The 56,909-nt window shown below is 54.6% G+C and carries 53 protein-coding genes and 1 tRNA gene (2 of these 54 running past the window's edge); 28 read left to right on the forward strand and 26 right to left on the reverse strand.

Features of this window, described 5'->3' with window-relative positions:
• From B5D61_RS04050 to B5D61_RS04080, 7 genes are all read right to left on the reverse strand, one after another.
• On the reverse strand, nucleotides 1-1,308 hold the 5' portion of the coding sequence (locus B5D61_RS04050) for a polysaccharide biosynthesis tyrosine autokinase (protein WP_078812014.1). The gene continues 933 nt to the left of window position 1, outside the view; only the first 1,308 of its 2,241 coding nucleotides appear in the window; its start codon is at nucleotides 1,306-1,308; the stop codon falls past the left edge of the window.
• A gap of 53 nt (nucleotides 1,309-1,361) precedes the next feature.
• On the reverse strand, nucleotides 1,362-2,072 hold the full coding sequence (locus B5D61_RS04055) for a polysaccharide biosynthesis/export family protein (protein ID WP_078812015.1): 711 nt from the start codon (nucleotides 2,070-2,072) through the stop codon (nucleotides 1,362-1,364).
• Nucleotides 2,073-2,172: 100 nt separating this feature from the next.
• The gene (locus B5D61_RS04060) at nucleotides 2,173-3,084 is read right to left on the reverse strand and encodes a hypothetical protein (protein ID WP_139373051.1); all 912 of its coding nucleotides are present in this window, start codon (nucleotides 3,082-3,084) and stop codon (nucleotides 2,173-2,175) included.
• A gap of 43 nt (nucleotides 3,085-3,127) precedes the next feature.
• The gene (locus B5D61_RS04065; protein ID WP_078812017.1) at nucleotides 3,128-4,849 is read right to left on the reverse strand and encodes a porin family protein; all 1,722 of its coding nucleotides are present in this window, start codon (nucleotides 4,847-4,849) and stop codon (nucleotides 3,128-3,130) included.
• 36 nt (nucleotides 4,850-4,885) lie between these two features.
• Nucleotides 4,886-5,161, reverse strand: coding sequence for a hypothetical protein (locus B5D61_RS04070; RefSeq protein ID WP_078812018.1), 276 nt, complete (start codon nucleotides 5,159-5,161; stop codon nucleotides 4,886-4,888).
• Nucleotides 5,162-5,433: 272 nt separating this feature from the next.
• Nucleotides 5,434-6,183 (reverse strand): RluA family pseudouridine synthase, encoded by a 750-nt coding sequence (locus tag B5D61_RS04075; RefSeq protein WP_078812174.1) that lies wholly within the window; start codon nucleotides 6,181-6,183, stop codon nucleotides 5,434-5,436.
• A 146-nt stretch (nucleotides 6,184-6,329) separates the two neighbouring features.
• Complete coding sequence (locus B5D61_RS04080) at nucleotides 6,330-7,487, reverse strand: Gfo/Idh/MocA family protein (protein ID WP_078812019.1); 1,158 nt, start codon at nucleotides 7,485-7,487, stop codon at nucleotides 6,330-6,332.
• A gap of 99 nt (nucleotides 7,488-7,586) precedes the next feature.
• Between B5D61_RS04080 and galE the strand changes: the two genes are divergently transcribed.
• The 3 genes from galE (at nucleotide 7,587) to B5D61_RS04095 (ending at nucleotide 10,773) form a co-directional block, all read left to right on the forward strand.
• Nucleotides 7,587-8,594 carry a UDP-glucose 4-epimerase GalE gene (galE, locus tag B5D61_RS04085; RefSeq protein WP_078812020.1) on the forward strand — a complete coding sequence of 336 codons (1,008 nt, stop codon included), beginning with the start codon at nucleotides 7,587-7,589 and terminating at the stop codon, nucleotides 8,592-8,594.
• A 71-nt stretch (nucleotides 8,595-8,665) separates the two neighbouring features.
• Nucleotides 8,666-9,406 carry an MIP/aquaporin family protein gene (locus B5D61_RS04090; protein ID WP_078812021.1) on the forward strand — a complete coding sequence of 247 codons (741 nt, stop codon included), beginning with the start codon at nucleotides 8,666-8,668 and terminating at the stop codon, nucleotides 9,404-9,406.
• Nucleotides 9,407-9,459: 53 nt separating this feature from the next.
• On the forward strand, nucleotides 9,460-10,773 hold the full coding sequence (locus B5D61_RS04095; protein ID WP_078812022.1) for a Gfo/Idh/MocA family protein: 1,314 nt from the start codon (nucleotides 9,460-9,462) through the stop codon (nucleotides 10,771-10,773).
• Nucleotides 10,774-10,788: 15 nt separating this feature from the next.
• Here B5D61_RS04095 and B5D61_RS04100 read toward each other — a convergent pair whose 3' ends face one another.
• On the reverse strand, nucleotides 10,789-11,976 hold the full coding sequence (locus B5D61_RS04100) for a S1C family serine protease (RefSeq protein ID WP_078812023.1): 1,188 nt from the start codon (nucleotides 11,974-11,976) through the stop codon (nucleotides 10,789-10,791).
• 182 nt (nucleotides 11,977-12,158) lie between these two features.
• Here B5D61_RS04100 and B5D61_RS04105 point away from each other — a divergent pair, with 182 nt between their 5' ends.
• From B5D61_RS04105 to B5D61_RS04115, 3 genes are all read left to right on the forward strand, one after another.
• Nucleotides 12,159-13,142, forward strand: a complete 984-nt coding sequence (locus tag B5D61_RS04105; RefSeq protein ID WP_078812024.1) for an MBL fold metallo-hydrolase — start codon at nucleotides 12,159-12,161, stop codon at nucleotides 13,140-13,142.
• Between the two features lie 72 nt (nucleotides 13,143-13,214).
• On the forward strand, nucleotides 13,215-13,733 hold the full coding sequence (locus B5D61_RS04110; RefSeq protein WP_078812025.1) for a dihydrofolate reductase: 519 nt from the start codon (nucleotides 13,215-13,217) through the stop codon (nucleotides 13,731-13,733).
• Between the two features lie 20 nt (nucleotides 13,734-13,753).
• Nucleotides 13,754-14,479, forward strand: coding sequence for a hypothetical protein (locus B5D61_RS04115; RefSeq protein ID WP_078812026.1), 726 nt, complete (start codon nucleotides 13,754-13,756; stop codon nucleotides 14,477-14,479).
• 21 nt (nucleotides 14,480-14,500) lie between these two features.
• Here the strand turns inward: B5D61_RS04115 and B5D61_RS04120 are convergent, their stop codons facing one another.
• The gene (locus tag B5D61_RS04120; protein WP_078812027.1) at nucleotides 14,501-14,797 is read right to left on the reverse strand and encodes a hypothetical protein; all 297 of its coding nucleotides are present in this window, start codon (nucleotides 14,795-14,797) and stop codon (nucleotides 14,501-14,503) included.
• 33 nt (nucleotides 14,798-14,830) lie between these two features.
• On the opposite strand from B5D61_RS04120, the gene B5D61_RS04125 reads away from it, so the two are divergent.
• Both B5D61_RS04125 and B5D61_RS04130 read left to right on the forward strand, forming a co-directional pair.
• On the forward strand, nucleotides 14,831-15,796 hold the full coding sequence (locus B5D61_RS04125; RefSeq protein ID WP_078812028.1) for a CPBP family glutamic-type intramembrane protease: 966 nt from the start codon (nucleotides 14,831-14,833) through the stop codon (nucleotides 15,794-15,796).
• 16 nt (nucleotides 15,797-15,812) lie between these two features.
• Nucleotides 15,813-15,897 (forward strand) — tRNA-Leu (locus tag B5D61_RS04130).
• A gap of 162 nt (nucleotides 15,898-16,059) precedes the next feature.
• Here the strand turns inward: B5D61_RS04130 and B5D61_RS04135 are convergent.
• The 4 genes from B5D61_RS04135 to hisC form a co-directional block, all read right to left on the reverse strand.
• Entirely contained in the window at nucleotides 16,060-16,959 is a 900-nt protein-coding gene (locus B5D61_RS04135) for a PEP-CTERM sorting domain-containing protein (protein WP_176159212.1), read from the reverse strand.
• Between the two features lie 462 nt (nucleotides 16,960-17,421).
• A complete protein-coding gene (locus tag B5D61_RS04140) occupies nucleotides 17,422-17,700 on the reverse strand; it encodes a hypothetical protein (RefSeq protein WP_078812030.1) in 279 nt (92 codons plus the stop codon).
• Nucleotides 17,701-17,797: 97 nt separating this feature from the next.
• Nucleotides 17,798-19,174, reverse strand: coding sequence for an MFS transporter (locus tag B5D61_RS04145; RefSeq protein WP_078812031.1), 1,377 nt, complete (start codon nucleotides 19,172-19,174; stop codon nucleotides 17,798-17,800).
• A 177-nt stretch (nucleotides 19,175-19,351) separates the two neighbouring features.
• The gene (gene hisC, locus B5D61_RS04150) at nucleotides 19,352-20,446 is read right to left on the reverse strand and encodes a histidinol-phosphate transaminase (protein ID WP_078812032.1); all 1,095 of its coding nucleotides are present in this window, start codon (nucleotides 20,444-20,446) and stop codon (nucleotides 19,352-19,354) included.
• 115 nt (nucleotides 20,447-20,561) lie between these two features.
• Between hisC and B5D61_RS04155 the strand changes: the two genes are divergently transcribed.
• The 9 genes from B5D61_RS04155 to B5D61_RS04195 all read left to right on the forward strand — a co-directional run bounded on the left by B5D61_RS04155 (nucleotide 20,562) and on the right by B5D61_RS04195 (nucleotide 30,623).
• A complete protein-coding gene (locus B5D61_RS04155; protein ID WP_078812033.1) occupies nucleotides 20,562-21,518 on the forward strand; it encodes an NYN domain-containing protein in 957 nt (318 codons plus the stop codon).
• A 138-nt stretch (nucleotides 21,519-21,656) separates the two neighbouring features.
• Nucleotides 21,657-22,550 carry a prepilin-type N-terminal cleavage/methylation domain-containing protein gene (locus B5D61_RS26100; protein ID WP_078812034.1) on the forward strand — a complete coding sequence of 298 codons (894 nt, stop codon included), beginning with the start codon at nucleotides 21,657-21,659 and terminating at the stop codon, nucleotides 22,548-22,550.
• Nucleotides 22,551-22,624: 74 nt separating this feature from the next.
• Nucleotides 22,625-24,103, forward strand: coding sequence for a cardiolipin synthase (gene cls / locus B5D61_RS04165; RefSeq protein ID WP_078812035.1), 1,479 nt, complete (start codon nucleotides 22,625-22,627; stop codon nucleotides 24,101-24,103).
• A 90-nt stretch (nucleotides 24,104-24,193) separates the two neighbouring features.
• Nucleotides 24,194-26,164: an exo-alpha-sialidase gene (locus tag B5D61_RS04170; RefSeq protein ID WP_078812036.1), complete on the forward strand. Its 1,971-nt coding sequence runs from the start codon at nucleotides 24,194-24,196 to the stop codon at nucleotides 26,162-26,164.
• Nucleotides 26,165-26,304: 140 nt separating this feature from the next.
• On the forward strand, nucleotides 26,305-27,669 hold the full coding sequence (gene tig, locus B5D61_RS04175; RefSeq protein WP_078812037.1) for a trigger factor: 1,365 nt from the start codon (nucleotides 26,305-26,307) through the stop codon (nucleotides 27,667-27,669).
• A 79-nt stretch (nucleotides 27,670-27,748) separates the two neighbouring features.
• On the forward strand, nucleotides 27,749-28,486 hold the full coding sequence (locus B5D61_RS04180) for an SDR family oxidoreductase (RefSeq protein ID WP_078812038.1): 738 nt from the start codon (nucleotides 27,749-27,751) through the stop codon (nucleotides 28,484-28,486).
• Between the two features lie 30 nt (nucleotides 28,487-28,516).
• On the forward strand, nucleotides 28,517-28,771 hold the full coding sequence (locus B5D61_RS04185; protein ID WP_078812039.1) for a phosphopantetheine-binding protein: 255 nt from the start codon (nucleotides 28,517-28,519) through the stop codon (nucleotides 28,769-28,771).
• Between the two features lie 14 nt (nucleotides 28,772-28,785).
• The gene (locus B5D61_RS04190; RefSeq protein ID WP_078812040.1) at nucleotides 28,786-29,790 is read left to right on the forward strand and encodes a lysylphosphatidylglycerol synthase transmembrane domain-containing protein; all 1,005 of its coding nucleotides are present in this window, start codon (nucleotides 28,786-28,788) and stop codon (nucleotides 29,788-29,790) included.
• Nucleotides 29,787-30,623, forward strand: a complete 837-nt coding sequence (locus B5D61_RS04195; protein ID WP_078812041.1) for a patatin-like phospholipase family protein — start codon at nucleotides 29,787-29,789, stop codon at nucleotides 30,621-30,623. Before B5D61_RS04190 ends, B5D61_RS04195 begins: the two co-directional genes overlap by 4 nt.
• A 10-nt stretch (nucleotides 30,624-30,633) precedes the next feature.
• Here the strand turns inward: B5D61_RS04195 and B5D61_RS04200 are convergent, their stop codons facing one another.
• The 11 genes from B5D61_RS04200 to B5D61_RS04250 all read right to left on the reverse strand — a co-directional run bounded on the left by B5D61_RS04200 (nucleotide 30,634) and on the right by B5D61_RS04250 (nucleotide 49,533).
• Complete coding sequence (locus B5D61_RS04200) at nucleotides 30,634-31,587, reverse strand: hypothetical protein (RefSeq protein ID WP_078812042.1); 954 nt, start codon at nucleotides 31,585-31,587, stop codon at nucleotides 30,634-30,636.
• Nucleotides 31,584-33,953, reverse strand: a complete 2,370-nt coding sequence (locus B5D61_RS04205; protein WP_078812043.1) for a glutamine amidotransferase — start codon at nucleotides 33,951-33,953, stop codon at nucleotides 31,584-31,586. Before B5D61_RS04205 ends, B5D61_RS04200 begins: the two co-directional genes overlap by 4 nt.
• Before the next feature lie 35 nt (nucleotides 33,954-33,988).
• On the reverse strand, nucleotides 33,989-37,738 hold the full coding sequence (locus tag B5D61_RS04210; protein WP_078812044.1) for a hypothetical protein: 3,750 nt from the start codon (nucleotides 37,736-37,738) through the stop codon (nucleotides 33,989-33,991).
• Nucleotides 37,739-38,068: 330 nt separating this feature from the next.
• Complete coding sequence (locus B5D61_RS04215) at nucleotides 38,069-40,168, reverse strand: vWA domain-containing protein (RefSeq protein WP_078812045.1); 2,100 nt, start codon at nucleotides 40,166-40,168, stop codon at nucleotides 38,069-38,071.
• A complete protein-coding gene (locus B5D61_RS04220) occupies nucleotides 40,165-41,064 on the reverse strand; it encodes a DUF58 domain-containing protein (protein ID WP_078812046.1) in 900 nt (299 codons plus the stop codon). Before B5D61_RS04220 ends, B5D61_RS04215 begins: the two co-directional genes overlap by 4 nt.
• Nucleotides 41,065-41,080: 16 nt before the next feature.
• Nucleotides 41,081-42,094, reverse strand: coding sequence for an AAA family ATPase (locus B5D61_RS04225; protein WP_078812047.1), 1,014 nt, complete (start codon nucleotides 42,092-42,094; stop codon nucleotides 41,081-41,083).
• A 61-nt stretch (nucleotides 42,095-42,155) separates the two neighbouring features.
• A complete protein-coding gene (gene glgX / locus B5D61_RS04230) occupies nucleotides 42,156-44,267 on the reverse strand; it encodes a glycogen debranching protein GlgX (RefSeq protein ID WP_176159213.1) in 2,112 nt (703 codons plus the stop codon).
• Nucleotides 44,268-44,331: 64 nt separating this feature from the next.
• Nucleotides 44,332-46,131 (reverse strand): (E)-4-hydroxy-3-methylbut-2-enyl-diphosphate synthase, encoded by a 1,800-nt coding sequence (gene ispG / locus B5D61_RS04235; RefSeq protein ID WP_078812049.1) that lies wholly within the window; start codon nucleotides 46,129-46,131, stop codon nucleotides 44,332-44,334.
• Nucleotides 46,132-46,193: 62 nt separating this feature from the next.
• Nucleotides 46,194-47,705, reverse strand: a complete 1,512-nt coding sequence (gene rseP / locus B5D61_RS04240) for an RIP metalloprotease RseP (protein WP_078812050.1) — start codon at nucleotides 47,703-47,705, stop codon at nucleotides 46,194-46,196.
• 118 nt (nucleotides 47,706-47,823) lie between these two features.
• Entirely contained in the window at nucleotides 47,824-48,987 is a 1,164-nt protein-coding gene (locus tag B5D61_RS04245) for a hypothetical protein (protein ID WP_176159214.1), read from the reverse strand.
• Between the two features lie 174 nt (nucleotides 48,988-49,161).
• On the reverse strand, nucleotides 49,162-49,533 hold the full coding sequence (locus tag B5D61_RS04250; RefSeq protein WP_176159215.1) for a molybdenum cofactor biosynthesis protein MoaE: 372 nt from the start codon (nucleotides 49,531-49,533) through the stop codon (nucleotides 49,162-49,164).
• Here B5D61_RS04250 and B5D61_RS26765 point away from each other — a divergent pair.
• The 5 genes from B5D61_RS26765 (at nucleotide 49,532) to tal (ending at nucleotide 52,649) form a co-directional block, all read left to right on the forward strand.
• A complete protein-coding gene (locus B5D61_RS26765; protein WP_245846454.1) occupies nucleotides 49,532-49,711 on the forward strand; it encodes a hypothetical protein in 180 nt (59 codons plus the stop codon). The two genes, B5D61_RS04250 and B5D61_RS26765, sit on opposite strands and share 2 nt — an antisense overlap.
• On the forward strand, nucleotides 49,669-50,001 hold the full coding sequence (locus B5D61_RS04255) for a globin domain-containing protein (RefSeq protein WP_425440056.1): 333 nt from the start codon (nucleotides 49,669-49,671) through the stop codon (nucleotides 49,999-50,001). Before B5D61_RS26765 ends, B5D61_RS04255 begins: the two co-directional genes overlap by 43 nt.
• Entirely contained in the window at nucleotides 49,998-50,939 is a 942-nt protein-coding gene (locus B5D61_RS04260; protein WP_078812054.1) for a 2-hydroxyacid dehydrogenase, read from the forward strand. Before B5D61_RS04255 ends, B5D61_RS04260 begins: the two co-directional genes overlap by 4 nt.
• A gap of 60 nt (nucleotides 50,940-50,999) precedes the next feature.
• The gene (locus tag B5D61_RS04265; RefSeq protein WP_078812055.1) at nucleotides 51,000-51,593 is read left to right on the forward strand and encodes a hypothetical protein; all 594 of its coding nucleotides are present in this window, start codon (nucleotides 51,000-51,002) and stop codon (nucleotides 51,591-51,593) included.
• Between the two features lie 102 nt (nucleotides 51,594-51,695).
• Complete coding sequence (tal, locus tag B5D61_RS04270; protein ID WP_078812056.1) at nucleotides 51,696-52,649, forward strand: transaldolase; 954 nt, start codon at nucleotides 51,696-51,698, stop codon at nucleotides 52,647-52,649.
• A 70-nt stretch (nucleotides 52,650-52,719) separates the two neighbouring features.
• Here tal and B5D61_RS04275 read toward each other — a convergent pair whose 3' ends face one another.
• Complete coding sequence (locus B5D61_RS04275) at nucleotides 52,720-53,565, reverse strand: SDR family NAD(P)-dependent oxidoreductase (RefSeq protein ID WP_078812057.1); 846 nt, start codon at nucleotides 53,563-53,565, stop codon at nucleotides 52,720-52,722.
• 130 nt (nucleotides 53,566-53,695) lie between these two features.
• On the opposite strand from B5D61_RS04275, the gene B5D61_RS04280 reads away from it, so the two are divergent.
• Genes B5D61_RS04280 through B5D61_RS04290 form a run of 3 tightly spaced genes read left to right on the forward strand, consistent with a single transcriptional unit; the run spans nucleotide 53,696 to nucleotide 55,113 of the window.
• Entirely contained in the window at nucleotides 53,696-54,493 is a 798-nt protein-coding gene (locus B5D61_RS04280; RefSeq protein ID WP_078812058.1) for an SDR family oxidoreductase, read from the forward strand.
• 24 nt (nucleotides 54,494-54,517) lie between these two features.
• On the forward strand, nucleotides 54,518-54,898 hold the full coding sequence (locus B5D61_RS04285) for a low affinity iron permease family protein (RefSeq protein WP_078812059.1): 381 nt from the start codon (nucleotides 54,518-54,520) through the stop codon (nucleotides 54,896-54,898).
• Nucleotides 54,895-55,113 (forward strand): hypothetical protein, encoded by a 219-nt coding sequence (locus tag B5D61_RS04290; RefSeq protein ID WP_139373057.1) that lies wholly within the window; start codon nucleotides 54,895-54,897, stop codon nucleotides 55,111-55,113. Before B5D61_RS04285 ends, B5D61_RS04290 begins: the two co-directional genes overlap by 4 nt.
• Nucleotides 55,114-55,186: 73 nt before the next feature.
• On the opposite strand, the gene B5D61_RS04295 is transcribed toward B5D61_RS04290, so the two are convergent.
• Complete coding sequence (locus B5D61_RS04295) at nucleotides 55,187-55,327, reverse strand: DUF3309 domain-containing protein (protein WP_078812061.1); 141 nt, start codon at nucleotides 55,325-55,327, stop codon at nucleotides 55,187-55,189.
• A 127-nt stretch (nucleotides 55,328-55,454) separates the two neighbouring features.
• Between B5D61_RS04295 and B5D61_RS04300 the strand changes: the two genes are divergently transcribed.
• From B5D61_RS04300 to B5D61_RS04310, 3 genes are all read left to right on the forward strand, one after another.
• A complete protein-coding gene (locus B5D61_RS04300; RefSeq protein WP_078812062.1) occupies nucleotides 55,455-56,042 on the forward strand; it encodes a type 1 glutamine amidotransferase domain-containing protein in 588 nt (195 codons plus the stop codon).
• Nucleotides 56,043-56,076: 34 nt separating this feature from the next.
• Complete coding sequence (locus B5D61_RS04305) at nucleotides 56,077-56,535, forward strand: hypothetical protein (RefSeq protein ID WP_078812063.1); 459 nt, start codon at nucleotides 56,077-56,079, stop codon at nucleotides 56,533-56,535.
• A gap of 110 nt (nucleotides 56,536-56,645) precedes the next feature.
• Nucleotides 56,646-56,909 carry the 5' portion of a response regulator gene (locus B5D61_RS04310; protein WP_281251746.1) on the forward strand. Its footprint extends 141 nt past the window's final position, so only the first 264 of its 405 coding nucleotides appear in the window; the start codon lies at nucleotides 56,646-56,648; its stop codon lies off the right edge, out of view.

Here is a 56,909-nt window from a genome sequence, read left to right on the forward strand (position 1 = left end):
AAACCCTCGAAACTCAAGAGAAAGCGGCGCTTTATCACCGTCAAATTCAAGGCTTTCGATTCTCTGGCTCAATTTTTCATAAGCTTTGTCCCAAGCCAGTTGGCTCTTCTCCATCAGGTCATAATCAAGCTTCTTGGTATCGTAACTCTTAATCGCTTTATGGTATTCAGGAAGCTTCCCATCTAATTCTTCGAGCTTTTCGGTGAGGCGAGCTTTTTCGAGATCGAATGACGTTAATGCTACCTTTAGCTCAATGTCTAAGGCAGACTCAACCTGTTTGAGCTCATCCTTCAGCTTAATAACTTCGGGATGATCATCGAGAAACTTTGTCTGAATTAAGCGCAGTTTTTCTTCAGTGGCACGTTTGGTCCTTTCCAATTCCTGCCACGATTTAAGACCGTCAACCATGTTAGGTTGCACGACGACCTGAGTGAATTTTTTGTCCGTGCTTGGGCTACTGAAAGTGAAAGGAGCTACAGCCCCCCCTTTTCTAACAACTCTTCCTGCCTCCAAGGGATCTTTTTCTTCGTCAGTAAACCCTGATATCAGAGAAAGTTTACCGATGACGTCGAGACTACTTTGTTGTTCTTGCAAGATACGAGAAATTTCCTCGTGCTCTTTGAGTCGATATTTAGCTCTCACGATATCGACAGGAATGTTGCTCAAACGCTCCATTTCGATTTGGGCGTTCGCCAACGCACTTTGTTCTTCAAACTGAAGCCTGCTATCAAGCTGTTCGGCGACCTTTTTTCTGATCTCAGTCACCTCATCGGCATATCTTTTGACAGCGGTATCTCTGTATTCGCTGCGGATTTTGAGCCTAATTCTCTCGTAAGCATCGACTAAAGCCTGGGGCATCTTTTTAACCACCTCGGCGTCATAAGAAACCACAAGAATTTGAAAATGACTTTGATCAAGTATCGCCATCCGACAAACAGGCATGACGTCATCTCTTAATCCGTCAAATGTTGTCGATGGACCCGCTACACCGATAGCTCTCGCCGCCTCCAAGATGACGTAACCAGAGTTCAATTGATCCATTAATGCCCGCATTTGGCGATAAGTTCTATCAGCATTGGCATTACCCACTGCAGCTTCACTGCTCATCAAAAAAGAGTTCGCACGAATCAGCGCCTGAGACTCATAAGTGGCCCGAGCATAAATGAAATAACACGTTCCTCCCAGCAACCCTATTAACACAAGAATGATCATCAACCGCCAATAATCCTCGTAAGCAAGAACGGTCCGGATGATCGAAGAACCATCAAGCTTGGAGTCCTTACCAGATGGCTGCGTTTTTGAATTCATACGATATGTAGAACGGGGCGGGCTGACCTTATCGGAACGGCGGTCTTACTTATTCAAAAGCCAAAGACTTTTTCTGGAACGTTGATAATATCTCCTTCGGCAATGGGAGGATCATCTTGTTCGCCTTTGATAATCGGGCGCAAATCAATAACTGCCTTCTTACGCTTTCCGCTAGAATCTGTTCGAAAGACTTCAACCTTGTCGAGCTGAGCGAACTTGCCCAGGCCGCCAGTAATCAGCAACGCTTCATACACGCCCATCGCTCTTGCGGTAGGAGCCACTATCTGATGAGCTCCGCTGCGAGGTACACTGCCGGTCAAATAGACCAGGATTCGATTTGCTGACTGTGGCGACGCCCCACCTAAAGCCCCCGCGTTTACCCCCTGCGCGCCAGAGGTCCTTTCCACAATAACAGATGCTTCTTTGAGCTGCGTTTTCTTTAAAAACTCCCGAACTTTGGGTTCGGCTTCTTCACGGGTCATTCCCTGCACCAAAATTCTTCCTGCGCGGGGAATCACAATATAGCCACCTTCTCTCACCAAGTAGCTGCCGTTCAGAGTGGAATCTTCTTTCACGAAGAGTTCCAATTGATCTCCGACGACAAATGCATTCTTCGGAGCAGCGGGCGCTTGGGTCTGAACAGGGACAGCCAAAGGCTCAGGTAGCGTAGGATTCTCGACCCGACTCGTGCACTGCACCAGAAATGTTAAAATGAGAGCCGCTGAGCCCAATCGTGCCTCAATCAGAAAGCGAAAGTAGAACATTGTTAATAAACGCGTAAGGACTGATGAATACGTCCAAAAAAATGAAGAGGATTGACGCGAATCAATCCTCTCCAGCCGGATCAGTCAACTGACAGATAGATCAATATTCACCGTTAGGGCTTTTCCAAACCCCTTCAACGTTGCCGTTGATAAATTCCTTCGTTGCTGGCTTTGGTTGGACGGTAAACAGAACGTGATCGAAGCTTGTTCTGAAGCTCTTCAGCACGCCTTTTTTCTTCTCTGGGAGGGGCTCCCCGGCTTTGCCTGAAGTTTTGCCTGAACTCAAGTCAGCATAATTCGTCTCATCAATAGCACGGTGAGCGCACGTCACAAGCAAGCGAATATCCCCCGTGTAAATTGGAGATGGCTTGACACCCTCCACAAACACGAAGCGAGGCACCGCTATCGGAAGATTGTATGGATACGTTTTATATTGCGTTGTGAACTCCACGACACGCTTAGCTGGATCTCTGGAGTCGAGAAGCAATTCTTTCTTGGACGCATCTTTCCAAACGCGAATATGCCCCATGGACGCCAATTCCTCATCCAACGAGGCAAAATCGCCAGTCTTAGTAGCGCGGTTGATGCCCTCGACCTCGAGACTCACAACGACCTCTCCATCAAAATCAATGCGGTAAGGATTCAAGCGAATAACCACGCGAGTGAGCTCCCCTGTTCCCAAAATCAAGCCAGGAGGCGTGGCTTCAAAAGCACCGCTATCTGCCGGATCGGTATTGCTGATGGTGCCGTCCTGATTCATGTCAGCGTCCATATCCAACTTGGCAATTTGGCGCTCACGGTCCTTCCAACTATTAACACGTTGGCCGTAATATTTATGAAAGTCAGAAGGAAGATCCCGATTCGTTTGTAGCGGCTCCGGAATGGGTTCAACCACTCCCTTAGGATCCCCAGCAATCGCGTTCAAACTCAATAAATTCGCTGCAAAAATCGCAGCAACCAGACTGCGACGTCCCATCTCAATGGTTTTTGGGTTCCTGTGGAGTTTTTTCATATCTTGAGAGCGTGAAGCATTAGGAGTTGAGCATTAGGAGCAATTAAAAGTAACGACGCAGAGAGACACCAACAAGATGTTCTGTATAGGGGTTTTCGGCGCGATTAAACTCTTCGTATTGATAAAATAGTTTGCCAGTGAGACGGAATCCAAGCTGCTGGTTGAGCTCAAGCCTGTACAACCACCGGGAGGAATCTTCCTCAACGGTTGATTGATCAGCCTGATCATAATACACAAGAGCGCGAATATCGGTAAAATCTAAAGGCCTATATGTAAGCCTAAATCCACCACCAAAACGGTCTCTCATCGGGAACAAATCTTCAGCAGAGGATTCGTTGTGCGTATATTGGGCGAAGATCCGCGCATCAAGGCGTGAGGTAATGCGCTGATCGATAGCATAACGGATATAATCGGCGGCGCGGGTATCTGAAGAAAATTCATGATAAAAATATCCCTGCCCAGCAGTTAGGCGGTGTTGAGTCGTCGTGGTGAGGGTATGCTCCAGATCGACGCTCCAGACAAAGCGATTCCGCTCATCCGCATCACCCGTCTGAAAGGCGTATCCCGCCATGCTATACCAATTTAAGTTTTCTGTGAGGCGACCCGTGAGCTCCAATTGAAACTGGTGGAGCAGGCTGTCATAGCCATCATTAGACATATATTGATAGCTAAATCGAGGAGCGAAAGGAATCGATGAGCCTTCATACTGCATCCAAATGGCGAACCAATCACGCTTGCTATGGTTCTCGAAAGAGAATGTTCTCCAAAAGTCAGAGCGCTCAATGCCAAGCCCAAGTCGCCACTGATTATCGAATGTTGGGCGCGACGCGTAGAAGCCGACGGTGTTCACAAAATAAGCATCGTTACTCGTATAAAAGTCGCTCGACCGCTCATTAATGAACCCATAATAATATCTTCCAGCTCGATCAATCGCAGGTGAATCCGCATTCACAAGGAAGTCCAGCCCTGTTACACCGCGAAACTCGTCGAAAAACATGACCTCCCATTCGCCCAACTGCTCGGTGATGGTAAAGCGGAGGAGCAGCGGAGGATCATCGCCATTGCCAAATCGCAGGGCCACTTCGTTTTCGAACGGTAGATACATCACGTTGGCGACCGCAGAGATGTATATTGAGTCTGTAATCCTCAAGAGCCCGCGCACCCCTAATTCGACATAGGCAGCAAAGCCATCATCATGCTGGTCATGCCGATCCTGCGGCAAGCTGCCGTTGTAATCCGTGTAAATTGCCCCTGCGCCGACCCACAAAACATCAAAATACAGTGGACCCGCCTTAACATGCGCCAACTCTGGTTCAAATGTTCTAGTCAAAAGACCCAGGCTTCCATCCACCGTAAACGAAGCGTTTTGAAGTCGGCTGCTTTCAACAGCGAGCGCATCATGAGGTGTAAAGACCCCGAGCCCTCTATTCAGCGGCCTGAAAAAGTCCTGATTTCTCTGATAAAAGTCAGGCTCATTATCATAATATCTGAAAAGACCTGATGCTGTCTGTGCGGGACCATCAGGACCGTCTACAGAATATGGGCTCAAACCTCTCCCCAAACTTCTGGAATCTGCCGCGCCCCTGAGCAGCGTATCTTCAGCGATGGTCGGAAAGTACCCGGGATTTTGAGTATCTCCCGGCAACTCTTCGGCATTTTGTGCATTCAAGCAGCTTATGAAAGATGCAATCACGAGACACGGCAACACCGCGATCCTCGCCCGCAGCCCGAGGGAAGGTTGTAACGATTTTTGATGCATTGCCATAAATATTATAACCTTAAAAAGCCGTTTTCAGCAACATTATGCCGTCTTGCGAGTGAAAAAACCAAATTGCTTCAACACATCGACATCAGCGTGAGTCAGACAGTATAGGCAATGTGCGATAACACCCAAAAAAGGAACAAGCAACACGATCAAAGACCAAAGCAGGCGCCCCTCTAACTTTTTAAAAGTGACCCACACGCTCGTCAGCGTCACTAGAACAGCGAGCACGTAAATAGCCATGAGTGCCCAAATCACTTCTGGTATGACGTTTTCTGCACGTAGTGTAAGAAGGCGAATCAGGACGGTTATCATATCAGTGTTTACGTGACTTTGCGCCTGGAGTTACAGCTGTCGACTCACTTTTCGTGAACTTTTGAAGTGTTATGTAATTTTTAGTACTGATGCTTATCAGTCGATACCAAGGCCTCCAAGTCACTGCTTCGATTTTTTGTAAATGGAGGGCTGCTAATCTCTTTAATAGCTGACTTCAAGTTTAAATTCTCATTTTTGAGTGATTTCGCAGCATAGAATGAGCCAACAACTTTCAAAAAATTGCCCGCACAGCTTCTCATGCCGCGGACTTTTTAAACAGATCTCAACAGATCACGCAAAGTTTCGGGTAAATCTGCGGCCCAATTCTTTCGTATGGTAGCATGGCTCAAGACGTTGGAATGAAGGGCGTGGGTCGGGGTAAACTGAGTCCTTTTCAACGCATCGCTCCAGCCCTTCTCGATAAATTCGAGATAAGCATTCTCATCCCGTCCGTAAATTTTATCTCCCACGATGGAGTGTTGCAGGTGTGCCAAGTGGACACGGATCTGATGCATCCGGCCAGTTATCGGTGAGGCTTCGACCAGACTAATGGGGCCGATGTCAGGGTGATTGACCCGTCGGAGAACTCTGAACCGTGTTTGGCAGGGCGTTCCATCTCTGTGAACACACTGTTTAACCCAAATTCGGGTTTCCATGACTTCCCCTTGGCGGAGAATGGGGGCTTCGAGGTCGTATTCTTCCCAACTGGGCCAGCCATGAACAACGGCTAAATAGGTTTTGTGGATCCGCCTCTCCTGCATGGCGATGCCGAAAAGGCGAGCGGCGGTGCGGTTTTTGGCTACGAGCACGACTCCGCTTGTTTCACGATCAAGTCGATTGATGATCGAAATCTGCCCCCCATTAGCCAGTTCATACGCCAAAAGATCCCTCAGCCCATGCCAGAGAGTCCGGCAGTCACTCGGTTTGCTCGGGTGTACCTGCAAAGGGGCAGGTTTATCGACGACGATGTATTCGTCGGTTTCATCAAGGATGGTAAAGTCTGGGTTGACGGCGATCTGCACGAGCAAAGGGAAACTCAAATCTAGCTCAATATCCAGATAAGGACACTCTTGTCCCAAGGGCCTACGAAATGAAAAACCTCCTTGAGCCACGAAAACTCAAGGAGGTTTTGATAAAGGGCTTCTAAATTTAGAGGGTTCCCGCTGAATCAACGGAAGCTCTTGGCGAAATCGTCGGCCGTGGCTTTCGCCACGACCTTGGTTTTCTGGAAAGTGCTCTTCTCTCCTTTCTCAATAAGGATGCTCTCGTAGTCGGAACTGCTCATGGGCAACTCGATAGCTTTGTCCTGCCAGGTGCTGAGAAGGATCGAATTGGCCAGTTCCACACTGAAGATCCCCTCTGCAGCGGGGCTGAGGAGTTTTTCACCTTTGAGGATGGCGTTGGTAAAGTTTTGGAGGATTTCCACATGCTGGCCACCGCTGTCGGCCACCGGAATATCCATATGCCAGCTTTCGGGCATGGCGAAGGCGGCCTCAGCTTCCATGCAGAACTTGCTCATTGGCACTCGGTTACGCTGGAAATGGATCTTGGCACCATCGGTCACGGTCAAGCGGCCGTTTTCAGCTGAGATTTCAAGCTTATTCACACCAGGAGCCTCCCCCGTGGAGGTGACAAAGGTAGCCGTCATCCCGTTATCATACTGAAGCACGGCGGTGACATCATCTTCGACCTCGATTTCATGGAACCGTCCAAACTGGCAGAAGCCGCGCACGGTCTGAGGCATGCCAAACATCCACTGGAAGAGATCCAGGTTATGAGGGCACTGGTTCATGAGGACCCCACCGCCTTCCCCTTTCCAAGTGCCACGCCAGCCACCGGTGGCATAATAATAGTTGGTGCGGAACCAGTTGGTGACTTCCCAGTGCACGCGACGGATTTGGCCCAATTCGCCGCTGTCGATCAGGTCTTTGACCTTCTTAAAGCAGGCATTGGTGCGCATGTTAAACATGGCGGCGAAAATTTTGCTCTTGTCCGTGTGGGCGGCGATCAAGCGCTCGCAGTCGGCTTTATGAACGGAAATGGGCTTTTCTACCAACACATGGAGACCTGCTTTCAGGGCCTCAATGCCAATGGTGGTGTGGCTGAAATGAGGAGTGCAGATCAAGATTGCATCAATCCGGCCCGACTTGATCATGGCATTCACATCCGTGAAGGGCGTTTCACCTTCGAGCTGCTGAGGAAGAGTGCCTACGCTTTCACACATGGCGGTCACTCGCAGGCCCGGCACTTTGCCAGCGCGAATGTTTGCGAGATGGGCCTTGCCCATGTTGCCGAGTCCAACGATGCCGAGTCTGACGGTTTCCATAGAGAAGTCGAGGCTAGCGAGGCGGCTAGCCGAGGTCAACACCGATAAAGTCACAGCATTTGATATTGCAGATGCAGCCAGCTTTGACGAAAACGGGGTATGGTAGGCACAGGCACACTTCTCGTCACAGGCGGCGCCGGTTATATCGGTTCCCACACCGTCAAATACCTCCTGGGTCAGGGGGAAAAAATTGTCGTCCTAGATAATCTCGTTTTCGGGCATCGCGATGCCCTGCCCCTGGATAAGGTCACCTTCGTTCACGGGGATATGAGTGATGCGGCTCTGATGGATCAGCTTTTAGCCGACCACCAACCCGAGGCCGTGCTCCACTTTGCGGCCTTTGCCTATGTCGGAGAGTCCGTCACGGACCCCCTCAAATACTATCGCAACAACCTTGCTGCCCCCCTGGTGCTGCTCGAGGCGATGCAGCGTCATGGCTGCAAGCGATTCATTTTTTCTTCCACCTGTGCCACCTACGGAAATCCGGTGAAGGTCCCCATGGACGAGGAACATCCGCAGTCTCCAGTGAATCCATACGGAGCTAGCAAATGGATGCTGGAGCGGGTGCTGAAGGACTGTGACCACGCCTGGGGACTGAAATCCGTCTTTCTGCGTTACTTCAACGCCAGTGGCTGTGACCCCGCGGGAGAGATTGGGGAAGATCATGATCCCGAAACGCATCTGATCCCGAGAATCCTCATGGCCGCCACGGGAGAAATCTCCGAGATCACCGTCTTCGGCACGGATTACCCCACCCCAGACGGCACCTGCATCCGCGACTACATCCATGTGAATGACCTCGCCTCAGCTCACAAGCTGGCGCTGGATTATCTCCGTAAGGGGGGGGAAACCACACCGGTGAACCTGGGCACAGGTCGAGGGTTCAGCGTGAATGAGATCATCAAAACCGCCGAAGCTGTCACTGGGAAAACCATCCCCGTCAGCTATGGCCCTCGCCGTGCAGGAGATCCGCCTGAGCTGATCTGCCAACCCGCCAAGGCCAAGGAAGTCTTGGGCTGGGAAGCTCTTCACAAAGACCCCAGGGAGCACATTGAAAGCGCTTGGAAGTGGATGACCGGCCCCCGACAAGGGCGCTACGCGGACTGATTCGAGAAGTCTTGCTGTCCGTATGGCGTCCCGATAGGCTGGTGTGGAAATCCAACCCAACCTATCCCGCCATGTCGCCCTTCCTTGCCGAAGTCCTCGGCACTCTCATCCTCATTCTGCTTGGCGACGGAGTCGTGGCCAATGTCGTGCTCGGCAAAACCAAAGGTAACAACTCCGGCTGGATCGTCATCACCGCCGGCTGGGCCTTTGCCGTCACCATTGGGGTCTATTGCACCAGTGCGATCAGCGGTGCCCACCTCAATCCGGCAGTCACCGTCGCCATGGCCAGCTTGGGTCAATTCGATTGGGCGCTGGTGCCATCTTACATCGTAGCGCAGATGCTGGGGGCTTTTCTGGGTGCCATCCTGGTCTGGCTGACCTACCTGCCACACTGGAAAGAGACCTCCGACCCAGGAGCTAAACTCGGCACCTTTTGCACGGCTCCAGCCATTCGACACCCGGTGTCGAACCTGCTGTGTGAGATCATCGGCACCGCCGTTCTAGTCATCGGTCTGCTCGCCATTTTAACGCCCGCAAACCTGATCCCAGGCACGGGCTTTGACAAAGGTTTCTCCCCTGCCCTGGTGGGTGTCTTGGTTTGGGCCATCGGACTCTCCTTGGGAGGTCCCACAGGTTACGCCATCAATCCAGCTCGAGATCTCGGGCCACGTCTAGCACATGCGCTCCTACCGATCCCCGGCAAAGGCGGCTCGGATTGGGGATACGCTTGGATTCCTGTGGTGGGTCCTTTGATCGGGGGCTGCGTGGGGGCATTCCTGCATCGGCTGCTCTGGTCCGCTCCCATTTCATAAGCCGCAGATTCAGCGATTAACTCCCACGGCGAATTCCGTTTTGCTTTCATCTCATGACCTCCCGTCGCTCTTTTCTCACCTCCGCTACTGCCGCCTCATTCTCTCTGTCGGCCCTGCCTCTCTTGGGGCAAGACAGCAAGAAATACCGCACGGCTCTCATCGGCAGCGGCTGGTGGGGTATGAATATCCTGCGCGAGGCGATGGCTTCAGGAAAAACCAAGGTCGTCGCTCTCTGTGACGTGGACGAAAATGTGCTGAGCAATGGCATCGAAGACGTCAAGTCGGAGAGCGGAGATGAGCCCAAGGGATTTAAAGATTACCGAGAACTGCTCGCGGACGCGAAACCCGAGATCGTCATTGTCGCCACGCCAGATCACTGGCATGCTCTGCAAACGATTGCCTGCTGCAAAGCGGGTGCCCACGTGCTGGTTGAGAAACCCACCGGACACACGGTGAACGAAAGCCGGGCCATGGTGAAAGCCGCTAAGGACAGTGGCGTCGTGGTGCAGGTGGGCCTGCACCGTCGCATCGGCCCACATCATGTCGAGGCGATGAACTTTCTAAAGTCCGGTAAAGTCGGCAAGGTGGGAATGGTCCGCTTGTTTGCCGACAGCAAGGGTGGACCTGAGAGTCCGAAGCCTAACAGCAAGGTTCCTGAGGGTATGGACTGGGAGATGTGGTGCGGGCCTGCTCCCATGCGTCCTTTTAACACCAAACTTCATCCTGGGGGTTGGCGCAGTTTCCTCGATTACGCCAATGGCACCATGGGAGACTGGGGGGTTCACTGGCTAGATCAAGTTCTCTGGTGGAGTGGTGAAAAGGGACCCAAAAAAGTCTTCTGCACGGGGGGGCGCCCCATCTTTGGCAAAGCCATTCTGAACGATCAGGAACAGACCACCGACGCCCCAGATCACCAAGTCGCCACCTTCGAATTTGAGCAATTCACGGCCGTGTGGGAGCACCGGAAGTTTGCCGAGAATAACAATGAGAAGCACAAAATCGGTGCCTATTTCTACGGTGAAAAAGGGGTGCTGCACATTGGTTGGCGGGATGGGTGGACTTTTTATCCGGTGAATGCCAAGGAAGCCCCCACACACGGAGATCACCAACTGCAGGAGCCCGACGGCCACAACATCTCTCTACTGTGGGAAGACTTCATCAAAGCCATTGAAACAGGCAGTACACCTGTCGCCGATATCGAGAGCGCGCACCGCTCAAGCTGCCTTCCCATGCTTGGCATGCTGAGCTGGAAAGCCGGACGCAGCATTCAGTGGGATGCCGACAAAGAGAAAATCATCGGTGATCCCGAAGCCAGCAAGCTGCTGAGCCGACCTTACCGGACTCCTTGGGAGTATCCTGTGGTGTGATCCTCTCTTCGCGTCTCAGCGCTGCCCTGCATCGGGTCGTTGGCCCACCAAAGCCACGACCTCGGCGAGTTCACCTTCCCGGATGAGGGTGATCTTCACCTCGGTGCCTGGTTTCAACGCAAGGATGATGTTGAGCAGTTCACTCGGGGTCTGGAAAGTGCGTCCGTTGATGGAAGTGATCACATCTCCCACCGACAACCCAGCCCGTGAGGCGGGGGATTGCGGGTCCAGGTCTGTGATGTAAGCACCAAAAAGCGAGGTGCCGAGTTGGGCATCGATTCGAATCGGTTCGGCACTCAGTTCCAGCCCTAGATAGCCCCCAATCGCTGCGGGTACTTGGCCGCCTTTGGCTTGGTTCAAAATGGCATCGACCACGAGACGCACGTCATTGGCCGGGACGGCAAGTCCAACCCCCTGCCAAGCACGCACATTTTCATCTCCACGATAAATCGCCACATTGATGCCGACGATCTGCCCTTGAATGTTCACCAGGGGGCCGCCCGAATTACCGGGATTGATGACGGTATCGGTTTGCAGATAATTGAGCTGGCTATCACTCAGGTGGCGGTCTCGGGCACTGATGATGCCTTGAGTCACGGTGCCAGTAAGCCCGAAGGGATTACCCACAGCGAATACAAGCTGACCCACCCGCGCATCGTCAGAATTGGCAAAGGAGAGCGCTGGGAAATCGGTCTTTCCGCCCTCAATTTTAAGCAGGGCGATGTCTCGCTCCTTGTGCGCGCCTAAAACCCGGGCCGGATACTGTTTGTTATCGTTGGTTGTGACCATGATCTCACTCACATCCGCAATCACATGGTAATTCGTCACCACATGACCCTCTTTTGAGATGATAGCCCCTGACCCCAGGCCTGGGATCACCTGAGCGCGACCACTGACAATGCCAAAGAAAGGATGCAAAGTCGCTTGTCCACGCCGGAGAGTCTTGGTTGTGACACTGACCACGCTGGGTAGCACCGCTGAAGAGAGCCTGGAAAACTCTTCATTCATTGCGCTGAGGATTTTGACATCACTCAGGTCCAATTTAGGCTTCGGCGACGCGGTAAATTTCTCCGCTTGCGGGGGCTCCCCTCTCAAAAAATTGAGCAACCCATAACCCTCTTGGCCACGACGCCAGATGGAGAAGACCAAGGAGGCGATCAAAAAGACAGTGATGGCAAAAATGAGGCGGCGGAGAGTTTCCATGACAACCCTCTTACGATGCGCCTTACGCTCGCAATGGCAAGATGCGGCCTTGAAGTTCTCGCTCCCCTGAACGGAAACCAACCGTGCAGGCAACTTTCGCAACGAAGAGCCAACGCTTTGATCTTCAGGGTTGTCATAACCGTTAAAGTCCCGTAATTTTCCATAACGAGCCACGTCTCTACATGATTCACGATCCTGCTCCGGACCACGGTGGGCCTGCCCTTTTGGGAGACTCAGGGAGACGCCGTTTCTCTTTTTCCAAGAAAAGCCAGGAGGGTGATGCCAATCGGATTGGCCTTTTGCCCACTGAAGGCTGGCGAAGAAGAAATCTCCAGTTTTTGGGTGAGATTTTACTCCCTACCCTGCTCTCTCCACGGAAGCCTGGCCGTTTGGTGCAGGGGGTGCCGCTGGTGCAATCCGAGGAAATCGGAGTGACTTGGCTCGGCCATGCTGGGTTTTACGTCCAGCTTTCCGGTGTCAATATCCTGGTGGACCCCAACTGGGCTCTCTGGCATGGCCCTATCAAAAGGCTTCGTCATCCCAGCGTCTGGGCCAGTGATTTACCCCCCATCGATCTTGTCTTGGTGACACACGCTCACTACGACCACCTTCACCTGCCGAGTCTGCGACGAGTCGCACGCGGTCAAACGATTGTGGTTCCTAAGGGAGTGGGGAACATCGTTAAAAAGGCGGGGTTTGGAAAAATTGTGGAATTGGAGACTTGGCAAAAGACTTCTTTTCGAGACTTGGAGATCACCCTGACACCCGCGCGACATTGGGGTGCACGGATGATTCATGACACGCACCGCGGATTCGGAGGCTTCTTGATCACTTCATCCCAGCGGAGCGTTTTTCATTGCGGTGACAGCAGCATGTTTGACGGTTTTCAGGAGATCGGTAGACGGGCAGATATCGACCTCGCTTTGATGCCCATCGGAGCTTATTTGGCCCCCAGTGGCCGTCCTGTGCATATGAATCCTGAAGAAGCACTGGATGCCTTTGCCATGCTCGGTGCTCAGCAGATGATTCCGATGCATCACGATACCTTCCCACTCGGAGGAGAGCCTATCCATGAGCCGGCCGAACGATTAGCCCGCGCCGTCATCGAGCGTCAGATCGAAGATCGTGTCCGCATCCTCCATGAGGGAGAGTCTTCACTTTATTAGTGCGGATGCGATCGTTTTCCCTGTTTGGCTGGGGCTTGAAGACGATGGTGAGTTAATGCATGATTCCTCTCTATGACGCCCTGCCTCACGCTCATCGCCGCGATCTCGGCGGATGGCTTTATTTCCACAGGTAAGGGCGTCCCTTGGGATTTACCCAAAGACCGGGAGCACTTTCGTGCTTACTGCCATGGAAAGTGGCTGTTGTTAGGCCGCAACACGTATGAAGAAATGCTCGGTTGGTTCTCCGACCATCACCCCCTGATTCTCAGTCACAACGCTAAATTTCTTCCATTCATCGGGGAGAAGATTCAGACCGTGGAAGAAGCTTTACAACTTACCGCGCTGGCCCATCAGGGTGAACTCGTGGTGTGTGGAGGCGGGGGAGCCTTTCAAGCAGCCATGCCTGCCGCCGATCGATTGGTCATTACGCATGTCGATCATCTCCTCGGTGGCGGAGTGGCCTTTCCTGCTTTTAGCCAACAGGACTGGGAACCGGTCTCTCGAGAAACCCATGATCGGGACGACTTCCACGCTTACAGTTTCGCCATTGTGACTTACCAACGTGTCCGTCACTATCGGGATGCTGCCTGAAGAATATCCAATTTGCCCTCATGCCTCGATTGGCCATGAAACTGCCCTGTCTTCCTCTCATTCTCAGCGTTTGGCTGGTTGGGGTAGGGTTAGGTTTTGGACAAAATTTCCCCGCTGCCCCTAGCACGGGACTTCGTGATGATACCCGAGCGCTGCCTGAAAGCGCACGCCATCTTTTGATTTCAGAGATCTCTGCGGCACGCCAGGCTGTCGGTTGTGATATCTGGCTCTCGGCGAGCACCTTCCTACCTCCAGGGGAAGATATCCGTCGTTATGCGAAGGAGTTGCGTCAAAACTGGAGCCCTTCCCGAGATTCAGTCCTCTTAGCTTACGACCGCGCCAGCGACAGCCATGTCTTGTCATTCTCACCCGGCCTTTGGCAGCGCTATCCCAGCGTGCAGATTGTGACGATCCTCCAGCAAATCAGTCGGCTGATGAATCAAAAAGACCGTCCCTTGGATACGCGGCTCAACGCGAGTATGAAGGCGCTGCTGAGACATCTTCGCCTCCTGGAAAAGCAGCGGCAGCAATCAGCAACCCTTCTCCATCGGCAGGACTTCCGCCTCGGCCAAGTTTATAGCGTTGCCCTCGCGTGTGGAGCTTTAGCGCTGGCCCTCATGGCCATGATTCTCCGTCGCAAGGATGTGATCGCCGCTCACCAACTCTTTTTTCCAAGAGCCCAGGTAGGCATTCGCTTCGGAGCTCCCCATGGCGGCGGAGTCACCACTGAAAAAAGCCTCTCTTGAGCGAAGAAAGGCGAGAACCTTTCAATCCTCATCTTCGGCACTGTCACTCTGAGACGGCAGGGGAATACCGAGCTTTTCCAGCACTTTTTCCACACTCAGCACGTGCTTCAGGGGTAGTTTTTTCCGCTGATATTTCCGGAACAAAACATCATGGAGCTTCAGCCAAAGCTCAGGGGTAGACGGCAAGGGCCCCCACGCCTCCTGATCTGGGTGAGCGAGGCGAAAAGTCCACTCACGGGAGTTCCAATAGGCGCGGATGTATTGTTTCCGCCCATCTTCCAGCCGTTCATGCCACTCATGGATTTGGTTTTTGGTCATTGAGAGCGCTCAGGATGCGCTAGTATCGCCACCATGCAAGCTGCTGCCGCATCGCGCCCCCCATCCTCTGCTCTGCCGAAACTCGTTCTTTACCTCGCGAGTGTCATGCTGGGGGGGGCTCTCTTAGCACCACTCCTTTTTGATTTGGGGCAATGGACCAGGGGTTGGCTGGCGGATAGCAGCGGCGGGATTGGTGCCTGGCTGCTTTCAGAAATCAAGCGCGCCCACTTCACGCGCTACTTCAATCGTGCGGTTCTACTGTGCGCCATCGTTTTCATCTGGCCCTTTCTACGTTGGGTGAAAATAGATCGGAGCCTGTTGCCCGTCTGGAAGCCCCTCTCTGTAGGCTTCAAACAATGGACGATCGGTTTCCTTCTCGCTGCTGGGCTGCTCCTCGTTCTCGGCTTCATCTTCCTCCAAATGGGGGCCTATGGGCTGCGTCCCCGTCCCGGATGGTGGAAATTCAGTGAACCGATCACCGCTGCACTCGGAGCAGGCATCATCGAAGAGTTTTTCTTTCGAGGCTTATTGCTCGGGCTGCTGCTACGAACCATGTCTAGCCGCAGCGCGTTGACGGCTTGCACGTTCGTGTTTGCCACGGTGCATTTTCTCAAACCCCCAGAAGGATGGCAGATCACCGATGCTGAGGTGGATTGGACCAGTGGATTTGTCGTTCTTCGTCAAATTGCCGCAGGCTTCGGCGACGTGGATTTCCTTTTGGCAGAATTTGCCACGCTCTTTGCCGTCGGCTGGGTGCTCGCTGCCGTGCGTCTTCACACCGGTGCCTTATGGGCAGGAATCGGTCTCCATGGAGGATGGATTTTTGGGCTGAAATATTTCAGTGCTCTCACGAGCTACCGAGATGGCTGGCTGCCCTGGATTGGCAACAACCTGAAAATTGGTCTCATGCCTCTCATCGTGGTACTCATCACGGGCTGGCTGGCGGTGAAACTCCTGCCCACAAATCATTTGCACCCGACCGGCGCTGACCGAACATAGCAGTCCTCTCTCCTTTGCCGGAGTGGCGGAATTGGTAGACGCGCCAGACTTAGGATCTGGTTGGGAAACTAGTGCAGGTTCGAGTCCTGTCTCCGGCACCATGATTGTCTCTTAAATGCAGGAGAGGAGGATGATGCGAAGGGCGCAGTTTCATGTTACATGATATGCCGCATCTCCCAATGGCTTTGATCCCTGTTCCGGCAAAAACACTTCCTGGATAGCAATGACCGAGGAAGCGTTGCAGGGTTAAAGACGACAATCCGTTAGACACCACAGGGGCGACGACGACGCAATATGGCGATCACGCCGAGAGTAGCCAAGATTAGGCTGCTCGGCTCTGGCACGGGAGCGATGGAGAAATTGGACACTTCCATGATGAATTGCGGATCACTATCGGTAAGCCCTCCCAAGAGGCTGGCATTGGCCGCCGTCTCAGTTTCAAACCGGAAACCCAAATCTCCCAGACCTGCGGGTGCATAAAACTGGAACTCGACAGGTTCAGGGGAGCCTCCCAGTGATAACAGCCCCAAGAGATTTAATGTGAGATCGGAATTCACATTCTCAATCGGGGTACCACCATTCAATAGTGTGAAATTGGCGGTCTCGAATAGGCCTAGATTCAAGACGTCACTGCCAACAGTGACGTCAAAGGTCACGGAGTACAGTACCCCCTGACTTAAATTGAGATTCGATACCGTGGCGGTCGAACTCCAAGCCCCCGCAGCACTAGCCCCCGCAACGTCGCTTGTTAAGGTTGGAATCACTCCAAACAGATCCGTTCCGAGAACAGTGGCATCTAATGATCGACCAAAAACCAAGGAGTCTCCAATTGTTGATGCATACGATGCGGCTTCAATATTAACGAGACCAAGAGTGCGGGTTTGAACTAAACCTGTCGCGGTGTGAGTCCATGTCACATCACCAGCACCAAGTGAAGACGAAGCAGAAGACCCTGTGACATTAACAACCACGTTGGAGGTCCCCCCCACAGGTGCGACAGTAAAGTCCGGATTAAAAAAGTCCGACGATGAAATCAGGCTTTGGGCCTGAAGCAGTGGAGCCGAGCTGACAGCAAGGAGTGTCGCAAGGCTGAGGAGGCGGGATCGGAAGCCAGCTCGAGTGGGTGGATGGATCGCATTCATAGAGAAGCTTTGGTTTTGCATAGTGGCTGTCATCACCACCACAAAACTATACCCCTAGACCATAAATAGATAACACACTTATCTGTAATTAATTTGTTAAGAAGTATTTAACAGAAACAATTTCACCGTTGATCTTAAACGTAAAATTAGCTTCCTATTTATATTTCTGTTATCACGCGTATTGCGTGATAAATTGCAATTTGCACGCGTAAAGCTTCTGTTTAAATATTTAAATTTTGACTTATTTAATCACCATCTAATCAGATTTTTTTGTATTACATAATATATATATCTTGGCTCATAAATTGCTGCCTTTAATGAATGCCCTGAATTGAGGGCGTATGGAAAAAATGATTTTTCCTCGTCAATGGTCTAAAAAGCGACCCTTCAAACTCCTTATGAAAAACAAAGACACCCATCACCGTTTAAGGTGACATCAGACCTTGAGTTGCTTATGAATGGTGAACTACCCGTCCAGGGGTGTTAGAGCACTGCTTGGGCGATCTCAGACCAAAGGCTGTCGATTTCCTTGGGACCACAGGAAGGCTTTTTAGCCCTGCTGAACCAGTAGTCGGCATTCCATTGATCCCCCTCGATCACATGCAGAAGGGCATGAATCCACGAACCCATGGGGGTATGGATGTCCTGCGCAATATTGTGCGCTTCTTCCCAGCCATCGTGCTTCGCATACCATAGCGCTTCAGCCTCAGGGCTCAGGCCAGAGGGCAAGACGTTTGCGGCAGCGAGTTCGGCAGGGGTCATGCAGGCAGCATTCCAAGAAACGGACACCCCGCAAATGCAAAGAACCCAGACCTGCAAGCAAGTCTGGGTTCTAAAAAACACGCACTTAATGTGAAGATCAATCTTCCGGCATCGGACGCCCTTTTGTCTCAGGCATGAACATCAAGGCGATCAAGCCAATGACGAAGATGACGCTCATGTAGGAGCAGGCATTGCGGAAAGCCTCCAACTTGGCTTCAGGTGTGGTAGCGCCTGCTTTCAATGCCGCCTGCAAGCTCCCCAATGTGAAGGGGCCACTTGCGGCCACAAAACGTCCGACATTGTAACAGAAGCTGGTGCCCGTGCTGCGCAGACTCGTCGGGAAAAGCTCAGGCAGATAGATGGCAAAACCTGCAAAGAGAGCCAACTGGCAGCCTCCCATGATTGCACTCATCCAGATATCTCCACGACCGTTGAAGAGCTGGAAATAGCCGACCGTGGACACCAAGGCAGCGACATAAGCCCAAGCGAAGGCTTTTTTGCGGCCCAGACTCTGTGCAAACTTAGTGAACAGCAGCATCCCAAAGAAAGCTCCAATATTCTGAACGATCGAGTTCACCCCAATCCAGAAGGTCTTTTCTCCAACAATCTTATCCGCCGCCACGCCTTTGGCTTCCAAAGAGCGCTGGATCACATCTCCCACCAATTCAGGGCTGAAGAATCCGATGCCCCAGAGACCAATGACACCAGCGACGCACAAAAGCATCCCAAGCAGCGCATTCTTCCGCCAGCGGACATCCCCCAGAAGAGCCGAGTAAGAGCCAAACTTCACCCCAGCAGCCTTACCCGCTTCGCGAGCCCTGACCCATTTTTCAGGTTCTTTGAGGCGGATTTGGATGAAGACGCAAAGGAAGGCCGGCAGGGCACCGACCAGGAACATGTATTTCCAGGCTGTTCCAGGCTCGATGGCTTTTGAGCTTTCAAGAGAGCCCATGTACATGCTCACCAGTCCAGCCGTCACATTACCTACAGCCGAGAGTGCTTGTAGAGTCCCCAGTGCCCCCGTGCGAGAACGGTCAGGAAGGGTGTCCGCGACCAATGCCACCGCAAGGCCGAAAACACCGCCGACGCCAAGACCTGTCATAAAGCGGTAGGTGGCAAAATCCACCCATCCTTTCGAAAACGCCGACAAACCGGTGCATACGGAGTAAATTAGAACCGTCAGCGTCAGTGTTTTGGCACGGCCGATACGATCACCGACAGAACCGAAAATAAGTCCCCCAGTGGCCCAGCCTGCCACAAAGATGGAAGTCGCATAACCACCGTATTTGATCGCATCCGATCCTTCAGGCAGCAGTGCCTTCATGGCAGAGTTACGCGCCAGCAGGAAAAGCTGCTGATCAAGGCAGTCAAAAAGCCATGCCAACGAGGCAACGATGAAGACGAACCAATGATAGGAGGTCAGGTGTTTGTACCACGGGGCGTTGTCGTCAAGGGGGAGGGCAGATTGGCTCATGGGCGCGCAGGGTGAAACACGCATACGGGCGTGGCAATCAGGAATTTTCTTTGCATGTGCATCCTGATGAACCCCGACTTTGGTCTGCGGATGATCCCTGACCGAAAAAAACCCGCCTCGAACGAAAAACCGTCAGAGGCGGGAAATGCAGAAGGGACTTAGCCAAATACCCAGCTCTTATTTGCCCAACACCTTTTTCAATTCAGCGATGCACTTCTCATTCTGGGGCATCGTACCAATGGAAATGCGCACCCACTCAGGAAGCTTGTAGGCAGCCATGGCTCGCAGAATGATTCCACGCTCCATCATGGCTTTGAAGACGGCATTACCGTCCCCCACCTTGACCAAAACAAAGTTGGCGTAGCTCGGGATAAAATCCAAGCCCATCGCCGCGAATTGAGCCTGGAGATAGGCCCGGCCCTCATCGGTGATCGCCTTCGTTTTGTCTTGGTGGTCTTGGTCCAGCAAGCCCGCCAGAGCACCCGCCTGAGCGATGGCGTTGATGTTGAAAGGCTGGCGTGTGCGTTGAAGCACATCGATCAGCTCCTTGTTACCAATGCCGTAACCAACTCGCACTCCGGCCAGCCCTTGGATCTTAGAGAAGGTGCGGAGAACCACTACATTACGCCCTTCGCGCACGTATTTAAGCGTGTTTGGGGGATTGTCGAGGAACTCATAATACGCCTCGTCAAACACCACCGTGACATGCGCAGGAACCTTATCCATGAAGCGATCAATGGCTTCTTGTGAAACCAAGGTGCCGGTCGGGTTGTTGGGGTTGGCGATGAAAATTTCTTTTGTGCGAGGCGTCACCGCCGCAGCCATGGCGTCCAGATCGTGAACGTACCCAGGATCATCCACTTCGATGGTCTCGGCTCCGAAAACCTTGGCCATGAGCTTGTACACCAAGAAAGCATGCTTCGCGGTGATGATGTTGTCCCCGGGCTGGAGGAAAGCATGGCCGATGAACTCGATGATCTCATTGCTGCCACACCCGATGATGATGTTGCTCATCTCCAGGCCAAATTTCTCGGCCAAAGCCTGCCGAAGACGATAGGAAGCACCGTCGGGATAGATATTCACCTCCTTCACCGCAGCCTCCATGGCAGCAATCGCCTTGGGCGAGGGACCTAGCGGATTTTCGTTGGAAGCCATCTTGATGATTTCTTCCGGCTTCAATCCTAACTCCCGGGCCACATCCTCGATGGGCTTTCCTGGTTCATAGGCGACGAGGTCTTTAAGCTGTGGATTGGCGTAATTCCAGATGGACATGGCTGTGCGGTCGGAAAAGGGGAGAAAATCCTTTCGTCTGGAAAGCCACCGCTGGCAAGTCTCCACTCGCCACGACGCAGCTTGACGTTTCACCCTGGCTCCTTGAGGCTTGGGCATGCGCAATCCTGACCGCACCCACACCATGGCCGTTTTTTGTGACTTCGAGAACTTGGCCATCGGCGTTCGGGAGGCCAAGTATGACAAGTTTGACATGAATAAGGTGCTCGAACGCCTCTTGGTCAAAGGCAGCATCGTGGTCAAAAAAGCCTACTGCGACTGGGAGCGGTATCGCGAATTTAAGAAGGCCATGCACGAAGCCGCCTTCGAGCTGATCGAGATCCCTCATCTGCGTATGTCGGGCAAAAACAGCGCGGATATCCGCATGGTGGTGGATGCTCTGGATCTCTGCTACACCAAAGCCCACGTGGACACCTTCGTCGTGGTCAGTGGCGACTCGGATTTCTCGCCCCTGGTCAGTAAACTACGGGAAAACAACAAAACCGTGATCGGGGTCGGTGTCAAAAACTCCACCAGCGACCTATTCATCGGCAATTGTGACGAGTTCATCTTTTACGATGATCTGGTGCGGGAGCAACAAAAGCGCCGCAATACACGCCTGCCGAAGAATCCAGCGCCCTCCAGCGAAACCAAGAAAGATACCCCCAAACCGGAACCTCGGAACAACGGGCGCGCCGCCACCAAAACCGCCTCTCCAGCCGAGGAGCCCATTGAATCTAAGCCCACTCCGGTCGCCTCCTCTCCTTCAGAAAATAAAACGGCAGGAGACCCCGAAAAAGCCATCGAAATGCTGATGGCCACGGTGGACGATCTGATCGGGGAACAAGGCGGCGACCAAGGCGTATGGGGCTGGAAAGTGAAGGAAACCCTGAAACGTCGTGTGCCCCAGTTCAGCGAACGTTTTCACGGTTTTCGCTCCTTCAATGCGCTCTTGGAAGCAGCCGGAAAACGCGGCTTGCTGGACTTGGTTTATGATGATCGCTCGGGTGGCTACCGCGTCCGCCCCGGAGCTGTGATTGAGGCAGCCGAGACAGAAGCCCTCGCCGAAGAGTGAGCCCAGCCTCGGGTTCACGAGGCCGCCGAAAAATTTTCTCGCCTTTCCGGCGGCAAATCTGTCTAATCGCTATGCTGGCAGGTTAATCGACCTGTCAGCATCATACATCATAACCAAACCACAAACGCACTCATAACCATGAAAAGAGCACTCCAACGAGGGTTCACCCTCATTGAACTCCTGGTGGTGATCACCATTATCGCGATTATCGCGAGCTTGGCGGTCCCTACTTACAACCTGATCACGGTCAAAGCCAACCAGATGAAAGGTTCCAGCAACTGCCGCCAAATCATCGGCTTGTTGCTCACCTACGCCGCCGATAACAATGGCCTGTATCCTGATTCTGTCACCAACCCCGTGACAGGCAGCGTGCCACTGACCTCCAACGACGCTTTCCGCGCGCTGGTTCAGGAAGGTCTCGTGCAGGATGAAACCATCTTCGGTTGCCCAGGCAGCCGTTTCATGCCGGACAAAAACATCGGCATTGCCCCAACCTTCGATCAGGCTCTGATCGCGGGTGAAAACCATTGGGCCATGACCCAGGGTCAATCCAACACGACCTCCAGCATCATGCCCATCGTGTTCGAAAACCCAGCCGCCGCAGGCTGGCCTCCTCAGTGGAACTGCGATGCCGCAGGTAAACCTGTCGCTGGCCGAGCATGGCCAGGCGGAACGATCATCATTGGCAAAAACGACGCCAGTGTGGAAACCGTCAAACTGATGTCTCAACAGGGTGCTTCGGTCGGGCCTCGTCTGCTTGGTAGCGGTATGGACATGTTCACCATGGCCAGCCCTAACCAGCCTCAGCAGATCCTGAACATCGTTCAGGCTGGCACCGGAAGCTACAGTGAGATTCCGGGTGCTGCCCCTGGTGGTTATCCACAGGCCCCTGGCTACGGCGCTCCTGCCGGCGGTGGTCTTCCAGCCCTTCCGGGTGCTGCGCCTACGGGTGGTCTGCCAGCCATGCCTGGCGCTCCACCTGCCGCCCCGGGGGGCGCTCTGCCCGCCCTGCCAGGTGCTCCTCAGCAGTAATCTAGTTGCCGAGTAACTGACTCATCAAGCGCCGCCCGGAGGAATCCGAGCGGCGTTTTTGTTGCTGCACATCTATGGAAACCCACTCTATGGTGAATGCCATGCACGCATCTGTGATCCTTGAGTGGCATTGGGGAACGATTTCTCTGGCCATCCTAACGCTGACAGTCAGCATCACCGCATTGCTGCATCTCCTGATTCATCATCGGGATCACCGGTCTGCAGGCTTCTGGTTCGCACTCATCGTCTTTTCCCCTCTCATCGGTGCCTGCCTTTACGGCTTGCTCGGCATTAATTTCGTGCGCCGCCGTGGGCAGCAATACCGTGGCAATATTGGGCCAGCCTACCACGAGCCCCTGCCTGACTTTCCCTCCTTTGCCGATACGGACCCCCTTCAGCTCGAAAGAGATGGATTACTGGCGATCACCCTGGATCGCATTTCTCGCTTTCATTTCAGTGAGAGCAACGACGTCACTCCTCTCGTCAACGGCGATGAAGCCATGCCCGCCATGCTGGAAGCGATTCGCCAGGCACAAACCAGCATCGCACTTTCCAGCTACATCTTTGAGGCAACCCACATTGGCGCGCAGTTCGTTGAAGCACTCACCGAGGCTCATCAACGAGGCGTGGAGGTGAGGGTAATGGTGGATGACGCAGGTACCCGCTATTCCTGGCCTCCAATCACCCGAGTCCTGCGCAAACGGGGTGTCCTGGTCCGGCGGTTCATGCCCAACCGCTTTGTCTTACGGTTACTGACCATGAACCTGCGGAATCACAAAAAAATCCTCGTTGTGGATGGTTTCATCGGTTTCACCGGAGGCATGAACATTCGAGAGGGCAACATGCTAGCAAGGAATCCTGCCCATCCCGTGCAAGACTTGCATTTCAAAATTATCGGGCCCGTCGTCGCCCAAATGCAGGGGGTCTTTGCTGAGGACTGGCAGTTCTGTGCCGGAGAAATTTTGGAAGGACCTGCTTGGTTCCCCCCTATCGAGCCTGCGGGTAAAACCCATGTATTGGGGATCGTGGATGGACCTGATGAAGACCTCGAAGTCATGCCTGTGGCTCTATTTGCAGCCTTGAGCGCGGCGACAGACCGCGTCTGCGTGATGACACCTTATTTCCTCCCGACGGTCATTCTCATGGCTGCTTTAAAACTCTGCGCGACTCGAGGAGTCAAGGTCACCATCGTGACGCCAGCCAAAAACAACATCCCCGTCGTCTCTTGGGCAGCGCGCACCCTTTATGCCGAGCTTTTAGAAGCAGGTTGCCACATTTATGAATCCCCGGGGCCATTCGATCATTCCAAAATGCTGCTGATCGATGGAACCTGGAGCTGCATCGGCTCGACCAATTGGGATCCACGCAGCCTTCGGCTGAATTTTGAATTCAATCTCGCTTGCCGCTGCCACACTCTGAATGCTCAGCTGGCCAGCATCTTTGAGGCTAAGAAGCAAGCCAGCCAGGAAATCACATTGGATGCTTTAAAAGACACTTCCACGAGCATTCGCCTGAGGAATGGACTGGCACGACTTTTTATTCCAGTGCTCTAACAGACTCATCGAGCGATGATCCCCTGGTGAGAATCGATGACCAGCTATGAGGTCGAGAGCCCTACCGTTCACGGATGATACCTGCCAACCATGAAAAGACGTTTACCCCTGCTCGCGGTCCTTGCTCTGGCTTGCACCTCTCTCTTTAGCGTTGAACCCGTCTTGGTCAAAACGGATTTGTTTGAGGCCAGAAAGGATGGTTATGCGCTCTATCGCATCCCGGGCATCATCGTGACCAAGAGGGGCACGGTATTGGCCTACTGTGAAGCGCGAAAAAACGATAAGGGAGACTGGGGACCCATTGACATTGTGATGCGGCGCAGCACCGACGGAGCTCAAACCTGGCTTCCACGGCAAACTGTCGTTCATATGGAGGGAGATCTCCCGGTGAATCCGGTCGCAGCGGCCCAAAATCTCGACAAACCAGGCGATAACACCGTGAACAACCCCGTCGCATTCGCGGATCGCAACGGCTCCGTTCACATGCTTTACTGCCTGGAATACAATCACTGCTATTACATTCGCAGCGATGATGACGGAGTGACTTGGACGCAGCCGGTGGATATCACCGCTACCTTTGAAAAATTTCGTCCCGAATACGACTGGAAGGTCATCGCCACAGGTCCAGCTCACGGCATTCAGCTCCGCACAGGGCGGCTGATTGTGCCTATCTGGATGTCTCTCGGCACCGGAGGGCACGCCCACCGCCCCTCTGTGACTTCCACCATCTTCAGTGATGACCATGGCTTGACTTGGCAGCGCGGTGACATTGCCATTCCAGATACGCCTGAGTGGGTCTATCCAAATGAAACCTGCATTTTGGAGACGCTGGTTGGCACCGTCATGATCAATACGCGCACCGAGTCCAAAACACATCGCAGGCTGATCAATCTAAGTCGTGACGGCGGTCAAACCTGGGCTAAACCGCGCTTTGACCAAGGCCTGCTGGAGCCCATCTGCATGGGAAGCATTGTTCGTTATTCCATGCGGCCCGCCGCCGATAAAAACCGCATCCTCTTTGCCAACCCGCACAACCTGGAACGCCTTGATGGCAAAGCCCAAGAAGGGAAATCCCGTGACCGGTGCAATCTCTCCGTCAAACTCAGCTTCGATGAAGGCAAAACCTGGAAGTTTAACAAGACTTTGGAAGCGGGTTACGGCGGTTACAGCGATTTAGCCGTCCTCCCGAATGGTGACGCGCTCTGTCTTTACGAGCGCGGTGATGATAGCGGTCTGGCCGTGAAAAAATCGACAAATTACACGCATCTAACCGTCGCCCGATTCAATTTGGAGTGGCTCAGCAACGGTAAAGACTCCCTGAAAGGTCCCTTGGACGGCAAGATGAGTTTTGGGACTCAGCGGGATGACTTTGAGGTGGCTGGAGTCGAGGCATTCGTCTTGCATCCGACTCAACCGGCACCCAATGGGGCCCGCCCGTGGGTCTGGTATGCCCCCACCATTGGTAATAATCCCAGCGCAAGCAATGCATGGCTGATCTCTCGGCTGCTTGAACGTGGTTTTTACGTCGACGGCATCTATGTGGGGGAAACTTTCGCCAATCCCAAGAGCCGGGAGCAATTCGCCACCTTTTACCATCATTTACGCGAAAAATACAAACTCGCACCTCAAGTGGGCCTTATCGCACAGAGTCGCGGCGGGCTGAATCACTACAATCTGGCCGCCGATCATCCCGAGTGGGTCAATTGCATTGCCGGGATCTACACCGTCTGTGACATCCGCAGCTATCCCGGCCTAGAGCGCGCAGCTCCATCTTATGGCCTCACACAGGAACAACTGAACGCGCAAATTTCCCAGCATACCCCCATCGAAAGACTGGCCCCCATCGCCGCGGCTCACATCCCCATTCTACACATCCATGGGGATGCGGACAAGGTGGTGCCCATTGAAGCCAATAGCGCAGCCTTAGCTGAAAAATACAAAGCTCTCGGTGGAGCGATGGAATTGGTCATTGTTCCCGGCAAGGGTCACGAGTTCGATCCTGGCTTTTTCGAGTCTGAAAAGATGCTGAATTTCATCGTGAAACACGGGCTGGGGGACTAGCCGGGGCGGGCGGATTCTAACAACATTCGTTCCAGGGTTGTCAAAACGACCAACTTGCTCTAGCCTTCGCGCCCCTCCGGCCTGGGCGCTTTGCCAGCCGCCATGTCGGACAGGACTTTTCGAGCCTCGTCTTTCAAGCCATGAACATCAACGTCGAACACCAGCCTAACTGCCGCGCTGTCGCGCACATCCGCGTGCCAGCCGAAGAAGTCGCTAAACAGCGCTCCGCCATCACGTCCTATTTCGCCAGCCAAGTGCGCCTGCCAGGCTTCCGTCCAGGCAAAGCCCCCGCCGCAGCGGTCATCAAGCGCTTCGGCGACGACATCCAGAGCGAACTTGAAAAGCAGCTCATCAACGACGGTCTCCGCACCGCCATCAAGAATGAGGGCCTGGAAGTCCTGAACATCCTGTCCGTGACCGATAAAATCCATCACGACACCGACAAGAGCTTCAGCTTCAGCGCTGAAATGAGCTTGGCTCCGAAATTCGAGCTGCCTGACTACAAAGGCATCCCGGTGAAGCTTCCACGCATCGAAGTGTCTGATGCCGATGTGGATCACGACATCCTCCACCTGCGCGAGCGCTATGCCACCTTCTCCGATGTGGAGCGCCCTGCTGCCAATGGCGACGCCGTCGTCCTGGGTTTCACCTCGACTCTGGAAGGTCAGCCTCTGGCCGAAGCCATGCCGGAAGCCCCTGAGCACCTGAAGCAAATCGAAGAAAACTGGTTCCTCTTGGACACCGAGGAAGACTTCCTCCCAGGTTTCTATGCAGGCCTCGTGGGCATTTCCAAAGACGAGCAGCGCACCCTTTCCATTGCTCTCCCAGAAGACTTCCAGTTCGAAGCTCTGCGCGGTAAGACCCTCGAACTCGCCGTGACCTGCAAGGGTGTGAAAGACAAGGTCGTGCCTGCACTCGATGCGGACTTCATCCAGAAAATCGGTGGTGGAGACATGACCGAAGAAACATTGCGCGAAGAAGTCAAAGAAGCCGTCCGCCGCCGCCGTGAACAGGCTCGCGAAAGCGCCAAGAGCAACCAAGTCATCGCCCACATCTTCGAGAAAGTGGAGTTCGACCTTCCTCAGGAAATCGTCAATCGCGAGGCTCAGCGCCGCACGAACGACATCGCCATGCGCGCCATGCAGCAGGGCATCTCCCAAGACGAGTTGGTGAAGCAGCAGGATGAAATCCTGAGCAATGCCACCAATCAGGCCAAGCAGAGCGTCAAAGTCAGCTTCATCCTGGAGCAAGTGGCGAAGAAAGAAGGCCTCAGCATCAGCGATGAACAACTGACCTACGCCTTGGCTAACATGGCCGCCCGCCAGAAAAAGCCTGTGAAGAAATTCATGAGCGAAGCCCAGAAGAACGGCATGATCGAGCGCATGCGCGACGATCTCCTTCTCGAAAGCGCCCTTCAATTCCTGAAGGACAACGCCCAGGTGGAAGAAACCGATCCAGAGCCTGAGCACTGCGATACGCACTCCCCTGCCCCTGCTGCTGCTTAATTGATGCAGCCAAATCCTTGATCAAAGACGAAACAGCGTCGGCCATCCGACGCTGTTTTCGCATCCCTCTCAGATTTCCATGCCCGCAGATCCCCGCCGCATCCTCATCACTGGAGCCAATGGCGTGCTCGGAAATGCCACTGCCCAGTATTTCCTGGATCGCGATCCTGCTTGCCAAGTCTTTCTGGGTGTGAGGGAACGTCGGGACAAGGCGGAGGCTCTGGCGGCCGCCTATCCTGGTCGCGCCTTTCTCTGCCCGCTCGAAATCACGCTTGCTGACTCATGGGCAGAGGCTCTTTCTCAGATTGAATCCACTGCGGGGTCTCTCTCAGTCCTGATCAATAACGCCGGTTATCATGATGATGCCCTCCTGGCGACAATGACTCAGGAGCAGTGGTCAGGTGTCCTGAATGCTAACCTGAACGCGGTCTTCCTTGGGTGCCAAGCGGCACTCCAACCCATGATGCGCCAGCGCTGGGGCCGGATCATCAATATCGCTTCCCTGAGCGCCCTGCACTCCCCTGCGGGACAAACCAATTACGCCGCTGCCAAAGCTGGCGTGCTCGGCCTAACGCAGAGCTTGGCGAAGGAAAGTGCTCGCCTCGGCATCACCGTTAACGCCATTTGCCCAGGTCACATTGAAGGTGCCCTACCTGCGGGATGGAGTGACGAACAGATCAAGGCCGTCAAACGCGAGACCCCGATGCGACGTTTTGCCCGGCCCGAGGAAATCGCTGCCGTCGTTTTCTTTCTTGCCAGCCCTGAGGCGAGCTATATGACTGGCGCGTCTCTAAAACTTGACGGCGCACTTGTCTAAAACCTGCTTACTTACCCCGCTCTCTCACGAATGAACCTACGCCAACGCATCAAAGAAGTCATGGCCAGCGAGCTTATGCTGGAAGTCAGTGTGGATGAAATCGCTGATGACGCCCCTCTCTTTGGTCCCAATGGCATTGGGCTTGATAGCGTGGATGCCCTCCAGCTCGTAGTGGCCATCGAAAAGCATTTCAAACTCAAGATCACCGACCAAACCAAGGCCCGTGAGATTCTCCACAGCGTGGACAGCATCGCCAAGGCTATTGAAGAAGCGGGCTTGGCCTGATTGACTCCGGGCGCATGAAGAAGGCCCTGTTTATCCTGGTCAAAGTCGCCATCACCACAGTGCTGCTGTGGATGATCTTCCGCGAGCACCGCTTCACGGTGGCCATCCTACCGCACCTGCAGGCCATGATTACCAACTGGGGTTGGACTTTGGCAGGGCTGGTTCTCGTGGGGTTATCCACTTGGTTTCATGCCCTCCGCTGGCAGGTGCTGCTCATCGGCCAGGAACATCCCGTGTCAGGGGGAGAAGTACTCCGCATCACGGTCATCAGTAACTTCTTCAACATCACTTCTTTGGGAGCCGTGGGTGGGGACGCTTATAAAGTGCTCGCTCTGATGAAGCGGCCCGGTTCTCGCCGCCTGCCCATCATGGTTTCCGTCATGTTGGATCACATGCTGGGCCTTTTCGGCCTCGCGATTTTGTTCCTGAGCTGCGGCTACGCTTTCAGAAACCAATTAGACAGTTACGGCCCGGAAGTCCGGGCTATCGTGAAAGGATTCAGTTGGTTCGTCGGTGGCTCCATGGTGGGCATTTTTCTCTCTGCGATCTCTTTCACGCCGAGGCTTTACAACTGGGGAGAACGCCAATGGCCTTGGATGCTTGGTTGGCCTCCTTTGAAAAGTTTCGCCCAGGCATGCGATGCCATCCGCCGCGCCTGGGGCTGCTCGCTCATCGCTGTCGTCCTCTCCGTCTTCATTTTCGCCACGCAGTTCCTTTCTTTTTACTGCGGCATTTTTGCGGTCGGTGGTCAGGCCCCCCTCCTTGAGGTGATGGCGGCCATGCCAATCGTCGATACTGCCGCAGGTCTGCCCTTATCCGTCTCTGGACTCGGCGTGCGGGAAAAGACTTTTGAGACCTTGGTGCATGCCATGACGGGTCTTCCTGAGGCCACGGCCGTTTCAGCCTCGCTTGCAGGTTGGCTGATGACGGTCATCTGGGGACTTCTAGGAGGTCTCCTTTTCATCCGTGGCACCGCACCTGCTGAGTCAACGAACCCCATCTCTCCCCCCGAGGCTTGAAACCACGCATCGCCATCTCTCTCGGTTCCTCCTTCCTGGGTTATGCCACCCACGCCGGCTTCATCACGCGGTTGCATGAACTCGGTGTCCGTCCTGTGGCCGTCGCAGGATCTTCTTCGGGAGCGGTGGCTTCAGGTCTCTATGCAGCAGGCCTCAGCCCTGAGCAGATTCGGCAAACCGTTCTCGCCCACACCTTTCGGCGCTCCTTCGTGCGTCGGACCCCGTGGTTCACCCACTATATCGTGAACAGTTTCAGCAACCGCGCGGTGGGAGCGTTCAATACCGATGGCGCAGTCGCTTACCTCACTCGAGTTTTAGGGAATATCCAAATCCAGGATCTGAAACAGCCCCGTTATATGGCCGCCGTTTCCGATCTCGAAACGTCCAAAACGCATTTCATTACGCAAGGTCCTCTGGCTCAGATCATGATCGCCAGTTGCTGTATCCCCACCATCTTCGCGCCGCGTTTCCATGAGAATATGCACTGTTTCGATGGAGGAGTCGCCCATGAGGCCCCGATCGACCCCTGGCTTGAGGAAGACGACATTGATCTCATCATCATGCATCGGGTGACTCATCACGAAGCTCCCGCTCCCAAACTTTTCCCCTTCAATTTTCTCCACCTCGCCTCCAAGGCCCATCAATGCGCCAGCGAGCAGCTTCATGACTACCGTGTGAAACTGGCCGCCATGCATGGCAAAAAGACGATTGTCCTGACCACCGTGCACAACCGGCCCAGCACCTTTTCTGGGCGTGAGATGCCCTCTTACTTTGCGGCAGGAGAGGCCCAGGCCCAACAGCTCTTTGATACCCAGTTGCGTGACTTGATCTGACCCTCAGGGGCTACCGATAGACCTCGGCCAACTTGCGCATCAGGGTTTCCAGATCGGCATAATAACGGTCCTCCCCTAGATCAGCCCGACGACTTTTCAGGGCATCCAATTCCCTTTCTAAAACATCTCGCTGATGCCTCTGAGCCTCCGTGAGTTTTTGCTCTTCTTCACTCAGCACTAAGGCGACTTGGGCCGCTCGCCGACCATCCGCTTGGGGATCCGTAGCTTCGACCCCCTGAAAAACCTCAAAGCGAGTGCCGACTCCATCCCCGTTGTCCTCCAGTAGGGCGTGCTCCGTGGCTAAACGTCCTTCAGCTTCATAGAACTCACTCGTCTTCTTGCTGGCAAACAAGAAGGCCTCAAGGACCGACACTTGTTTGTCATGATCCAAATCCGCCTCCGCTAGGCCCGCGATGGCAGGTGCGAAGTACTCACCAAAACGCGTGTAAAAGATCTCATCCGCACTTTTCGTCGCTGTCACCACGATGCGATTCTTCCCTGTTAGCGAAGCAATGAATCCACCACTGGCTGAGGCTGTCTGGATCAGCACCAGTTCCCTCTTCATATGCCGTAACCAATCGCTGATCTGGCGTGCCGTCACATCCGGACCACGCAGATTAAACTTGGCCTCGCGACCATCAAAGGTGCCATGACCAATCATCACCAGCCAGAACTGACCTGTGGATTGAGAGGATGCCTGACTTAATGCGGCCTCCAACTGAGCGGCATCATCGTCCGGCTTCCCTCGGCCGATGATCTGAATAGGAAGCCCAGCTTTCGAACAGGCCTCTTCCCAAGCAGTCACCTGCCTCTCAAAAAGCTTGCCGTACTGCTCAGTTCCGGCTGCGCCAACCACCAACAACACATTCACCTCACGAGATGAACTCGGCGAGGTTTGTTCTGCCGACACCGCCAGCACTCCCAGTGTCAGAAAACAGAGGAGCAAATACCAACTCGACTTCATGCCAAACCTCCTTTCCTTCGCATCCACCACTCTGCACCGAGCAGTCCTAAGATCAGAGCAAATATCCAAGGTGCATGCCATAAGGGTTCCGTAACGGTTTCCTCCACTGGCACTCGGATGTTGTTGAGCAACTCGGGAAGCTGCTTCAGTTGATTGAGATCAAGCACCTGCCCCCCGCTCTCCTCCGCCAGCTGTTTCATCCAATCCACTTGGGGTTCCAGCGAGACAAACTCCTTCGCGACTGGATCATGGGCCCACCCCGTGACCTTCTGTCCGATGATCATGGGAGAACCACGGCCCTCATCGGTCGCCATCGTTTCCACGGTGGCTTCAACCCGATATGGACCGGGTACCTGAGAAAAGAACTCTGCCTCAAAAAGCCCCGCCTCTTGTAAGCTAGGTTCAGCAAAAAGCGATGATTTTTTCCCCTCTGGACCCGTCACTTCGATTTTCACCATCGCATCGTCGAGTGGACGAAAAGCTTCGTCACGAACACGCGTCTCCAGCTTCACTCGACCATCGAGCGAGCTCACTACCAACTGAATACGATCCGGCACATCCACCACCAGCCACCGCATCATCTGCCGCCACGCACGCTCTAGATCTTTACTCGCCGCTTCATCACGCATGCCCCAGCGCCACATGTCTCCTAACGTAAGCGCCGCCACTCTTCCCTCCCCAAAGCGCTGCGCCGTTAAAGCGGGTAATGACTCTTGTTCATCACTACTCACCGTCGCCAAAACACTGGCTCCAGGCTTGATGGAAAAGACTTGATTCACGGCTTGAAACCCGGGCATTTGAGCCAGCCGCTGCTCGTCCTGCTCACGGCTTGCACGCAAGCGTGTCCAAGGCTCCAACCATCCCTCACGCGTCAGATTGAACCGACCATTGGATAACGCAGGCGCTTGGCTGACACGATCCAGATACACAGGCAGCATCCTACCAAGTGGGGTGTGGTCGTAACCCCCAGCCTGATAGGATTCCTGACCGCCCAGCATCAGCAGAGCCCCGCCTCTTTCACTGACGAATCGCTCGATCAAATTCATCTGTTCTTGCGTGAAGAACGAGGCCTCGAGGTCATCCACCACGATGGCTCGATACTCTCCGAACAAGGTTTCGGGGGACTTGGGAAATCCGTCACTCAGTTCCTTCGCATCTCGGGTTCCCAGACGAATCAAGACCGGCTGATCATAGCGCTGAGCTTCAGCCTGCTGACCAAAACCGCGAAACAAGGGATTGCTCGTTTCTCCCGTCCGACCACGCCATTCGAACTTAGGTTCGCGTTTGGCAATACGAATCAAGGAAGGCAGCTGAATCTCGTCATCACCCAGCAAAGCACGCCGCATAAATTTATACTCCCAGTTAGGCCGACCCGAGATATACAGCACTCGATAGGGCCCTGAACCACGATCTACGGCGATGTGGCGCTCGTTATTCCTCAGGGTAGATTCTTGAGACAGCTTCTTCCACTCCGGTTTGCCGACCAAGTCACCGGCCATGACGGCTAATCGATAAAATGAAACGCCCGGCTTCACCGCAGGCACTCTCAAGCGGACCACCTGGACAACGCCATCTGAAGGCACCCGAGTCTTCTCGGTGATCAAGACCTTCCCCTGCTCATCCAAGACACAGACAGCCACCTCTTGGTCGGCGAATCCCTGGCCCTTAATCTGCGCTGTGATGGTAACGGGAGTATCTTCAAAGGACGTTTGAGCCACCGAGTAATCCACAATGGCAAGATCTGGACGAGGGCTTTGGCTCCCCACACGCACCGGGAATACAGGCACTTTCGAAGCCTGATCCACCTCATTCACGGCATCGGTAGCAATGCCGTCACTAACCAACACAACGGCTGCAACTCGGCTATTCGTGCCCCCATTTCGAAGCGTGCTCAGGGCACCATGGAGTTCCGACTTGCTGCCCGAAAAATCCAATTTGGAAAAATGAGTCACGCTCTGAAGGCGCTCATCCACGATTTGAGTCTTGACCCGAAACATTCTCCCCAACTCCTCCAACCACGTCGGAGGACTCTGAACATCGGCCCCCAGAGCTTCACGCATTTGCATCGCTCGCGTGGCACTTTCCGGTATCTCCGCCACGTTCAAAGACGCGCTATTATCCGCTACGATGATCACTTCATTCTCACCACTCATGGGCTGTCTGCGCGACCATACAGGATCTAACAAACACGCCGCCAACAACAACCACACAAGGGCTTTGCATAAAGGAGCCGCCCAACGCGCGACTCCGCGCAATGAATGCCGACGGTAACTCCACACCACACCGCCAAGCACAATCACAAGCAACCCCAGAGCTAACCAAAGACGCTCAAGGTGCTGGAAAATGAGAGTGGTAGTAGAGCTCATGCTGCCCGCAGATTCATGCCTCAAAAATAACAGCCTCAGTTGCCATGGCCGAGCTCCTGATAATAACGTTTCACCAAATCACGAAATGCGGGTGGGACAGGATCTCGATCCACCGGCACCATAGGATTTTCCGGCCCCTTCTTCGCGAGTTCCTCAGCGACCCGATCCCGCAACTCCACCAACGGCTGCGTAATGCGCATGGCTAAATGCTCTGCTTGAGGAGACTCATTGTTACGCTCGTGATCAATCCGCAATGCCCGCGCATTATCTAACACCTTGGCCGCTTCATTGCGCAGCTCAGGCTGTTCCAAAAGCTCTTCGACATTCCGTAAACGATCGGACCAGTCCGCATACCCCTCACCAGTCAAGGGACCACGATCCACGACCTCCACTCCTTCATCAAAAAAGAAACCTCCTCCGCCCATTGAGGCAGATCTTGAGCCGCGACGATCATCGCCACTCAAGTTCCTTCCCCCAGCGGAGGAATTGCCTCCACCGGATTGCTGCCCCCCGTTGACACGCTGACCACCTTCAGCCATCTGCGGTTGATTGGAGGATGGCGAGCCCGATTCCCCAGGGCTCTGCCCTTGTGAGCCGGGTTGCTCGGCTCCTTGCCCTTGTCCCTGACCCGAGGCATTTGGGGCACTCGCTTGTTGGCCACCTGTCTGAGACCCCTCTTTTCCCGGGCTTCCCTTCTGCGCCGTTTGAGAAGACGGATCGCCTTCTTGGCCTTTCGATTCAGAACCTTGTCCAGGGCTTTGTCCCTTTTCTTGGCCCTGACCTGCTTGGGAGGGATTCTGGGCCATGGAGTTGGGCTGGCTCTGCTGATTTGGAGGTGGCTCGCCGTCACCGGCAGGCTGACCGCGCCCTGAGGGTTGCCCCTCCTGCGAAGGTGACTGATTAGCCGTTTTGGGATCGGCTTCTTGGCCTTGCCCCTGCCCCGTCATCTTAGGTTCTCCTTCCTCTGCACGGCTTGGTGCTTCTCCCTTCTCAGCTTGAGCTGTTTGGTTGGTGGGAGAAGGCTGCCCCTCTTTTGAAGATGGCGATGAGTCGGAGGACGCTCCTCCTTGAGCTTCAGCTTCTACTTCCTTGATCAATCGATCCAGCTCGTTGCGAGCCATACGGAGAGCTTCCGTCTCACTCCCCAGCACACTCTCGGCAGCCTTCTGCACCCCTTTCTGGAGTTCATCCACCGACGTTGCCGCTTTACGTTCGGCATCCTGAGCGTCGGCACGGTTTCCATATCGAGACTGTATCCGAGCTTCCTCGAGGTTCTCCTCAAGTCCACCTGTCTGAGCATTCCGCACTGCTTCATATAAACGACGATGTAGAAGCGGGTTGCTACCTTCAGCCTGTTCACTGATCCGCCGCATGTTTTCCAGGAGGTCATTCACCCGAGTGCCTTGCTCTTCAAGTTGCCGTGCGACTTGGCTGCCATCCAGCATTTTCTCCAGGGTCGCGCTCGTATCGCCGCTCTCTTGAGGTGTCTTTTGATTCTCCAAAGATTCACTGATTTGCTTCTGGGCCTCCGCGATCTCACGCGCCTGTTGGCGCACTTGCTTCATTTCATCACTGAAGCGTTTGGCTGTTTTTTGTTTGAAGTCCTCTTGCATGTCTTCGAGCTCTCTCTGAGCCCGCGTCGCGGCATTGGCAGCATCGGCGAGTTGCTGCTGCTTGAGCTTCTCCGCTGCATCCATGACTTGTTCACGCGTCTGCTCGAGTTGTTCACGCGCCTCGGCCATGTTGGTGGCGTTTTCAGGACTCTCCATTCGATCTTTCAATTCATCGACATCCCGCAGCAGCTGTTCCTGTTCTTCTTGCAGACGCTGCAGTTGGTTTTCCAACTCCTGTTTCTCTTCCTCCGTTTTGGCTTTTTCGATCTGCTTTTGCAGTTCCTTCATCTTCTCCGCCAAGGCTTCCTGACGCCGTGCCAGTTCCTTCAGCCGATTCAGCACTTGGAGGTTCTCTTGCTGCTCAGCGGTTTGTTCGGGAGAAGCTTGCCTCTCCTGCTCATAGCGCTGTTCGCCCTGCTTGAGCTCCAGATTCATGATCTGATTTTGACGGGCTTTTTCGGAAGCTGTGCTGGATTGACTTGGCTGGTTTTGCCGCATCACCCGATGCTCTCGGCTCTGGGCACGATGCAGCCATTCCAGAGCACTTTGCTCAAAAGTGAGTGCTTGATTCAAGGGAGACCGCTTCTTCTCTGCAGAGGCCATTTCCAGAGGCTCCAACACATCCTTCATACTTTTCCAGGCCTCTGTCAGTGCGTTTTTGATCTCGGCATCCTCGACTTTTTCCATCAGCTCTTTGGTCTGCTCCAGAGCCATGCTTTGAGATTCATGCACCACATCCACATCCGGTGATGCCGCCTCCATGGCACGTCCTGCGTTGGTGTCTCGAATCAATCGCCAAGTGGCATTCACCACCTGCTTCTGTAATTCCACCAGCTTATCCAGGTCCGTCTTTTTCTCCGGCATACCTGGTTCGCTAGGAGGAGCTTCGGCCTCGCGGAAGATGTCTTCAAAGTGACGCACATCGGCAAAAAACATATCGCTCATCGCTCGCCGAATTTCCCCCTGCGGCCCCTTGTCCTCGGCCCAGAAATGGTAACTCACCAATTGCCGTGGCTCGGCGCTTTCATTCTCGAGATCTAACAACTCTTTCAACTCCAATTTTTTGGCCGGCTGGGTGGCACTGTGCTTGAAGACCACATCTTTGCTGCGCCCAGCAATGCTAAAACTCACGCCACTCTGCGTCACACTTAAATCATCCCAAACTCGAGCCTCCACAGGCAGCTCTTGAATGGCGGACACCTGAATATCGCGCTTGGGGAACACGACCTCGATTTTAGCCAATTGGTTCGACTGCACCTTCACACTGATCCAGGGGGGATTCTTATTCGCTCGTTCTTGAGCATCCACAAGATGAAGCCGCCATTTCTGGGTCTTCTCTGCCTTGAGACTGGCCGTCAGAAGCGTGGGATCGTCTGCGCTGGCTTTGAGTGGAAGGATGGTTTTATCTTCACCGAAAAGCTCGGCATCTTTGACCGGTTTGTTGGTCTTGAAAGTGAATGCCAAATCGCTTCCCTCCATAGCGGTCACTTTGAGGGTGTTTTTTAACTCTTTGGTAGGCAGGCCAGCATAAGGAGGTGGCGTGATTTTCACATCTGCTCTTTCCAAGGCAGGATAGATGAAGGTGGTGATCTGGTGCTCCTGAGAACGACCGCCAGCGAACTCGACATGATACCGGGCATCTCGATCCACCCTGGCGATCAACCCGCCAAAAACCTGTTCATCCACAGTGAGTTTCATGGGCAGTCGTTCGCGTTCGTCCCCATTCATCTCAGTCACCACCAAAGTCGCATCCACAGGCACTTGGGAATCAAATTTGGCCTCCACGATCAAACGACTTCCCCTCTCGATCTCCGTATCTCCCGGTGTGAGTGTCACCACTCCAGGTTGTACCTCTTTCGTTTCCGTGACGGCGGCGACCACGGCCTCAGGTTGGACATGGACCTGCTCCCAACGACGATTCATAAGCAGAAACGCATTCACCCAGAGCAAAAGCCCGAAAAACATCAACCCCTTCCACGTCCGACCGCGAGATCGTGTGAGGGTGGCAGACCAATCATGGCTGGCCCCGTGATCCGTAGCCGCTGAGATCACACGCTGCTCCAAAACATTCAGCTCCGGTTTCTCTAGCAGCCCCTCTGCGGTTACCAAAAGGCCGTCTAACTCAGGGTGTTGCAGCTCCAACTGCCGCACCGCCTGTCTTCGGAGACGCATGGGCCGTGACGCCCAAGACGCAAGTGCCACTGCGATGATCACGGGAACGAATAACAGCCACCAAGAACCGCTCGCCGTCATCCAAGGCAAATCGCGGACGTTCCAAGCAATTGCGAAGCACACGACAGATGCCAACAAATAGACGCCGAAATAACAAAGATGGGCTCGCGCTCGCCGCCACTCGCGCTGCGCGCTCTGCAACTTTTCTCGAAGGATCTGTTGCTCAATCATAGCGTGGCCCCTTTCTAAGTCTGAGTTTAACACGAGAACCCTCGTGCCTATGCCCAAGCCACAGGCCCGCATGCGTCACCGAACGATGAAGGTTCCTTTTCATGAATACGCTGGCTGCGCCCTCCCTTCTCGGATTCTTCCTGCCAACCACGTTTCACCTGCCAGCATCAGGAGCACCCCCGCCAGCAACCAGAGCCAAGCGCGTTGACGCCCCTCTTGTTCATGAGCTGCCAGGCGCTCTTTTTCTTCCGCCGAGGGCGAAGCCACTCCGTCACTCGCGATCACCTCCAGCTTCACCCCCAGTTCCCTCAGCTTGTCCTCGGAATAGGGAGCCACGCGACTTTCTTCAGGGGGTAAATTCACGGCCACTTGATGACCTCCACGCCCCTGCAGAGCATAGATGCCCACTTGCTCGGCCCAAAGAGAAGCCCCAGGCTCTCTCCTCAGAACTTGGCCATCAGGCGCAATCACCTGGGTCATATCAGCATCCAGAGGCAGCCTATCTCCCACCAACAACGAAGGAGACGTTTCGTTGCGAAATCCTGCCGCTTCCAACCAGCCATAGAGCAAAGGAACGAACTTGGTTGATAACGCCAACTGACTGTCCGCCGGGTGCCAACCACTGGTCATGAGAATCAAACTGCCTTTCCCCGAAGGCACGGTTAGCCAAGCCGGAGCTTGATTATCAAACCGAGCCAGCACCTTCACCTTCTCCACGGCCTCTCCCTGAAGATCCACGAACCGATGTTTCCAAAATCTGAGTTTGGTGAAATCACGTAACCGCTCATCCGCAAACGGGCGCAGGAGGGGATGATCCGTCTTCACATCCGCGAGCATCAGGTAATCCGACTGAAGAGCAGATGGCGACGGACTCAGCGTGATCCCCTTGACCTGACACAGGCTTTCGAGCGTGGCTGTTTTCATCAGTTCATCCACCACAGCAACGACCAAGCCCCCTGCTTTCAGAAAGGCGCTGAGGGATTGCAGCATGGGAGCTTTTAACTCCGCACCCGAGATAAAGACGATGTCGGTGGTTGCCGGAAGCGCCGTTGCCTCAGGCGAGATGACTTGAAGCTCTGGTGTCAGCGTGGCTGTCGGCTGCAAAGCACGACTCAGATAAAACAAAGGTGAAGCAGCCTCATCGCGAGTCTTCTCATCACCCAGGAAAACCAGGTCCACCAGTTGAGGTTGCGGCGGGGCCACAAAGACACGGTTGTCAAAATCCCAACGATCCCCACTCAGCCTCAGCACCGAAGCCTTTTTCTCCTCAAACACGGGTGGAGCCACCAAGACGCGGCTCACCCCAGGAGGAAGATATCCCCTCAGGGGATCACCGCCGCCTCGCTCCCAAGCTAAGGTATAGTCCGAGAGTTTCGAGTCTCGCGCATTGCTCACACGCACTCTCACATTCATCTTCGCCTGTTGTGGATGCGGGGATGGATCCTCCTCCGCTGAGTCGTATGCCTCACTCGTTGCCCCTAGTGAAAGCGCGAGATTATCCTGGTCCACCACCTCAAGACGTCGCACCGTCACGGCCACTGTTTCTGGCCAAACTTGCCCGCGCAGAGCCTCTAACCGACTGCCTTCTTGAAAATCGGTCAGCACCACGATCCGCTTACGCAGACCGGTCATGCCTGCTTCACTCCCAAATGCCGATGACGCTTCCACCAAGGCCTTGCCCAAGTCTGTTCGGCCCCAGCCCGGGGTCACTTGGCCGATTCTCTGAGAAACCACAGCAGATCGGTTACTCGCGGAGTCTCGATCCTCAGCGAAGGTCCATCGTGGCTCAAGAGCGCCATCGAAAGTCGCGATGGCCAGGCGGTCTCCGGGTTTAGCCGCAGCCACCAGTTTGGCGGTTTCTTCTCGGGCTTGGGTCCATAAATCCGCTCGCCGCATGGAGGCACTGCGATCAACCAGGAGATAAATCGCCTCATTCTTCCCCAGTGCCGCGGTTTCCTCCGCCTGCCACAGAGGCCGCGCAAACATCAGGGCCAACAAAATCAGAGCAAGGCAACGCAGCAGCAAAAGCAGCCAATGCTCGAGCCGTCGCTTGCTCACGGGCATCGGCGTCTGTGCTTCCAGAAACATCAAGGAGCTGAACTCAATACGGTCCTGCGGAGGGCGACGCCGCAGATGCATCAAGATCGGCCCAATGATGGCAGCAGCTCCTAACAAATAGAGTGGAAACAGCCAGCTCATCTGCGAGGCCCTCCTTTCTTACGATTTCGCACGGAGAGGAAATCGAAGAGAACCTGCTCCAAAGAAGTGTCCGTCGGAGTCCAATGATACTCAATCCCCTGCCTCTCGCAGGCTCGCCGGATGAAGTCGCGATGCACGTTTAACCGGTTCAGATAAATCTCTCGCGATACGGAAGGATCAATGAACCTCTCCGCTCCAGTTTCCAAATCTCTGAAGTGGGCGGCTTTATCGAAGCGGAAATCAATCTCCGCCCGATCCATGACATGAAACACCACCACATCATGCCCCATGGCACCTAACAAACCGAGCTGACGCTCGAGCTTTTCCACGGGAGCCAGCATATCAGACACGAGGCAAATCACGCCGCGCTTGCGCACCAGATCAGCCAACTGCTTCACGCTCAGATCCAGCGCTGTGGCACCCGCCGGCGCGGGCTTCTCCAGTTCCAGCATCAAGCGCCTGAGGTGGCCGGGACGATTCCTCGCCGGGATATGCTCTTGCAGGCTCGGGCCAAAGGTTGTGACACCGACAGCATCCCCCTGCTGCATCAGGAATAAAGCCAGCGTGGCAGCTAGAGTCGCCGCATAGTCTGCCTTCGTCATCGGCCCTGAACCAAATTTCATGGATCGGCTGTGATCCACCACGAGCTGACATCTCAGATTGGTTTCGTCTTCAAACTTCTTGATGAAGGTGCGATCACTACGAGCCAGAACTTTCCAATCAATCGCCCGAGGATCATCCCCCTGCACATAAGCGCGGTATTCGCTGAACTCGACCGAAAAGCCATGGTAAGGACTCCGATGCATGCCCTTCCAAAGCCCCTCGACGATGACTTTCGCCCGCAGCTCCAGAGAGCGGATGCGAGCCAAAGCGGCAGCGTCGAGTGAAGCAGGCATAACTGTAAGTTCAGAATTATTTCATCACTCCTTCAAGGAGCTTCTCGATCACCTTGCCCACCGTTACACCTTCGGCCTCGGCTCGATAGTTGATCAGAATACGATGTCGCAAAACAGGTTGAGCCATCGCCCGAATATCCTCCAGAGTCACATGTGCACGTCCATGCAGGAGTGCACGGGTTTTCCCGCCGAGAACGAGACATTGAGAGGCACGCGTTCCTGCCCCCCAACTGACCCACTCATTGACGAAGTCCGGCACTCCGGGTCGTCCAGGACGCGAAGAAGCGGCCAGTCGGACGGCATACCGCGCCACATCTTCAGCCACCGGCACTTTTTTCACCAGTTGATGAAAGGCCTGAAGCTGCGGTCCATGAAAGAGTTGCTGAATCGTCTCCGACCTGCCGCTGGTGGTGCGTGTCACCACGGCCACTTCATCATCTTCACTGAGATAGTCGATCACGATATTCAGCATGAAGCGATCAAGCTGCGCCTCTGGCAGCGGATAGGTGCCTTCCATTTCAATCGGGTTTTGCGTCGCCAAAACAAAGAACGGTTTGGGCAAAGGCAGGCTGCGCCCAGCCACCGTCACTTGATGCTCCTGCATCGCCTCCAGGAGCGAAGCCTGGGTTTTGGGAGGCGTTCGGTTGATTTCATCCGCCAGGATCATGTTTGCAAAAACCGGCCCAGGTTTAAACACCAATTGCCGACCGCTGGCTGTGTCTTCCAGGATCTCCGTCCCGGTGATGTCTGAGGGCATCAGATCAGGAGTGAACTGAATCCGGTGAAAGCTGAGGTCAAAAACGTCGGCCACCGTCTTAACCAACAGTGTTTTAGCCAACCCGGGCGCTCCTGTAATCAAACAGTGTCCACCAGACAGCAGTGCGATGAGCATTTCATCCACCACCTGCGTCTGCCCCACAATGACTTTACCCACCTCCGCCAGAATTTTCTCCCGCGCTCCTGCCAACATGTCGATGGCTTCTTGATCCGATAAAACAGCGGCTGGGGAAGAGACGGCAGAGTCAGGCATAAGCGCTGTCTATCAAACAGCCTCAGTCATGCCAAGCTATCGTGCGCTTTGATGGATTTTATTAGCAGCTCTCCCCCACCAAGGCAGGTCCCTCGTTCAATCGCAGGCATACCATGGAGCTGGCTTTCACCTGAAAAGCCACGCCACCGTCAATCAAACGCGAGTCTTTCGCCACGAAACCAGGCGTGAGACTCGTGTCGAAAACCAAGCTCCAGACCGTCTTGCCACTCCCTGGCAGGCTGAAATTCTGCGGTAAATCTCCACGATTGAAGATGAGCAGCATGGGGGGGCTCCCATCCAACAATGCCCCAAAAAAGCTGCGGTGAGGATCATGCCATTCTTCGTGGCAAAGCAGGGTCGCATTCCCCTCCAGCCAAGTCACATCCGCCAAACCTGAGGCAGGATTCACCAAGCCATCAAAGAACTGCGTGCGCCGGAAGCTGGCCACGCTTTTACGCAACGCAATGATCCGACGTGTGAAGTCCAGCATCTCCTCGTCACCCGTGCTCCAGTCCATCCAACTGAGGTCATTGTCCTGGCAGTAGGCATTGTTATTCCCCTTCTGCGTGCGGCCACGTTCGTCACCGGCATTGATGAACGGCACCCCTACGGAGGTCATCAGCGTGGCCATGAGACTGCGCCGTAAACGAGCCCGTAAGCTGTTCACGCGAGGATCTTTTGTCGGGCCCTCCACGCCACAACTCACGCTGTGATTGGAGTTATCACCATCGCGATTATCCTCGCCGTTCGCTTCATTGTGCTTGCTGGCGTAACTCACCAGATCCATCAGCGTGAAGCCATCATGGCTGGTGAGAAAATTCACGCTGCTGAGTGCGGGCCGCGAATTCCAACCAAACGCATCCTGGCTTCCGCAGATGCGTTTGGCGAATTCCGCCGTCGAGCCTTCATCTCCTGCCCAGAATCGTCGAACCGAGTCCCGATATTTTCCATTGAGCTCCCGCCATGGCTCGGGGAATCCGCCCACCTGATAGCTATCCATCCGGAAGATATCCCAGGGTTCCGCAATCAACTTGACCTGCGAGAGCACTGGATCCTGAGCAACTGCCGCCAGGAACTGCGAGTTAGCATCGTAATTGTCATGCTGATCGCGAGCCACTGTGACTGCCAAATCAAACCGGAAGCCATCCACATGCATCTCCGTCACCCAATAGCGGAGGCTGTCTAAAATTAGACGCAGGGCGGCCGGTGTGGCCGAGTCCACGGCATTGCCGCAGCCGGTGATGTTGATGTAGCTAGCGCCATGTTCACCAAAGGAGTGGCGGTAATAAAAGCGGTCATCCAGCCCCCGGAACATCAGCGTAGGCCCTCGCTCATCTCCCTCTGCCGTGTGATTGTAAACCACATCCAGAATCACCTCCAGGCCCGACGCATGCAAGGCGCGAACCATTTCTTTAAACTCGTTGACCTGGCCTTGGGGGTCTTTCGCCGCCGCGTATTCGTTATGAGGCGCGAAGAATCCGATGGTGTTATAACCCCAATAATTGGTTAGCCCCTTTTCCAGCAAAAACTGGTCGTCCAGATGCTGATGAACGGGCAAAAGCTGCAAGCTAGTGACGCCGAGGTCTTTGAGATAAGCGATCACCTCGGGATGCGCGAGACCCGCATAGGTGCCGCGAAGCTTCTTCGGAATGCCCAGGTGCTTTTGGGTAAAGCCCTTCACATGCATCTCATAGATCACCGTATCCCGCCAGGGAATGGCAGGCAGTGTGTCTCCACGCCAATTGAAGCGGTTTTCCACAACCGCTGACTTGAGCGCTTCTGGGCCATTGTCGTAGGCCCCAGGCAATACATTAGGCCCACCGCTACCAAGCATACCCGTCGCTCCATCCGGTTTGCCCACAATGGCCAGCGCATAGGGGTCCAGCAGCAGCTTATTGGCATTGTAACGGAGGGCGCTATCCGGCATCCAAGGGCCATGAGCACGGTAGCCGTAGAGTTGGCCGGATTTGACCTTGTCCACAAAGGCGTGCCAGAGGTCACGCTCACCCCGTGTCATGCGCACCCGAGCGGTCTCCTGCTTGGGATCAGCGGGTGAATACAGGCACAGATCCATGGCGGTAGCATGGCGTGCAAAAACGACGAAATGGGCGCCCTCAGGCGTGAGGGTGACTCCGGGGCGGTTGGGCGCACAGATGGCCGGGTCGGAAGGCATGGTTTTTTTCATGCAGCAAGGGGCGGGCCGCTGCATGATGTATTTGAAAAATGAACCCATTCTTCTAGGCCGCAAGGGGTGGTGCATCAAACCAGCGACCGTGTTCTTTGATCAAGTCCACAAGACGTTCCACAGCTTCTTCTTCGGGGATATTGAATTTCACAGCCGTCTTGCCCACATAGAGATTAATCTTGCCAGGGGCTCCGCCCACGTAGCCAAAGTCCGCATCCGCCATCTCTCCAGGGCCATTCACGATGCAACCCATGACGGCGATACGCACGCCTTTGAGGTGACCTGTGGAAGCACGGATTTTTTGAGTCGTTTGCTGGAGATTGAAGAGCGTACGTCCGCAGCTCGGGCAGGCCACATAGTCCGTCTTGAAAATACGGACACCCGCTGCCTGAAGAATGTTATAGCTGATGCGCAGAGATTGCCCCGGAGCTTCTTCACCATTGACCAAGACGGCATCGCCAATCCCATCGCAAAGCATCGCTCCAATGTTGGTTGCCGCCGTCAGCAGATTATCGGTAAAATCCGACTGACCTGCCTCGGTGGCTTCTCCAGCAAAGGTGTCTTTGAGCAGAATCGAGTGCCTGACATCCAGCTTGGCTGCCAAGAGACGGAAGGCATGAATGGGGGACAGGTCCAATCCATCAGCGACCGTCACCAGCTTCGCTTCCACAGCCGCATTCACATCATGCAGAGCACTGTCGTCACGCGGGTCCACCGCCACGACTCCGCTGTCCTCAAGAACCACTTCCGGTTTGAAATCACCTAACTTATCCAGCTTATGTGCCACCGCGTCCCATTTCCGACGCGTGGTGAAGACCGCGACGGTCGAACCACCGCCGACCTCAATGCCTTGAACATTGAGCTTTTCCGTCGCCCGCCGGCTGTAGGTAAAAGGATCGTAGCTGATCGGCAATGCCTCACTGGTCGCCCCGCATTGACCTGCACGAGCGCCCTTAAGCACCGATTGAATCAGAGCCCGCGCGACGGGGATTTCGTGAATCGCATCTTCGGTCAGGGACACGCGGATGGTATCGCCAATGCCGTCCGACAGCAGGGAGCCAATCCCAATCGCGCTTTTGATGCGCCCATCTTCCCCGTCGCCAGCTTCGGTCACTCCCAGGTGAATCGGATAATTCCAATCGCTGCCTAAGGCATTCAGGTGAGCCACCAGCAGACGATAGGCCTCAATCATGACCTTCGGATTGCTGGCCTTCATCGAGAAGAGGAAATTGTGGAAGTCATTAGCCCGGGCAATGCGGGCAAACTCGAGGGCACTCTCCACCATGCCATGAGGGGTATCGCCATGACGATTCATGATGCGATCACTCAAGCTGCCATGATTGGTGCCGATGCGCATGGCGCGATTCAGACGCTTGCACTCCTCGACCAAAGGCACGAATTGCGCCTCCATGTAGGCCACTTCTTCGGCGTATTCCTCGTCGGTGTATTCCTTGACCGCGAACTTCTTCTTGTCGGCGTAGTTGCCGGGATTCACGCGCACTTTCTCCACCCACTTCACGGCTTCCATGGCCGCGTCAGGCTTGAAGTGAATGTCCGCAACCAATGGCACATCGCACCCAGCTGAGCGCAATCCATCGCGAATGTGCTCCAGATTCTCTGCGATGACCCGGGTTTGAGCCGTGACACGCACGATCTCACAGCCCACGGCAGCGAGTTCGAGGGCTTGTTTCACACAAGCTTCGGCGTCCCGCGTGTCGCTCGTGAGCATGGACTGCACACGGATGGGATTATCCCCACCAATGCCGATGTTCCCCACCGTCACCACACGCGTCTCACGGCGCTGGTAATGATACAGGTCAGGGCAGTAACGAAGCAGGCTGGTCGCGGTCATCGGAGGTGGTGATGGACATCAAACTCGAACCTGAGGGTGATGCAACGACGAAGGCGAAGACTTCACTTCGTCTCGGGGCGCTGATCCTTGGGCAACCACTGGATTTCCTGGGCCGGATTCACCTTCTTGCCGCCACCGCCCAGGAAGATATCTCCCAGGTCCTTGAACGTGACGAAGAAAATAAAGCCAAACAGGGTGAGCGCACACGCGGTCTGCAGCCATTCCAGAGCGCGAGAATGGAGCGGTTTCCGGCGCAGCGCCTCGGCAATCGCCATGGTGATGTGACCACCATCCAGGACTGGGAATGGCAGCATGTTCATGATGGCGAGGTTGATATTGAGCACGACACTGAACCAGAGGATCTGAAGAAGAGCCGCCGGATCCTGAAGCAGATTGTAGTACACACGACCAATGCCCACGGGACCACTCATGTGAGCGACACTGATGTCCGATTTACCGGAGACCAGTTTGCTGATCATGCTGAACATACTCCGTGCGGCATCAGAGACCTGCTCTGGCACACCGGGGTAGTAGAGCTTCCGCTCACCCGTCGCATGCCACTCGATGCCGACCATAATGCGTGGCTTCTCATCTAGCTTCCAAACGTCTGGCACGCGAGGAACGAGAGCGATCGGCATTTCACTAGCCACGCCGTTATTATCTTTGCGACGGATCATGACCTGCACGGTCTGATTGGCCTTATTCTCCAGATATTCGGCAAGCTGGATCGGGCTGAGCAGGGGAATCCCATCCACGCTGAGAAGTTCGTCATTGGGTTGCAAGCCTGCATCGGCCGCCGGGCTATGAGGGGCCACTTTGCCCACCATTGGAGTTGATTTCCCCAGGATGCCCACCTCACGAAGTGCTGGCCGCTCGAAGATGGACTTCCACCACGAGCTGGCTTTTTTCTCCACATCCGGCCATTTGGAGGAGACGGGGAGTGTTTTCAAGCCTTCTCCGGGGCGATCTACCTCAAAATTGATCTCACTTCCCTCGCTGGAGATGATCCCCCAACGCACGCTGTCCACAAACCCTTCAAATCGGCGAATCGGGTGACCATCGATGGATTTGATCACGTCGCCAGGCTTCAGGCCTGCTTTAGCTGCGGGGCTATCTTCAGCGACGTAGCCGATGGTGGTGGTGACAAAAGCTTCCGACTGAGGTTTGCCCAACCAGCTCACCAACAAAGCAAAGACACAGGCCAGTCCGAAGCTGAACAGAGGGCCCGCAAAGGCGACGATCATCTTATCCAGGGGCTTGATCGGCGGCAGAGGCTCGTCACTGCTGCTGGCTCCTTCAATGGTATCCATCGGGGCCATCTGTGGGAGTTTGACGAAACCACCCGCCGGGATGCTCCCCAAGCCGTATTCCACGCCGTTGATGGTCTTTTTCCAAAGAGGCTTCCCAAACCAGATGTAAAAAGCCTCCACCTTCAACCCACGCCAGCGAGCAGCCAAAAAGTGCCCCCATTCATGCACCAGGATCATGAGGTTGAAGACTAGAAGAACCTCAAAAACGAGGATGATGATGCGGAGAGTCTCACCCACCGAACCGAGAGAAGAAAGCCATTGCATAGGTCGTAACGTGAAAGCTTATACGCGCCACAGCGGCGCAGGGATGGAAAGCTAACACCCTAGGCCATAAGGGCAATCCTCCAGATGGTAAAATTCTGGAAATCCTAGACCGCCCGCTTCAACGCCGACGTGCGACCATGATGCTGGTGCTGGAGCTGTTGTAGAGATACCCAAATCCAAAATCCACCGCCTGCACCCGATGCCCTCCACTGGAGTAGGCCGACATCAAATCCGGCTGCTGCTGGCTGAAAATGCCCAATGTGCCCTGGTAGCGACCATAGAGATCCACGCTGAGTCCGGCATTCACGAGGTCACGATAGGGGACACCAGAAGGGTCCTGAACCAATCCGGAGGTGGAGCGCACCAAATAGGAGCGGATGTTGGAAAAACCACTGTCGTGCATCAGATAGGAAGCACTCTTCACCAGGGCAGGTGGGTAACCCTGCTTAGCCACAAACGTCAGGAACGCTCCACCCAACCGCGTGCTGCCATTGGAGAGATCTTGCCGGAAATAAAACAACCGCTTCATGCCCCCCACGCCATTTCGGAAGCGGATCATTAATCCTGGGGCAGACCCGCCCGCCGCTACCGTCAGAACAGGCGTTCCCGAGCCATCCAAAGTCACGATGTCCACGCTCTCCACTGTCGCTCCCGTGCGCGCCAGGAAAACCAGCAAGACCGGTAGAGTGCCGCGGAACCGCGTCGCTTGAAAATCATTCCGCATGTCTTTCGTCACGAAGTAGCCAGCATCCATGATGCTGCTCAGTGACGTGCGGAGTCCGTAAAGCCCCAGGGCCACATCGCCGGGAGACAGCGTCCGCAAATCTGGCAGCGGTTCCGCAGGCTCCAGCCCACAAAGGATGTATGTCTCGGCACTCGGGAAAAGCTCATGGGCAAAGAGGTAGTCAGGGCCGCTGAATGGATAAAAAAGCGCCCGGTTGTGTTGCAGATCCGAGATTTCCTGCGCTGCCCAAGCACGGACTTTCTGCCCGCGACCGAGTTCATGACGCCGCCACAGAGCCTCCATCTGCCGCTGGTGATGCGGCCACGCAGAGGAATCCCGCACCGCAGCAAATCCGCTCTGTCCGCCATAAGCCTCCATCCCAGCCAACATCCGAGCCACGTCATTGATGGATGAAGCTCGGATAGGGACATTCAACTCTCCTGCCCCCGCAAAAAGTGTCCCCGAGCCCGCAGATTCCGCCCGGCGAACGGTCATCGCGTCCTCAGGGAGCTGACAGCCTGTGAGCCACAGACAGGCTGGTGCAAGAAGCATCCACACGCGTTTCGGGAGGGCACAGAACATATCGGCCAACTGTAACAAGACCCATGCCTTCTCAAAGGCCTAGATAGCCGTAGCACCTACGTTTATTTCGAGTCGGTGCGTTAATTATGAAAATTTGGCAGAATCTTTTTAATCACCTTAACCATTAAGTTTGTCAGGCGGCAAGAAGACTCAGAAGCACGGCTTCTTCCAAATGGGAACTCGGGTTTTGACCTCCCTCAAATACCAGCGGCAGAGGTCAAAAGCCTCCGCGCTATGTTTGGTGCGCACCCAGATCACGATGGAGGCATCGGCCGCCGTCACAAATCCTAAACGATGCTGGATGAATACCTCATGAGGTCCGTGTTCGGCGGTGCCTTGAGCAATCAGTTCCTCCAGCATCTTCTCCGCCATGGGACGATAGACGCTGTAGTCGATCCCCGTGATGGTTTGATCTCCCTCCAGCTCTCGCACCACGCCGAGAAATCGCACCTCGGCTCCCTGCCCAGGGGAGAAAGGGCAGGCCGCGTCTGAGATGGGATCGTTCGTCAGCAGAAAGGACATGGCGGAATCCTCCGCTACACCAGCCCACAGGAAAATCCATCCCAAGCTGGAAAAGCGCGTCAGGCTTGGCATGTGTCAGGCATGGATGCAGTGGGCAGTCTTTATCATCATCTCGGCGAAGATCGGCTTCGCGTATTGGTCACCGCGTTTTATCGACGTGTGCGGCAAGACGATCTGATCGGCCCCATGTATCCACCGGACGATTGGGACGGCGCAGAGAAAAGGTTGGCGGATTTCCTCATTTACCGATTGGGCGGCCCAGAAACTTACCTGCAGGAGCGTGGTCATCCACGCCTCCGCGGTCGGCACATGCCGTTTTCGATCGGTCTAGCCGAGCGCGACCGTTGGTTGGACTTGATGGGAGCTTCCATGAGAGAAGTGGAGATCCCTCTTGAACATGTCCCCCTCCTCGGAGCCTTTTTCGCCCAGATCGCCGATTTCATGCGCAATCGGGAGGAATCCGCATGAACTCAAAACCAGAAATCTTACTCCTGGCTCCTCTCCCCCAATTTCTATTGGGACCGCTGTGGGAGGCCTGCATCTGCCACAGCTACTTCATGACTGAGCACAAGGAGACGCTCCTGGCAGAAGCCGGACCACGCATCCGCGGCATTGTCATGGCCGGAGGCAGCCAAGCTCCGGTGGAACTGCTGAAGAAACTACCTGCTCTGGAAATCATCAGTGTCTTCGGCGTGGGCTACGATGGCGTTCCGGTCGAATACTGTCGTCAGAGAGGAATCCATGTCACCAACACGCCTGATGTTCTGACCGATGATGTCGCGGACATCGCCGTGGGATTGATCCTGATGACCAGCCGCCGACTCGCCGAAGCGGAGCGTTACGTGCGCGCCCAGCAGTGGCCTCGGGCTCCGTTTCCCCTAGCGCACAGCTTACGTGGCAAAACGGCAGGGATTCTCGGGCTGGGGCGCATTGGCAAAGCCATCGCTGAGCGGCTGGTTCCCCATGGTCTGAAGATCGCCTACCATGGTCGCCACGCACAGTCGGACGTTTCTTACCACTATTGCGACGGCCTCAAAAGCTTGGCTGAAGAGTCCGACTTTCTGGTCGTCGCCTGCCCGGGAGGGGCTGGAACCCACCATCTGGTGGATGCTGAGATACTCCGCGCACTCGGCCCCCATGGAACCGTGATCAACATCGCCCGTGGCAGCGTGGTGGACGAGCAGGCTTTGGTCACGGCGCTGAATTCGGGAACGATCCGCAGTGCTGGCCTGGACGTCTTCGAACACGAGCCTCAGATCCCCGCCGAACTCCTGAATGACGAACGCGTCGTTTTACTTCCTCACATCGGCAGTGCCACCCAAGAAACCCGAGAAGCCATGGCCGCCTTGTGCGTGGGGAATGTGAATGCCCACTTCAGCGGAGCCCCACTGCTCACTCCCGTTTAAAACAACACCGCACCCGAATGGCTGGTTGTCAGAAGAAGCAGAATGTTACACCCTGAATGTATGAAACTGTTTCTTGCAGCCCTGCTCGCGGCCGCCCTCTCCTTCACCTGGGGTTTTGTCTCCTGGATGCTCCTGGGCTGGCATGAAAAGGGCATGTATGACTTCAAAGACGAAGCCGCTGTCACGGAAGTGATCAAGGCCAATGCGACCCACGGCACAGGCATGTATGTGCTCCCGTTCCCTCGAAAAGCCGTGTCCTATGCAGACCCTGCCGAACAGAAGAACCTGGACACAGCCCATCAAAAAGCCCGCGAAAATGGCCCCTATCTCTACGCCATCCTCCGCCCGGGCCGACATGACTGGAACATGCACGTCAATATGGGGTGGAGCATCGGCCGGTCGTTCCTCGCAGCGCTCATTTTGGGCGCTTTGCTGAGTCAGACGGTCTTATCCTTACCGGGCCGCCTCACATTCTGCGCTGCCGCAGGCCTGTTTGCCGGTTTGGTGTGCATCCTCCCGCAGCACATCTGGTTTGAGCTCCCGCCTCGTGAAGTCATCGTCGGCATGGCCGATTACTTCATCGAATGGCTGCTGGCGGGCATCCCGCTGGCCCTTCTCTTGGGACGCGAGCCCACAGACCGCGATCTCGCCTAAGACGACGCCCCCACGGATCTTCTGGCGACGTCTGTGCACCCGTCGCTTGCATCCAGGCCGTCCGCCCTTATTCTCGCAGCCCCTTACATCCAAGAAAAAAGTATGAATCAGCTCGATCAGCTCAAGCAGTACACGACCGTCGTGGCCGATACTGGCGACTTCGAGGCCATGAAGGCCTACAAGCCCCAGGACGCCACCACCAACCCTTCGCTCATCCTTCAGGCTTCCCAGAAAGCTGAATACAAGTCCCTGGTGGACAAAGCTGTCGCTGAATACAAAACCAGCAGCCTGACCGGTGCTGCCAAAGTGGAAGCGATCATGGACCGCATCCTCATCCTCTTTGGTCTCGAGATCCTAAAGATCGTTCCTGGCCGCGTTTCCACCGAAGTGGACGCTCGCTTGTCCTTCGACATTCAGGGCAACGTGGACAAGGCCCGCCATCTCATCAGCATGTATGAGAAGGAAGGCATTGGCCGTGAGCGCGTCCTGATCAAGATCGCCTCCACCTGGGAAGGCATCAAAGCCGCCGAGATCCTTCAGAAAGAAGGCATCAACTGCAACCTGACCCTCCTGTTCAGCCTCGCCCAAGCCGTCGCTTGTGCTGAAGGCGGCATCAAACTGATCTCGCCTTTCGTTGGTCGTATCCTCGACTGGTATAAGAAGAGCACCGGCCAGAACTACGAAGGTGCTGAAGATCCCGGCGTCCAGTCCGTGACCCAGATCTACAACTACTACAAGCACTTCGGCTACAAGACTGAAGTCATGGGCGCTAGCTTCCGCAACAAAGGTGAAATCACCGAGCTGGCTGGTTGCGACCTGCTTACCATTTCTCCAGGTCTCCTCGGCGAGCTTCAATCCTCTGAAGAGCCTCTGACCCAGAAGCTCAACGCCGAGAACGCGAAGTCCCTCAAGATCGAGCGCATCGGCAGCGACGAGAAGACCTTCCGCTGGCTCTTCAATGAAGACGCCATGGCGACTGAGAAGACCGCTGAAGGCATTCGTAACTTCGGCAAGGACATCGTGAAGCTGGAAAAGCTGATCGAAGCCAGCCTGTAAGACGAGGTCAAAACTGATCTTCTAACTTTAGACGCGGCTCCTTTGGGGGGCCGCGTTTTTTGTCCCCGCATCATGAGGCAGCATGCGCTGCGGCCGCCTCCACATCGCCCCGATGCCGCGTGCATTCCTCTGGGGTGATCTCTTCATACATCATTTCATTCAGCTTAGCCTGCGCGTGATCCGTTAAGATGCGCCGTGCCGCGACCAGGGCTTTATTCATCCCGCCCGGCACCACGACGAGATCACCGTTGACCATGCCCTCGTAGCCCACTTGAGCCACCTCCTGCGGAGCCATCACAGGAGCTTTTTGGAAACCTCGCACCCCGATCATGCCAGCCTTCGTGAAAAAGTCTGTGTCAGTCGGGCCAGGACAAAGAGCTGTAACGGTGATACCCGTGGGTTCTAATTCGACCGCCAGCCCTTCACTCCACGACAGCAGAAAAGCCTTCGTCGCATGATAAACATTTAACATGGGGCCTGGCTCGAAGCCGGCCACCGAAGCTGTGTTTAAAATCCGTCCCCGTTGCCGTTTCAGCATCGGTGGCAAGAAAAGGCGTGTCAGGCGTAGCGCGGCTTCAATGTTGAGGCGCATCATGGCGAGTTCCTGTTCTGCCGAAATCTCCCAGGAGTGCCCACGAAATCCTACGCCTGCATTATTGACCAATACACCGATCTCAATAGAAGCAGCCGAAAGCTCGTCAAAGATTTCTTGTGCAGCCTCAGGTTGTTCCAGATCCTTGGCGATCACGCGGGCCATCAGACCGTATCGCGCTGTTAACTCGGCAGCGATGGCCTCCATCTCCTCTTTTTGACGTGCGACCAGCACGACAGGATGCCCCATGAACGCAAACTGATGGGCCAGATGAAGCCCAATCCCGCTAGACGCACCAGTAATGAGAGCTGTGTCATAGTGCATAACGAAAAGTGTTTCTTATCATTCGAGGCTCCTCATCGGCATGGCGGCATGTACTGGTGGAAACTTCAGTTTGCAGGCTTATCACATTCCATCACATCCGTCCCAACAGCGCCTTGCGAACTGCCCTACGATGCAAATTCCCAAGCAGTCTTTAGCGGACAAAGTGGCTTTAGTGACCGGAGCAGGAGCCGGTATTGGCAAAGCTTCCGCTAAACTGCTCGCTCATGCAGGCGCGGCCGTCACACTCGTCGGTACGACGCTTGAGCATCTGAAAGAAACCGAAGAGGAAATTCATCACAGCGGCGGTCGCGCCTTGTCCGTGCAAGGAGATGTCACCTCGGCCGACCAAGTAGCCCTAGCCGTCAGAACCAGCTTCGAGGCCTGGGGACAACTTGACATCCTCCATCACAATGCCGGCATCAATGGGATGTGGGCTCCCTTTGAGGAATTGGAAGAAGCGGAATGGGATGCCACTCTCAACACCAACCTCAAAGGCACGTTTTTAGTCCTCAAACATTGCTTTCCCCATCTCAAGGCCCAGGGGGGCTCAGTCATTGTCACTTCGTCTGTCAATGGCACTCGCATATTTAGCAACACAGGAGCCTCCGCCTATGCCACATCCAAAGCGGCACAACTCGCGCTTGTGAAAATGCTCGCCTTGGAGTGGGCACGCCATCGCGTGCGCGTGAACGCTATCTGCCCCGGAGCCATTGAAACCACCATCGCAGAAGAAACTTACACTCGAAATCTGGATCGTATCCGAGTCCCCGTTCACTTCCCTGAAGGCAGTATTCCTCTCAAAGATGGCGAGCCTGGAAGCTCGGGACAGGTGGCTCAATTGGTCTGGTTTCTCGCCTCAGACGCTTCCAGCCACATCACAGGCACAGAGATCTACATCGATGGAGGGGAATCTCTCTTGGAAGGGTAATTCAACCTCAATTCAGCTCCATTTATGAAAGATCTTTTCGCTAAAATGGCTTCCCAAGCCGCACGTGGTCTAGGGCATCCCTTTGCCTTCATTCTGGCTCTGTTAATCGTTCTCGGATGGGCAGCCTTGGGGCCATCCTTGGGCTATTCCGAAACTTGGCAGCTCGTGATCAACACGGGCACCACCATTGTTACCTTTCTGAGTGTCTTCCTCATCCAGAACAGTCAAAACCGTGAATCCATGGCCATGCAGTTGAAGCTGGATGAGATCATCCGCTCCATCAAAGCAGCGCGCGATGACATCATCGACCTCGAAGACTTACCTGAAGAACAGCTTGAAAAGCTGGCTGAAGAATTCCGTCAGAAAGTTCAACGGACCAAATCTCAACCCTCCAAAAAACCATGAATGAACTTACTTCACCCACTGAGGAGTTTTCTCCGATTCCCAATCCAAACCCCAGCGAAGTTCCTCTCCGTCAGCCCGACGAGTTTGAAGACGTTCCGCTTCCCCGTCGAGTCACCCGCGAAACTGACGCAGGAGCAGACCCCAAGCATGATAAAGAGGATCTTCGACAGGGCGACGAGGGCATCGACGATCCAGCTCCTCCTTTAGAAGCTTAAAACCCAGCAGCCTATAAATCAAAAACGGCGTCTGATCCTCAGATCAGACGCCGTTTTTGTCAAAGCTTCTAGGTCAGCGCAGGAAAATCAAGAGGAGCACAATCAGCAGGATCAATCCACCACTGGGATAATAGCCCCAACCGGAGCTGTAAGGCCAAGTAGGAAGTGCTCCAATCAAAAGAAGAATCAGGATAACTAAAAGGATGGTATTCATAATGCAATTTAGGGTTGCTTCTGGAATTCGCGGCATTCGCCTCCTTCGGTCGTGACGATCGTCAACGGCATCGTTTTCACAGATGCTGGCAACCAGCGAGTGCTCGAAAAACGATACGCTTTTTGTTATGAAAACACCCCTGGGCACCAAACACATCGCCATCTTGGCCACGGACGGCTTTGAGCAGTCTGAACTCGAGCAACCCATGCAAGCTCTTGAAAAGGCTGGAGCCCGAGTCAGCATCATCTCTCCACAGGCCGACGAAATTCACGGTATGCATCACGATGAAAAAGGTGATGCCTTTGCCACCGACATCCGTCTGGATTTAGCAGATCCCTCTGACTTCGACGCCCTGGTCTTGCCAGGGGGATTGGCCAATCCCGACACTTTACGAGCCATGCCTGAAGCCGTGGACTTCGTGCGTGACTTTGCCCTTCGCGGTAAACCTATCGCCGCTATCTGTCATGGACCATGGCTGCTCATCGAAGCCGGGCTCGTGGACGGTCGCCGACTGACCTCCTGGCCTGCCATCCAGACCGATATCCGAAATGCCGGTGGTGAATGGGTAGATGAAGAGGTCGTCGTGGACCACCAGCTCATCACCAGCCGTCAGCCTGACGATATTCCAGCTTTCAACGGTAAGATGATTGAGATCTTTGCCAAAGATTTTCATGCCCCCCTCGGAACCGGAGCTGTGCCGCCGCAGGATGGCTAACCCTTGTTTTCCAATCCCTATCCCCTCAAAAATCATGCACCTTTACGATCCTGTTCAGCAAAATACGGAAGAAGCGCTTAACGAACAAATCGAAGCTTCTGCCAAGCTAAGAGTCGGTGGTATTTCTGTGCAATCTCGAGAAGAGATTTCTCGTCGGATCGAAGAACTCGATCAGGAGTGGGACATTGAGCGATGGCTCGAATGCAATGCCTCTTTTCTTGCATTTTCTGGCCTGCTACTAGGGCTAGTAAGAAATAAAAAATATTTCATCGTTCCGGGCATCGTTTTGCCGTTTCTGTTCAACCATGCCGTCCGAGGCTGGTGCCCTCCTATCCCCCTTCTACGTCGCCTGGGCATTCGGACTCGACGCGAGATCGATCACGAAAAATACGCCCTCAAAGCGCTACGTGGCGATTTTTCAAACGTCGTGCCTCAGGGAGAGCAAGGCATTCACAATATCGCTGAGCAGGCTTGGGAAGCTGCGCGTCCTTAAAACCATGAGCAATTTCCGTCTCTGACAAAAATCTAAGCGCGGCTCGATCTTTTCTGTCGATTCAGAAAATGATGTTTCTCCCAACCTTATCGGTCCACCCCGTTTCTATGATGCGAATCGCCGTTGTTGACGATCACTCCATTATGCGAGCTGTTTACCGCAGCCTCATTGATGATTCCCCCGAACTCGATATGGCCTGGAGCGCCTCTACGATAGATGAGGCCCGCCTGCACATTGAGCGTGATGACATCCCTGATATCATCATCATGGATGTCACTCTTCCAGATGGCACCGGCTACGACTTGGTCCGAGAAATCTTGAATGAGTATCCAGAGGTTCCCATCCTGATGGTGTCGGCTCATGAAGAACGATCG

It is taken from the genome of Prosthecobacter debontii (assembly GCF_900167535.1).
In the GTDB taxonomy this organism is placed as follows: Bacteria; Verrucomicrobiota; Verrucomicrobiia; order Verrucomicrobiales; family Verrucomicrobiaceae; genus Prosthecobacter; species Prosthecobacter debontii.

What these genes read in the sequence shown, in the direction of transcription:
- B5D61_RS04055 (WP_078812015.1), bottom strand. Translation starts at nt 2,072, where the DNA reads ATGTTCTACTTTCGCTTTCTGATTGAGGCACGATTGGGCTCAGCGGCT.
- B5D61_RS04060 (WP_139373051.1), bottom strand. Translation starts at nt 3,084, where the DNA reads ATGAAAAAACTCCACAGGAACCCAAAAACCATTGAGATGGGACGTCGC.
- B5D61_RS04065 (WP_078812017.1), bottom strand. Translation starts at nt 4,849, where the DNA reads ATGGCAATGCATCAAAAATCGTTACAACCTTCCCTCGGGCTGCGGGCG.
- B5D61_RS04070 (WP_078812018.1), bottom strand. Translation starts at nt 5,161, where the DNA reads ATGATAACCGTCCTGATTCGCCTTCTTACACTACGTGCAGAAAACGTC.
- B5D61_RS04080 (WP_078812019.1), bottom strand. Translation starts at nt 7,487, where the DNA reads ATGGAAACCGTCAGACTCGGCATCGTTGGACTCGGCAACATGGGCAAG.
- galE (WP_078812020.1), top strand. Translation starts at nt 7,587, where the DNA reads ATGGTAGGCACAGGCACACTTCTCGTCACAGGCGGCGCCGGTTATATC.
- B5D61_RS04090 (WP_078812021.1), top strand. Translation starts at nt 8,666, where the DNA reads ATGTCGCCCTTCCTTGCCGAAGTCCTCGGCACTCTCATCCTCATTCTG.
- B5D61_RS04095 (WP_078812022.1), top strand. Translation starts at nt 9,460, where the DNA reads ATGACCTCCCGTCGCTCTTTTCTCACCTCCGCTACTGCCGCCTCATTC.
- B5D61_RS04100 (WP_078812023.1), bottom strand. Translation starts at nt 11,976, where the DNA reads ATGGAAACTCTCCGCCGCCTCATTTTTGCCATCACTGTCTTTTTGATC.
- B5D61_RS04105 (WP_078812024.1), top strand. Translation starts at nt 12,159, where the DNA reads ATGATTCACGATCCTGCTCCGGACCACGGTGGGCCTGCCCTTTTGGGA.
- B5D61_RS04110 (WP_078812025.1), top strand. Translation starts at nt 13,215, where the DNA reads ATGACGCCCTGCCTCACGCTCATCGCCGCGATCTCGGCGGATGGCTTT.
- B5D61_RS04115 (WP_078812026.1), top strand. Translation starts at nt 13,754, where the DNA reads ATGCCTCGATTGGCCATGAAACTGCCCTGTCTTCCTCTCATTCTCAGC.
- B5D61_RS04120 (WP_078812027.1), bottom strand. Translation starts at nt 14,797, where the DNA reads ATGACCAAAAACCAAATCCATGAGTGGCATGAACGGCTGGAAGATGGG.
- B5D61_RS04125 (WP_078812028.1), top strand. Translation starts at nt 14,831, where the DNA reads ATGCAAGCTGCTGCCGCATCGCGCCCCCCATCCTCTGCTCTGCCGAAA.
- B5D61_RS04135 (WP_176159212.1), bottom strand. Translation starts at nt 16,959, where the DNA reads ATGCAAAACCAAAGCTTCTCTATGAATGCGATCCATCCACCCACTCGA.
- B5D61_RS04140 (WP_078812030.1), bottom strand. Translation starts at nt 17,700, where the DNA reads ATGACCCCTGCCGAACTCGCTGCCGCAAACGTCTTGCCCTCTGGCCTG.
- B5D61_RS04145 (WP_078812031.1), bottom strand. Translation starts at nt 19,174, where the DNA reads ATGAGCCAATCTGCCCTCCCCCTTGACGACAACGCCCCGTGGTACAAA.
- hisC (WP_078812032.1), bottom strand. Translation starts at nt 20,446, where the DNA reads ATGTCCATCTGGAATTACGCCAATCCACAGCTTAAAGACCTCGTCGCC.
- B5D61_RS04155 (WP_078812033.1), top strand. Translation starts at nt 20,562, where the DNA reads ATGCGCAATCCTGACCGCACCCACACCATGGCCGTTTTTTGTGACTTC.
- B5D61_RS26100 (WP_078812034.1), top strand. Translation starts at nt 21,657, where the DNA reads ATGAAAAGAGCACTCCAACGAGGGTTCACCCTCATTGAACTCCTGGTG.
- cls (WP_078812035.1), top strand. Translation starts at nt 22,625, where the DNA reads ATGGAAACCCACTCTATGGTGAATGCCATGCACGCATCTGTGATCCTT.
- B5D61_RS04170 (WP_078812036.1), top strand. Translation starts at nt 24,194, where the DNA reads ATGAAAAGACGTTTACCCCTGCTCGCGGTCCTTGCTCTGGCTTGCACC.
- tig (WP_078812037.1), top strand. Translation starts at nt 26,305, where the DNA reads ATGAACATCAACGTCGAACACCAGCCTAACTGCCGCGCTGTCGCGCAC.
- B5D61_RS04180 (WP_078812038.1), top strand. Translation starts at nt 27,749, where the DNA reads ATGCCCGCAGATCCCCGCCGCATCCTCATCACTGGAGCCAATGGCGTG.
- B5D61_RS04185 (WP_078812039.1), top strand. Translation starts at nt 28,517, where the DNA reads ATGAACCTACGCCAACGCATCAAAGAAGTCATGGCCAGCGAGCTTATG.
- B5D61_RS04190 (WP_078812040.1), top strand. Translation starts at nt 28,786, where the DNA reads ATGAAGAAGGCCCTGTTTATCCTGGTCAAAGTCGCCATCACCACAGTG.
- B5D61_RS04200 (WP_078812042.1), bottom strand. Translation starts at nt 31,587, where the DNA reads ATGAAGTCGAGTTGGTATTTGCTCCTCTGTTTTCTGACACTGGGAGTG.
- B5D61_RS04205 (WP_078812043.1), bottom strand. Translation starts at nt 33,953, where the DNA reads ATGAGCTCTACTACCACTCTCATTTTCCAGCACCTTGAGCGTCTTTGG.
- B5D61_RS04210 (WP_078812044.1), bottom strand. Translation starts at nt 37,738, where the DNA reads ATGCGTCTCCGAAGACAGGCGGTGCGGCAGTTGGAGCTGCAACACCCT.
- B5D61_RS04215 (WP_078812045.1), bottom strand. Translation starts at nt 40,168, where the DNA reads ATGAGCTGGCTGTTTCCACTCTATTTGTTAGGAGCTGCTGCCATCATT.
- B5D61_RS04220 (WP_078812046.1), bottom strand. Translation starts at nt 41,064, where the DNA reads ATGCCTGCTTCACTCGACGCTGCCGCTTTGGCTCGCATCCGCTCTCTG.
- B5D61_RS04225 (WP_078812047.1), bottom strand. Translation starts at nt 42,094, where the DNA reads ATGCCTGACTCTGCCGTCTCTTCCCCAGCCGCTGTTTTATCGGATCAA.
- glgX (WP_176159213.1), bottom strand. Translation starts at nt 44,267, where the DNA reads ATGCCTTCCGACCCGGCCATCTGTGCGCCCAACCGCCCCGGAGTCACC.
- ispG (WP_078812049.1), bottom strand. Translation starts at nt 46,131, where the DNA reads ATGACCGCGACCAGCCTGCTTCGTTACTGCCCTGACCTGTATCATTAC.
- rseP (WP_078812050.1), bottom strand. Translation starts at nt 47,705, where the DNA reads ATGCAATGGCTTTCTTCTCTCGGTTCGGTGGGTGAGACTCTCCGCATC.
- B5D61_RS26765 (WP_245846454.1), top strand. Translation starts at nt 49,532, where the DNA reads ATGGCGGAATCCTCCGCTACACCAGCCCACAGGAAAATCCATCCCAAG.
- B5D61_RS04250 (WP_176159215.1), bottom strand. Translation starts at nt 49,533, where the DNA reads ATGTCCTTTCTGCTGACGAACGATCCCATCTCAGACGCGGCCTGCCCT.
- B5D61_RS04260 (WP_078812054.1), top strand. Translation starts at nt 49,998, where the DNA reads ATGAACTCAAAACCAGAAATCTTACTCCTGGCTCCTCTCCCCCAATTT.
- B5D61_RS04265 (WP_078812055.1), top strand. Translation starts at nt 51,000, where the DNA reads ATGAAACTGTTTCTTGCAGCCCTGCTCGCGGCCGCCCTCTCCTTCACC.
- tal (WP_078812056.1), top strand. Translation starts at nt 51,696, where the DNA reads ATGAATCAGCTCGATCAGCTCAAGCAGTACACGACCGTCGTGGCCGAT.
- B5D61_RS04275 (WP_078812057.1), bottom strand. Translation starts at nt 53,565, where the DNA reads ATGCACTATGACACAGCTCTCATTACTGGTGCGTCTAGCGGGATTGGG.
- B5D61_RS04280 (WP_078812058.1), top strand. Translation starts at nt 53,696, where the DNA reads ATGCAAATTCCCAAGCAGTCTTTAGCGGACAAAGTGGCTTTAGTGACC.
- B5D61_RS04285 (WP_078812059.1), top strand. Translation starts at nt 54,518, where the DNA reads ATGAAAGATCTTTTCGCTAAAATGGCTTCCCAAGCCGCACGTGGTCTA.
- B5D61_RS04290 (WP_139373057.1), top strand. Translation starts at nt 54,895, where the DNA reads ATGAATGAACTTACTTCACCCACTGAGGAGTTTTCTCCGATTCCCAAT.
- B5D61_RS04295 (WP_078812061.1), bottom strand. Translation starts at nt 55,327, where the DNA reads ATGAATACCATCCTTTTAGTTATCCTGATTCTTCTTTTGATTGGAGCA.
- B5D61_RS04300 (WP_078812062.1), top strand. Translation starts at nt 55,455, where the DNA reads ATGAAAACACCCCTGGGCACCAAACACATCGCCATCTTGGCCACGGAC.
- B5D61_RS04305 (WP_078812063.1), top strand. Translation starts at nt 56,077, where the DNA reads ATGCACCTTTACGATCCTGTTCAGCAAAATACGGAAGAAGCGCTTAAC.